At 55.3% G+C, this 57,671-nt stretch carries 49 protein-coding genes (2 of these 49 running past the window's edge); 13 read left to right on the top strand and 36 right to left on the bottom strand.

Translation table 11 applies throughout. The features are described 5' to 3' along the window. The 13 genes in view from KIH26_RS09895 to hisD are tightly spaced (at most 36 nt apart) and all read right to left on the bottom strand, a layout consistent with a single transcriptional unit that may run on beyond the window. Nucleotides 1–167 carry the start of a gluconokinase gene (locus KIH26_RS09895; protein WP_249661025.1) on the bottom strand. The gene continues 334 nt to the left of window position 1, outside the view, so 167 of the gene's 501 nt are visible here — the first part of the coding sequence; the start codon lies at nucleotides 165–167; the stop codon falls past the left edge of the window. 27 nt (nucleotides 168–194) lie between these two features. Continuing rightward, nucleotides 195–1,001 (bottom strand): HpcH/HpaI aldolase family protein, encoded by an 807-nt coding sequence (locus tag KIH26_RS09890; RefSeq protein WP_213444470.1) that lies wholly within the window; start codon nucleotides 999–1,001, stop codon nucleotides 195–197. Between the two features lie 15 nt (nucleotides 1,002–1,016). Next, nucleotides 1,017–2,168 (bottom strand): cobalamin-independent methionine synthase II family protein, encoded by a 1,152-nt coding sequence (locus KIH26_RS09885; RefSeq protein ID WP_213444468.1) that lies wholly within the window; start codon nucleotides 2,166–2,168, stop codon nucleotides 1,017–1,019. A gap of 36 nt (nucleotides 2,169–2,204) precedes the next feature. Next, nucleotides 2,205–3,395, bottom strand: a complete 1,191-nt coding sequence (locus tag KIH26_RS09880) for a cupin domain-containing protein (RefSeq protein ID WP_213444466.1) — start codon at nucleotides 3,393–3,395, stop codon at nucleotides 2,205–2,207. Nucleotides 3,396–3,419: 24 nt separating this feature from the next. Beyond that, a complete protein-coding gene (locus KIH26_RS09875) occupies nucleotides 3,420–4,145 on the bottom strand; it encodes an alpha/beta fold hydrolase (protein ID WP_213444464.1) in 726 nt (241 codons plus the stop codon). A 17-nt stretch (nucleotides 4,146–4,162) separates the two neighbouring features. Further along, entirely contained in the window at nucleotides 4,163–4,993 is an 831-nt protein-coding gene (locus tag KIH26_RS09870) for a carbohydrate ABC transporter permease (protein WP_213444463.1), read from the bottom strand. A gap of 25 nt (nucleotides 4,994–5,018) precedes the next feature. Continuing rightward, the gene (locus KIH26_RS09865; RefSeq protein ID WP_213444461.1) at nucleotides 5,019–6,077 is read right to left on the bottom strand and encodes a carbohydrate ABC transporter permease; all 1,059 of its coding nucleotides are present in this window, start codon (nucleotides 6,075–6,077) and stop codon (nucleotides 5,019–5,021) included. 25 nt (nucleotides 6,078–6,102) lie between these two features. Beyond that, entirely contained in the window at nucleotides 6,103–7,365 is a 1,263-nt protein-coding gene (locus tag KIH26_RS09860; RefSeq protein ID WP_213444459.1) for an ABC transporter substrate-binding protein, read from the bottom strand. A 31-nt stretch (nucleotides 7,366–7,396) separates the two neighbouring features. After that, nucleotides 7,397–8,473 (bottom strand): ABC transporter ATP-binding protein, encoded by a 1,077-nt coding sequence (locus tag KIH26_RS09855; protein WP_213444457.1) that lies wholly within the window; start codon nucleotides 8,471–8,473, stop codon nucleotides 7,397–7,399. A gap of 8 nt (nucleotides 8,474–8,481) precedes the next feature. Beyond that, a complete protein-coding gene (locus KIH26_RS09850) occupies nucleotides 8,482–9,510 on the bottom strand; it encodes an ester cyclase (protein WP_213444455.1) in 1,029 nt (342 codons plus the stop codon). Beyond that, entirely contained in the window at nucleotides 9,507–10,535 is a 1,029-nt protein-coding gene (locus KIH26_RS09845; protein ID WP_213444453.1) for a LacI family DNA-binding transcriptional regulator, read from the bottom strand. The genes KIH26_RS09850 and KIH26_RS09845 overlap by 4 nt, the downstream gene beginning before the upstream one ends. A gap of 3 nt (nucleotides 10,536–10,538) precedes the next feature. Then, nucleotides 10,539–11,306, bottom strand: coding sequence for an SDR family NAD(P)-dependent oxidoreductase (locus KIH26_RS09840; protein ID WP_213444451.1), 768 nt, complete (start codon nucleotides 11,304–11,306; stop codon nucleotides 10,539–10,541). Between the two features lie 34 nt (nucleotides 11,307–11,340). Continuing rightward, on the bottom strand, nucleotides 11,341–12,663 hold the full coding sequence (gene hisD / locus KIH26_RS09835) for a histidinol dehydrogenase (RefSeq protein WP_213444449.1): 1,323 nt from the start codon (nucleotides 12,661–12,663) through the stop codon (nucleotides 11,341–11,343). Nucleotides 12,664–12,838: 175 nt separating this feature from the next. Here hisD and KIH26_RS09830 point away from each other — a divergent pair, with 175 nt between their 5' ends. Continuing rightward, nucleotides 12,839–13,813, top strand: a complete 975-nt coding sequence (locus KIH26_RS09830) for a nuclear transport factor 2 family protein (RefSeq protein WP_213444448.1) — start codon at nucleotides 12,839–12,841, stop codon at nucleotides 13,811–13,813. 91 nt (nucleotides 13,814–13,904) lie between these two features. Here the strand turns inward: KIH26_RS09830 and purU are convergent, their stop codons facing one another. From purU to KIH26_RS09800, 6 genes are all read right to left on the bottom strand, one after another. Then, nucleotides 13,905–14,786 carry a formyltetrahydrofolate deformylase gene (gene purU / locus KIH26_RS09825; protein WP_213444446.1) on the bottom strand — a complete coding sequence of 294 codons (882 nt, stop codon included), beginning with the start codon at nucleotides 14,784–14,786 and terminating at the stop codon, nucleotides 13,905–13,907. Next, nucleotides 14,779–15,348, bottom strand: a complete 570-nt coding sequence (locus KIH26_RS09820) for a sarcosine oxidase subunit gamma (protein WP_213444444.1) — start codon at nucleotides 15,346–15,348, stop codon at nucleotides 14,779–14,781. Before KIH26_RS09820 ends, purU begins: the two co-directional genes overlap by 8 nt. Next, nucleotides 15,341–18,313, bottom strand: coding sequence for a sarcosine oxidase subunit alpha family protein (locus KIH26_RS09815; RefSeq protein WP_213444442.1), 2,973 nt, complete (start codon nucleotides 18,311–18,313; stop codon nucleotides 15,341–15,343). The genes KIH26_RS09820 and KIH26_RS09815 overlap by 8 nt, the downstream gene beginning before the upstream one ends. Then, nucleotides 18,310–18,609, bottom strand: a complete 300-nt coding sequence (locus KIH26_RS09810) for a sarcosine oxidase subunit delta (protein ID WP_213444441.1) — start codon at nucleotides 18,607–18,609, stop codon at nucleotides 18,310–18,312. The genes KIH26_RS09815 and KIH26_RS09810 overlap by 4 nt, the downstream gene beginning before the upstream one ends. Before the next feature lie 14 nt (nucleotides 18,610–18,623). Then, on the bottom strand, nucleotides 18,624–19,868 hold the full coding sequence (locus KIH26_RS09805) for a sarcosine oxidase subunit beta family protein (RefSeq protein WP_213444439.1): 1,245 nt from the start codon (nucleotides 19,866–19,868) through the stop codon (nucleotides 18,624–18,626). A gap of 110 nt (nucleotides 19,869–19,978) precedes the next feature. Next, a complete protein-coding gene (locus KIH26_RS09800) occupies nucleotides 19,979–20,977 on the bottom strand; it encodes a GlxA family transcriptional regulator (protein ID WP_213444437.1) in 999 nt (332 codons plus the stop codon). Between the two features lie 108 nt (nucleotides 20,978–21,085). On the opposite strand from KIH26_RS09800, the gene KIH26_RS09795 reads away from it, so the two are divergent. The 5 genes from KIH26_RS09795 (at nucleotide 21,086) to hslV (ending at nucleotide 27,506) form a co-directional block, all read left to right on the top strand. Further along, entirely contained in the window at nucleotides 21,086–22,111 is a 1,026-nt protein-coding gene (locus KIH26_RS09795) for an ester cyclase (protein ID WP_213444435.1), read from the top strand. Nucleotides 22,112–22,288: 177 nt separating this feature from the next. Next, nucleotides 22,289–23,353, top strand: a complete 1,065-nt coding sequence (locus tag KIH26_RS09790) for a CobW family GTP-binding protein (protein ID WP_213444433.1) — start codon at nucleotides 22,289–22,291, stop codon at nucleotides 23,351–23,353. 232 nt (nucleotides 23,354–23,585) lie between these two features. Next, complete coding sequence (gene dksA / locus KIH26_RS09785; RefSeq protein ID WP_249661023.1) at nucleotides 23,586–24,749, top strand: RNA polymerase-binding protein DksA; 1,164 nt, start codon at nucleotides 23,586–23,588, stop codon at nucleotides 24,747–24,749. 58 nt (nucleotides 24,750–24,807) lie between these two features. Continuing rightward, a complete protein-coding gene (locus KIH26_RS09780) occupies nucleotides 24,808–26,907 on the top strand; it encodes an STAS domain-containing protein (RefSeq protein WP_249661022.1) in 2,100 nt (699 codons plus the stop codon). A gap of 50 nt (nucleotides 26,908–26,957) precedes the next feature. Further along, on the top strand, nucleotides 26,958–27,506 hold the full coding sequence (gene hslV, locus KIH26_RS09775; protein ID WP_213444432.1) for an ATP-dependent protease subunit HslV: 549 nt from the start codon (nucleotides 26,958–26,960) through the stop codon (nucleotides 27,504–27,506). Between the two features lie 67 nt (nucleotides 27,507–27,573). On the opposite strand, the gene KIH26_RS09770 is transcribed toward hslV, so the two are convergent. From KIH26_RS09770 to KIH26_RS09755, 4 genes are all read right to left on the bottom strand, one after another. Continuing rightward, complete coding sequence (locus KIH26_RS09770) at nucleotides 27,574–28,950, bottom strand: DUF1501 domain-containing protein (protein WP_213444430.1); 1,377 nt, start codon at nucleotides 28,948–28,950, stop codon at nucleotides 27,574–27,576. A 10-nt stretch (nucleotides 28,951–28,960) separates the two neighbouring features. Further along, nucleotides 28,961–30,811 (bottom strand): DUF1800 domain-containing protein, encoded by a 1,851-nt coding sequence (locus tag KIH26_RS09765; protein ID WP_213444428.1) that lies wholly within the window; start codon nucleotides 30,809–30,811, stop codon nucleotides 28,961–28,963. Between the two features lie 242 nt (nucleotides 30,812–31,053). After that, nucleotides 31,054–32,403 carry a DUF1501 domain-containing protein gene (locus KIH26_RS09760; protein ID WP_213444426.1) on the bottom strand — a complete coding sequence of 450 codons (1,350 nt, stop codon included), beginning with the start codon at nucleotides 32,401–32,403 and terminating at the stop codon, nucleotides 31,054–31,056. 20 nt (nucleotides 32,404–32,423) lie between these two features. Continuing rightward, complete coding sequence (locus tag KIH26_RS09755) at nucleotides 32,424–34,253, bottom strand: DUF1800 domain-containing protein (RefSeq protein ID WP_213444424.1); 1,830 nt, start codon at nucleotides 34,251–34,253, stop codon at nucleotides 32,424–32,426. Nucleotides 34,254–34,384: 131 nt separating this feature from the next. Here KIH26_RS09755 and hslU point away from each other — a divergent pair, with 131 nt between their 5' ends. After that, on the top strand, nucleotides 34,385–35,725 hold the full coding sequence (hslU, locus tag KIH26_RS09750; protein WP_213444422.1) for an ATP-dependent protease ATPase subunit HslU: 1,341 nt from the start codon (nucleotides 34,385–34,387) through the stop codon (nucleotides 35,723–35,725). A gap of 72 nt (nucleotides 35,726–35,797) precedes the next feature. On the opposite strand, the gene KIH26_RS09745 is transcribed toward hslU, so the two are convergent. Then, entirely contained in the window at nucleotides 35,798–36,529 is a 732-nt protein-coding gene (locus tag KIH26_RS09745; RefSeq protein WP_249661021.1) for an HAD family hydrolase, read from the bottom strand. Here KIH26_RS09745 and hemH point away from each other — a divergent pair. After that, a complete protein-coding gene (gene hemH / locus KIH26_RS09740) occupies nucleotides 36,528–37,652 on the top strand; it encodes a ferrochelatase (RefSeq protein WP_213444420.1) in 1,125 nt (374 codons plus the stop codon). The genes KIH26_RS09745 and hemH overlap by 2 nt on opposite strands. Before the next feature lie 42 nt (nucleotides 37,653–37,694). Here the strand turns inward: hemH and KIH26_RS09735 are convergent, their stop codons facing one another. From KIH26_RS09735 to KIH26_RS09725, 3 genes are read right to left on the bottom strand one after another with little or no spacing between them, the layout of a single operon-like run. Beyond that, nucleotides 37,695–38,834, bottom strand: a complete 1,140-nt coding sequence (locus KIH26_RS09735; protein ID WP_213444418.1) for an ankyrin repeat domain-containing protein — start codon at nucleotides 38,832–38,834, stop codon at nucleotides 37,695–37,697. Further along, nucleotides 38,831–39,475, bottom strand: a complete 645-nt coding sequence (locus KIH26_RS09730) for a sigma-70 family RNA polymerase sigma factor (protein ID WP_349627857.1) — start codon at nucleotides 39,473–39,475, stop codon at nucleotides 38,831–38,833. Before KIH26_RS09730 ends, KIH26_RS09735 begins: the two co-directional genes overlap by 4 nt. A 26-nt stretch (nucleotides 39,476–39,501) precedes the next feature. After that, entirely contained in the window at nucleotides 39,502–40,347 is an 846-nt protein-coding gene (locus KIH26_RS09725) for a hypothetical protein (protein ID WP_213444417.1), read from the bottom strand. A gap of 232 nt (nucleotides 40,348–40,579) precedes the next feature. Between KIH26_RS09725 and KIH26_RS09720 the strand changes: the two genes are divergently transcribed. The 3 genes from KIH26_RS09720 (at nucleotide 40,580) to KIH26_RS09710 (ending at nucleotide 44,459) form a co-directional block, all read left to right on the top strand. Then, the gene (locus KIH26_RS09720; protein ID WP_213444415.1) at nucleotides 40,580–41,710 is read left to right on the top strand and encodes a TRAP transporter substrate-binding protein; all 1,131 of its coding nucleotides are present in this window, start codon (nucleotides 40,580–40,582) and stop codon (nucleotides 41,708–41,710) included. A gap of 104 nt (nucleotides 41,711–41,814) precedes the next feature. Continuing rightward, a complete protein-coding gene (locus KIH26_RS09715; protein ID WP_213444413.1) occupies nucleotides 41,815–42,435 on the top strand; it encodes a TRAP transporter small permease subunit in 621 nt (206 codons plus the stop codon). Continuing rightward, a complete protein-coding gene (locus KIH26_RS09710; RefSeq protein WP_213444411.1) occupies nucleotides 42,432–44,459 on the top strand; it encodes a TRAP transporter large permease in 2,028 nt (675 codons plus the stop codon). The genes KIH26_RS09715 and KIH26_RS09710 overlap by 4 nt, the downstream gene beginning before the upstream one ends. A gap of 54 nt (nucleotides 44,460–44,513) precedes the next feature. On the opposite strand, the gene KIH26_RS09705 is transcribed toward KIH26_RS09710, so the two are convergent. The 5 genes from KIH26_RS09705 to KIH26_RS09685 all read right to left on the bottom strand — a co-directional run bounded on the left by KIH26_RS09705 (nucleotide 44,514) and on the right by KIH26_RS09685 (nucleotide 49,490). Beyond that, the gene (locus tag KIH26_RS09705) at nucleotides 44,514–45,710 is read right to left on the bottom strand and encodes an MFS transporter (protein WP_213444409.1); all 1,197 of its coding nucleotides are present in this window, start codon (nucleotides 45,708–45,710) and stop codon (nucleotides 44,514–44,516) included. A 1-nt stretch (nucleotide 45,711) separates the two neighbouring features. After that, on the bottom strand, nucleotides 45,712–46,734 hold the full coding sequence (locus KIH26_RS09700) for an endonuclease/exonuclease/phosphatase family protein (protein ID WP_213444407.1): 1,023 nt from the start codon (nucleotides 46,732–46,734) through the stop codon (nucleotides 45,712–45,714). Between the two features lie 18 nt (nucleotides 46,735–46,752). Further along, entirely contained in the window at nucleotides 46,753–47,124 is a 372-nt protein-coding gene (locus tag KIH26_RS09695) for an RDD family protein (RefSeq protein ID WP_213444405.1), read from the bottom strand. 79 nt (nucleotides 47,125–47,203) lie between these two features. Continuing rightward, entirely contained in the window at nucleotides 47,204–47,866 is a 663-nt protein-coding gene (locus KIH26_RS09690; RefSeq protein WP_213444403.1) for an NAD-dependent epimerase/dehydratase family protein, read from the bottom strand. Beyond that, the gene (locus KIH26_RS09685; protein ID WP_213444401.1) at nucleotides 47,826–49,490 is read right to left on the bottom strand and encodes a DEAD/DEAH box helicase; all 1,665 of its coding nucleotides are present in this window, start codon (nucleotides 49,488–49,490) and stop codon (nucleotides 47,826–47,828) included. Before KIH26_RS09685 ends, KIH26_RS09690 begins: the two co-directional genes overlap by 41 nt. Nucleotides 49,491–49,764: 274 nt before the next feature. Between KIH26_RS09685 and KIH26_RS09680 the strand changes: the two genes are divergently transcribed. Next, nucleotides 49,765–50,733, top strand: a complete 969-nt coding sequence (locus tag KIH26_RS09680) for a CE1 family esterase (RefSeq protein ID WP_213444399.1) — start codon at nucleotides 49,765–49,767, stop codon at nucleotides 50,731–50,733. A gap of 96 nt (nucleotides 50,734–50,829) precedes the next feature. Here the strand turns inward: KIH26_RS09680 and KIH26_RS09675 are convergent, their stop codons facing one another. Together KIH26_RS09675 and KIH26_RS09670 are read right to left on the bottom strand one after the other, a co-directional pair. After that, complete coding sequence (locus KIH26_RS09675) at nucleotides 50,830–51,636, bottom strand: oxepin-CoA hydrolase, alternative type (protein WP_213444398.1); 807 nt, start codon at nucleotides 51,634–51,636, stop codon at nucleotides 50,830–50,832. 7 nt (nucleotides 51,637–51,643) lie between these two features. After that, entirely contained in the window at nucleotides 51,644–53,188 is a 1,545-nt protein-coding gene (locus KIH26_RS09670; protein ID WP_213444396.1) for a 3-hydroxyacyl-CoA dehydrogenase, read from the bottom strand. Nucleotides 53,189–53,299: 111 nt separating this feature from the next. Between KIH26_RS09670 and KIH26_RS09665 the strand changes: the two genes are divergently transcribed. Continuing rightward, nucleotides 53,300–55,573, top strand: coding sequence for a hypothetical protein (locus KIH26_RS09665; protein ID WP_213444394.1), 2,274 nt, complete (start codon nucleotides 53,300–53,302; stop codon nucleotides 55,571–55,573). On the opposite strand, the gene KIH26_RS09660 is transcribed toward KIH26_RS09665, so the two are convergent. Beyond that, nucleotides 55,570–56,748, bottom strand: coding sequence for an MFS transporter (locus KIH26_RS09660; protein WP_213444392.1), 1,179 nt, complete (start codon nucleotides 56,746–56,748; stop codon nucleotides 55,570–55,572). The genes KIH26_RS09665 and KIH26_RS09660 overlap by 4 nt on opposite strands. A 103-nt stretch (nucleotides 56,749–56,851) precedes the next feature. Continuing rightward, on the bottom strand, nucleotides 56,852–57,671 hold the 3' portion of the coding sequence (locus tag KIH26_RS09655; protein ID WP_213444390.1) for a flavin-containing monooxygenase. It continues 545 nt past the right edge of the window; the window shows 820 of its 1,365 coding nt (coding positions 546–1,365); its start codon lies beyond the right edge, outside the window; it ends in the stop codon at nucleotides 56,852–56,854.

The raw sequence follows: 57,671 nt of genomic DNA, 5'->3' as shown, positions 1-57,671 counted from the left end.
GCGCGGTCGGCATCATCCAGTGGGATGCCGGCCTGCATTTTTGACCTGCTCGCCGAGCTGTGAAAGTCATCACCTTCGATCCAAGGCAAATTCAGTTGCGCGGCAAGCGCCTGCCCAAAAGTCGATTTACCGCAACCGGCCACTCCCATCACCACGATACTCGTCATGGCATGAGTTTAAATCAGTGAAACGGCTTAGTAACTGATCTTTGTCACCACATCGCCGCGACCTGCACTTGCGTTGTCTTTGAGGGCTTTGGTCAGGATGCCGGTGATCACACTGGCGAAGTAACGTGCGCCCCAGCTCGCATAACGCTGCTCGTCTTCAGGCGTGAGCGCAAGGACGCCGGCGCATTTGCCGGAGCGAGCAATGCCCTTCACGCCTTTTTCAATCATGGCTTGCACGGCTGGATCTTGAAACCGATTTTCGTAGCCCATGCTGTGCGCAAGATCGTTGGGGCCAATGAAGACGGCATCGACACCAGGCGTAGAGGCAATCTCAAAGGCGGCTTCAATCGCAGGCACGGTCTCTAGCATGAGCACGAGCATGACGTCTTGGTTGCTCTTTTCGTTATGGGTTACACCACCGAAAGCGCCGTAGCCTGCCGCGCGCACGGAATACGCGCAACCGCGTTGGCCGCTTATGCCTGCGTAGCCTGTGGAGCGTGGGTAACGCACTTTATCGGCGATCTGTTTGGCATGCTCTGCATCTCGGATCATGGGGATTTGCAGGCCACTTGCGCCGGCATCCAGGGTGCGAGCGATGTCGTGCTCAAGGCAGCGCACCAGAGCAGGCAGGCCGCTGGCGCGAGCAGCGCGAAGCATATGCTCAGTCGTCTCCAGGCCGGCACTGCCATGCTCGTTGTCGATGATGGTGAAGTCATAACCAGCGAAGGCTGTCATCTCGACCAAAGCAGGTGAAGCCAAGCCATTGAAGAGGCCTCGTATAGGTTTGCCGCTTTGGAAGAGGGCGCGCAGTTGAGCATCGATGGGGTGGATCATGATTAATTTCCAAGACTAGGGCCAGAGTTGCGCAGAAGCCATCGCAGCACCGTCGGCCATGCTCTTGAGTTTCGCATAGGCGATGGGCGGATGCACTGCGCCAAAACCCGCGAAGGTGCCGAAGCCGCAATCTGTGCCGGCGATCACGCGGTCACGGCCCACGATGTTGGCGTATTGCAGGAGGCGCTGCGCCACGAGGCGAGGGTGCTCGATGAAGTTGTTGGTGGAATCGAGCACGCCGGGGCAGAGGATTTTGTTGTCGGGTACGAGGCCTTTTTTCTGGGCATCGCTCCACACTTCCCATTCATGTGCGTGGCGTGGGTTTGCGCCTTCAAACAAAATTGTGGCGGGCTTGGCTTTGCAGACCAAGGAGAGTACACGCTCCAAACCAATGTCGTGATGATGCGGGCCTTCGTAATTGCCCCAGCAGATGTGCATGCGGATGCGTTCGGCTGGAATATTTTTCAGTGCGTGGTTGAGCGCTTCGACTTGCAAGTTGGCGTTGCGCAAAAACTCTTCTTCCGTATCGTCACGAAATTTGATGTGGCGACCCATGCCGAGATCTGGCGCGTCGATTTGTAAATCTAAGCCAGCAGCCACGATGGCTTCGTATTCGGTTTGCATCGCATTAGCCAATGCTTCCAAATATTTTTCATGCGAGGCGTAGTATTTGTTAGGCTGAAACACGGCGATCACGCCGGGGCTGGCTGCATTCATGAAGGCACGCTTGGCTCCAGCTTTTTTCACCGCACCTTGCAAATTGGCAATGTCTTTGTGCAGGCCGCTCAAGTCTTTCACAGCAATAGGGCCTGTACAAATCGGGCGGTGGTATTTCGGCGTCGCGCCCAATTTGGCCAAGCGCTCTTTGAAATCAGGAAAATCATCGAGGTCACGAGGAGTTGCGCGCGGCATCTCGCCAATCTCGAAACCCGTGAGGCGGTGGCGGATGTAGGTGGCGTAGCTGATCTTGCTCATCTCGCCATCGCTCACGATATCGACCTTCGCATCGACTTGCGCCGCGACCACGGCATCGGTCTCAGCGATCATCACGCTGTCAAACGTCGCTTCGTTGTAATTGAGATTGGCGTCTTGCGCGAAGAGCTGGTCGACAACGCGCTGCGGGCGCGGCAGGCTGCCGACATGGGTGGTGAGGATGCGGTTGGTCATATGAATTTTTCTTTGAACTGGGAATGAGCGGGGAGTTTATCTTTGCGAGCGATCAATGTAGCGTTTGAGACCCACATAGCCATTGGCATCAATGCCCCAGCCTGCTTGCGCGGCGGCTGCTGTTACTTCAGGAGCCCAAGTGATGCGCTTGCGCTCATCGCCAGGTGTCATTACGAGTATCACAGCTTCAGTGCTGCCAGTATTGCGATAGGCGCGCCACACGCTGGCTGGCATGGCATAGCTGTCGTTGCCTTGCGCATTGCCTTGCGCATTGCCTTCTGCTATAAATTGAGTAGCACTCTGCGCAGATTCTATGCCGGCGAATGGCTCATTTTGTATATAAATCTCGATATTCCCTTGATAGACAGCCAGCACCTGCTTGGAGGAGAGCTGATGGCAGCTCACACTGCCGCCTGCTGGAATTTTCAGCCACTCAACCGAAAAGCCATGCGAGTTCATGATGGGTGCGAGATGATTGCGCTCAGCGCTCATGCCGTGGCCAATCACTGGTGCAATGGATGCGCCGCAGCCGGGCAAGGCGCTGTCGAGTAAGGCGCGAGCTGACCAATCGAGTTCTGCAAATTTCACTACGCGCTGGCGCATTTGCTCTGGGCTCCATGTGCGCAGTTGGCTCACCTCTTGAGGTGTCATTGGCTGCAGGCGCTTCATATCGTCGGTCCATTTGCCGCCCAAATGCTCGTCAATGATTTGGTAATCCTCCGTGAGATGCACCCCTTGCTCTCGCGCAGCTTCTAGTGTGGCCGCCCCCCAAAGAATGCCGCCTGTGTCGTCTTGCCCGAGGCCTGTGAACATGAAGCCTTCGCCACCGTCCTTCGTGCCATGGCTCTGGAAGCCGCGATAAATCCAAGTGGGAATCGAGGCAATATCGCCTTCGCTAATTCCATATTCCAGTCGCTCAGGATTGAAGCCCCAATGCAACGAGAAGCTGCCGCGCGTGCAGATGAAGACCTCCGCCGTGAAGTGCATATGCGGAGGATTTGTCACGCCCGGCCCCATGGCCACACCGCCGACTTGAAAGCCGTGCTTTTCGCGCAGGCTCACGGGTTGATTCGGGTTTTGCGAGACGCCCGGGCCGATCAGAGCGTAATTCTTCTTGGGGCCGCAGCCGGGAATGCGGTAATCAATGAAGGCATCGGTGCTGTAGCGCAAACCTGCGGCGGGAATAAAGCGTGCTTGTAGCTCTTCGGGGGTGAAATGAGGGGTCATGATTAGTCCTAAAATGATAGCACTCTACGCAGAATATATGCCGGGCGGAAGCTGTTTTTGATCAAAAATCCAATGGTGTAGCGCTGAATTCAAACGAGCGGGTGCTTCAAGAGGCAGGAAATGCCCACAGCGTGCAATCTCGCGCCATTGCATGCGCGGCTGCGCCGCCTGCATGGCTTGCTGCCAAGCGCGCGGGCAGAGGCGATCTTGCGCACCGCTCACAGCGAGCACTTTGCCCGAGTAGTCACGCAAGGTGTGCAAACCATCGGGCCGCTCTGCAGCCCAAGCAAATTCTTCAAATGCGCTTTGCTTGGGTGTGCGCAAAGCCATGTCAAACACCAGCTTTTCAAACTTTCTGCGCTTGGCATCATGGTGAAAATACGCGGGCTTCACCAATCGAGCCACCACCGCTGGCCCACGTTCTAGCCACAAGCGGCGCAGCATGGCGCTCTTGCGCTGCGCTTTAACGCTGGCACTCTGCGCATTACTGGCAATCAGCGCGATGCCCAACACGCGGTCTTTGGCCATACGCAAGAGTTCGAGCGCGAGCAAGCCACCCAGCGAGAAGCCCGCGACATAGAATTTTTCAGGCAGCCGCGCAAGCCATTGGCGCAGCCATTGCGAGCGATCTTTCATGCCCGCGTAGTTGGCGCAGATGAGATGCGCCTTGCCGCGCAGCGCACGCTGCTGAGCCTTGAAAATACGGCCATCGCAGAGCGTACCGGGAAGTAGAAAAACAGTAGGCAGCACGGCACAAGCTAAGCGAATCAGCCCTTAACAGCACCTTGCGTCAGGCCCGACACGATTTGACGCTGGAACAAGACGACCAAGATGATGAGCGGAATCGTGATGCTCACAGCGCCTGCCACGCCTTGCATCAACAGCAGCTCGCTCTCAGCAAAAATCGCGTTCGATATCGCCGCTGGCATGGTTTGCTTGGCGGCATTCACAAGCGAAATGCTCAGCAAAAAGTCGTTGTAGGCTAGCAAGAAGCTAAACAGGCCAGTGGTGATCACGCCGGGCCACATGACCGGGATGATCACTTTACGAAAAGCCTGCAAACGTGAGCAACCATCCACCAACGCCGCTTCATCCAGCTCCTGTGGAATGTTCACGAAGAAGCTGCGCAGCATCCAAATCGTGAACGGCTGATTGATGGCCACCAAGACCAAGATCAAGGAGAAATATTCGTTGCGAACACCTAAAGCGTCGAAGATCACGTAAAACGAGGGCAGCAAAGTAGAGTGCGGCAGTGAGCGGAAGACGAGGGCGATGATGAGCAGCCAAAAGCCCAAGCTGCCGCGATAGCGCGAGAGCGCGTAGCCTGCGAGGCAACCCACGGTCAGAGAAATAGTCACTGTACCGAAGGTGACGATCAGCGTGTTCATGAAGTTGCGCGAAAAGCCTTTGTCGATCCACAGCGTGGTGTAGTTTTCTAGCGTGATGGGCGCGATCCATTTGAGCGGAATAGAGAACGCATCCACGTATTGACGCAGCGAAATAATCGCTGTCCACAGCACGGGGATACTCGCAATCACGAGCCAAAAAGCCAGTCCGCCGTAGATCAGCATTTGCAGGGGAAGGGGATTCTTTTTCATAGCGTATGCACGAGCTTTGTTGATATCAACGACCGCTGCGCTGCTCCTTCCAGGTTTTGTAAAGCATCGGAATGATGAGGATGCCAATGCCTAAAGTGGTGAGCACTGCCGATGCGCTCGCTTTGTAAGGATTGTTTTCCACCGAGAGGATGTGATAGGTGAGGTATTGCACACTTGTGGTGAATGCGCCTTGGGTGAGCACCACCACGGGCTCAAACACGCGATACGAATCCATGATCTTGATCAATGCCACAAAGAGGACCAGCGGCATCATGTGGGGCAGGGTAATGTAGATCAGCTTTTGCCAACGCGTGGCGCCATCAATCGTGGCGGCCTCCAGCGAGTCTTGCGGTACGGACTGCAAGCCCGCATAAAAAACGATGAAAGCAAAGGGCGTGCTCTGCCAAACGCCATACAGAATTACGAGTAGGCGCGCCGACCAAGCCTCGGCCATCCAATAAATCGACAAGCCAAACTGCGAGAGCACATGCGGCACCAAGCCGCCATCTCGGAACAACCATTTGATGGCTAATGCGCCGACGATGGGCGTGATGATGAAGGGCAGCAGAGATACGGTGATGAAAACCGCTTTGAGGCGTTGCGCGGAATGATGCACACCCAAAGCAATGAAAAATCCAAAGATGATCACCAAAGGCGTGGTGACCAAGGTGTAGAGCAAGGTAAAGCGCAAAGCGCCGATGAATTCTTGCGAATTCTTGCTGGCGGCAGCTTTTGCAGCGTTACTTGAGCCGGTATTGCCAGTTGCAGCGGTGTCGGCTGGCGGCTCTTGGGAAGAGGCAGAAGTTTGCCCGCTCGCGCCAGTCAAGCCGAGCACGGATTTGAAATACGCCGTTCCAACAAACTTGCAATTTTGAATGGGTTTGCCGTTCGCATCCACCCGCGCGCGCTGCGTGGTCGTCTCCGTGCTGCCGAACGGGCCTGACTGCTGAATCGTGACGGTTTCCATGTCAAAGGTGCAGTTACGCACCGACAGATAGAACGTCACCGCCAACGGCATGGCCAGCAAGGCCAGCATCAAGAGCACGGAGGGCGCAACGAAGCGCGCGAAGGTGGATGTTTTCATGGCACTTGAACAGTCATCAAGTCAATTACTTGATGAAGCCTTGCTCTGTGGCCACGCGAACGTATGCTGCAGCGGCGGTATCGAGCGCAGCTTTAGCGGGCGTGGTGCCAGCCAAGACATCAGCCACGACTTTACCCAGCTCGCTGTGAGCCAAGCCAGCATAGGGCTCGGTTGGCCAAACGGGCGTGCCACCTTTTGCGTTTGCAGCGACGCCGGAGGCAAAGCGGGTAGGCTTGTACACAGAGCGCACCCAAGTGGCCAAGTCGTTGCCTTTGCGGGTGGTATCTTCATCCAGCGCTTCCATCAGCACTTGGAATACCGTGTCGCGGTCGCCCTTCATGTTTTTAGGCATCACCACGCCATCCCACCACATGTGGCTGGCTGGCTTGCCGCCGGCAACTGCTGCAGGCGCTGCGGCGAACTCAATCTTGCCGACTACTTTGGAGACAGCTGGATCATCCATACGCGCGCCACGCGATGCCCAGAACACACCCATGGCAGCTTGGCCTTGCTGGAATTGGTTGGTCACATCATCGCTGTTAGAGGCGAGGAAGTTAGGGGTCATGAAAGGCGTCATAGATTTCATGAGATCCAACGTACGCACGCCGATCTCGCTGTTGAAATCAGGCTGAGCGCTGCCAGCCTTGAAGAGCTTGCCGCCCATGCCGACGTAGAGGTCAATGAATTCTTTGCCGCTGTCCCAGCCTTTGGCGAAGGTTTGAGCGATGGGGTACTGAACGCTGGGCTCTTTTTCTTTCAGCACTTTGGCAGCGGCGAGCATTTCTGCATAAGTGGTGGGTACTTTGATGCCGTGCTTGTCAAACAAGTCTTTGCGGTAGTAGAGATTGAGCGAGTTTTGCATGAAGGCAATACCCATCACCTGGCCGTTCACACGCACGAGCATGTTCTCTTCGATTTTGTATTTGGTTCTGTATTTTTCAACCAAGTCTGTCATCGGCTGCAGTTGGCTTTTGCCCTGCAAGGCAGAGAAAACGCCACCAGAGACGACAGCTGCATCAAAAGGCGAGGGGCCTGCAGTAGCGAAAGCCTGCTCGGTTTCCACGCGGTTGTTCGAAGACATTTTGAAAGAAACTTTCACGCCGCTTTGTGTGCAGGTTTCCATCTCTTTGGCAATGTGTTGCAGCGCGGGGAAGGTCGCGCCGATGATGTTGATCTCGCCAGCTTTGGGGTTGATCAATTTATCGCAACGCGCTTGCGCTGTCATAGGAAGGGCGACAGCGAGAGCAGCTGCTGCGAGCAGAGTGCGACGGATGGTCAGTGCTTTCATGGGTGTACTCCAATAAAAAACCGGGAGGGTATCAAGAGCGATCAAAACGCAGCCGGTTCTGCGTCTGACCATCGAACAAATAGCTGCGCTCGGGCGCGGCTAAAAACTGAAGTTTCTCGCCAATGCCTGCCCTGAATTCTTTACTTGAGCGTGCCGTAATACGCTGCGTACCGCATTGCAAAGTGATCAGGGTGGCATCGCCAGTCAACTCAAAGGAGAATACGTCGCCGCGTATGTTGGCGATGTCGGTGTTTGCGAGCATCAGGTCTTCCGCGCGCACGCCAAGCACCACTTTTTCATGGCTTCCCTGCCCCATGCCTTCTATGCGTATGCCCTCTGCTACAAAAGCGCCATTGTCGAGCTTGCCATTGATCAGGTTCATCGAGGGGTTGCCGATGAAGCTTGCGACGAAAAGGTTGGCGGGGTCACCATAAATTTGCTCGGGCGTCCCAATTTGCTGCACTTCGGCTTTGCTCATCACCACCACGCGATCAGCCAGCGTCATGGCTTCAATCTGATCGTGTGTCACGTAGATCGTGGTGGTTTTCAGTTCGTGGTGCAGATGCTTAATATGAGAGCGCATGGAGACGCGAAGCTTGGCATCCAAGTTACTCAAGGGCTCATCCATCAGAAAGACCGCTGGCTGGCGCACGATGGCGCGAGCCAGAGCCACGCGCTGCCGCTGGCCGCCTGAGAGCTCTTTCGGGCGACGATCCAGAAAATCCATGAGCTCCACTTTTTCAGCGGCGCGTTTCACAGCTGGGTCAATCTCAGAGGGTTTCGTGCCGCGGATGCGCAGTGGGAAGCTGATGTTTTCGTACACGGTCATGTTCGGATACAGGCCATAGCTCTGGAAGACCATGGCGACATCGCGATCCTTGGGCTCCAAATCGTTGACTTTGCGATCACCAATCCAAATTTCGCCTTGGGTCGCATCTTCCAAGCCTGCGACCATGCGCATGGTCGTGGTCTTACCGCAGCCGGAAGGGCCGAGCAAAACTAGGAATTCACCGTCAGCGATATCAAGTGACATTTCTTTCACGCCTACGGAAGTTTTTCCGCTGGAGACCCAAGATTTAGCGATGTGTTTGAGTTGTACGCGAGCCATGATTGCCTTTATTTTTGGGAAGCTGTGTTATCAAGCACTTGCATCCATACTGCGACATCGTCGATCAAAACCCATTCACGATGCACTTGCCAAGTGTTATTAATTTTGACGAACTCTGCGTGGTTGATACCTAAGATATCGAGCTGATTACGTGCCTCAGCACTGTAGCGACCAACGCCTGTGTGCTGCCCCTTTAAGCGCCATCGCAGTGCTACGCGAGGCGGGCGGCCAGCGCTGCTGCTCGCGGGCATGAAGGTGATGCTCTCAATTTCATAGCTGCTTGCGCTGATACTGCGGGCGATAGAGGCATAAAAGCCTTGAATTTCTTGGCGGCCGTAATGCGTAGAGTTCACAGGTCCCATATGGCATGCAGCTTCATCATAGAGCGTGATATCTACAGCTTTGCCAGTCAGCATCTGGCCAACCGATACGGCATAGCTCTGAGCTACAGGGGAGTTGCTCATTGGGTTGCGCCACCAGATGGGCGCGGCAGACAGGCGTTGGGGAAGCAGTGGTTTGCTGCGTGCGGCTAGCCATTGCTTTGCCATCTCTTGCGGTGTGCTGCCCACAGCAAGAGCAATCGCGCCTTGATCTCGTACCAACCATTCATGCACGATACGATTGTCCTTGCAGACGCAATCGGCCACAGTGCGTACGTGGATTTTTTTGCCCGTGGCTTTGCCGAAATTACCATCGCCCAAATGTGTCATGGTGCTGATAATGCGGTGCGACGATAAAAAACCCGTCTGCGCATCGCCCGCTTCAATCACGTCTTCTGCGAGTAGCCTGCGGTCAGGAAATTGGGCGAGCGTGGCCTTCGTGCCATCAATCACACTTTGCACATCCGTCGTCGCGCCAGCAGGCGTGATCACACCACATGGGTCAGAGTAGTAATCTCGAATCGTCTCGATCTGGCGACCTTCCCAAATGCGATCTGTGATGACTCGGATGTAATCGTCCAAATTCTTGAATTCAGCGTGAAAGCCTTGCATGGCTGCGCTGGTGTGATATGCAGGCGTCGTATTCAGTGGGTTCATGCCGATTTCCCTAGAACGTGAGCTGTGGAGCCACGTTCAATCAACCGCACAGGCAAGTACACATGCTGCGCCTGTGCAGTATCGTCTTGGATTTGCTCCAGCATGATGCGCGCCGTTGCTTCAATCATGGCTTGCGCATCTTGCTCAATGCTGGAGAGTGAATAGCCACCCCATGCGGCTTGGGGCACGTTATCAAAACCGATTACAGCCACATCTTGCGGCACGCGCAATTGAAGCTCGCTACGCAGTGTGTCCATCACGGCAATCGCCATGTGATCGTTGGCCACAAACACGGCGCTGGGGCGCTGCTTTGCATCCTTGGATTGAAACATTTGCCTTGCCGCGATCTGAGCGCCCTCAAAGCTGTAGTGGCCCACGGTTCGCGCAAAAACGCGATGGCCAGCAGCGGCCAGCTCCGCGTTGAAGCCCGCCTCGCGGTCTCGGTTGGTCGATGAGTCTTCCATGCCAGCGATATAGCCGATGCGTTTGTGCCCAGCAGCGAGCAGGGCTTGGGCTGCCATGCGGCCGCCGGCTTCGTTATCACTCGCCACAGAATTCACCGTACCACCTGCTTGGGCAATACGGTTAAACAAAATCACGGGAATGCCTGCATCCGCACAATCTTTGGCTAGGCCCGATGAGAGCGTTGCACTGAGCAACACAATGCCATCAACGTGGTATTGCATGAGCTGCATCAGCAGCTCATCGGCTTCTTGATGTGCTTCTGCAATGAAGAGCAACACGTGGTAGCCATCGTCTTGGAGGCGCTTGGAAAGCTTTTCAATGACAACAGGATAAAACTGATTGTCGAGATAAGAAGCCACGACAGCGATCATGCGGCTCTTGCGGGTGATCAGCGTACGCGCAATCGCGTTGGGACGGTAGCCGAGTTTGCGGGCGGCATCCATAACCTTGCTTCGCGTCGTCTCAGCCACACTCGCGCCCGGCGTGTAAGTGCGGCTCACAGCAGATTGACTCACGCCAGCCAGCTTAGCAACGTCGATGGATGTGGCCGCTTTAACCATAGCTTAGCTCGCAGTCCAACCGCCATCCAGCATCAAGGCACTGCCCGTCATCAGGCTGGATGCATCGCTGGCTAAAAAGACGACGGCACCCATGATTTCTTCCAGTTTCCCAACGCGCCCGAGCGCTATTTTGCTGGTCACAAATGATTTGAAATCAGGATCGGAGAGCATGGGAGATGTCAGCTCCGTTTCAATGAAGGTCGGGCAAATGGAGTTCACCCGAATGCCATGCCCCCCCAATTCCCAAGCTAAGGCTTTTGTCATGCCTTCCAGCGCATGCTTGCTCGCACAATACATCGCTCGCTTGGGGCCGCCGACGTGACCCATTTGCGATGAGATATTGATCAAGCTACCTGACTTACCAGCTAACTTCAAGCTTCGCGCAGCGGCACGCAAGACATAGAACGCAGCTTTCACATTCAGATCAATGACGGCATCCAAATCCTCATCGCTACTGTCTTCAATTAGCTTGGGGCGATTCGTACCGGCATTGTTGATCACGATGTCAAATACGCCTTTGGAGGCAAAGAGTTGATTCACTGCGCCGCTGTCGAGCACATCCACAGTTTGATAGCTGATTTTTGGGTCTTTTAGGCCACTCGCCGGCGTAATATCTGCGCAAGCTGCTATCAATTCAGGAGTATTGCGTGCCGCGATCACCACTTCCGCGCCCGCCTGCACCAGCGCATGCGCAGCGGCCAAGCCAATGCCTTTGGAGCCGCCTGTGACCAAAGCGCGCTTGCCATCGAGGCGGAAGCTGGGAGTCTTCATAAAGCTTGGCTGTTGCAAAGATCAAGCCAATGGATCAAGCCAGCGCGGGCACGGGCTCATACCAAGGCACCTCATCTCGCGTGCCATAGCGGCGCACGCGGATGTTGGCTTGCTCGCCATGGCCTGCGAAGTTTTCCATATGGCACAAGCGTGAGCAGTATTCGCCGATTAGGGCACTGGCTTCATTGGTGGTGACTTTTTGATAGGTGCAGGTTTTGAGGAATTTGCCCACCCAAAGGCCACCGGTGTAGCGAGCAGCTTTGTTGGTGGGAAGGGTGTGGTTCGTGCCAATCACTTTGTCGCCATAGGCTACATTGGTGCGCGGGCCGATGAAATGCGCGCCGTAGTTTTGCATGTGGGTGGCAAACCAATCGTCGCGGCTCGTCATGATTTGCACATGCTCAGAGGCGAGCTCGTCGGCCATCGCTAGCATTTCTTCGTAGGTATCACACACAATCACTTCGCCAAACTCTGCCCAGCTTAAAGCGGCAATGCCCGCAGTGGGTAAGATTTTGAGCTGGCGCTCAACTTCTGCGATGGTTTCTTTCGCTAGCTTCTCGCTGTTGGTGAGTAGCACCACAGGCGATGTCGGGCCATGCTCGCCTTGGCCGAGTAAATCTACGGCGCAAATTTCGCCATCCACAGTTTCATCTGCAATCACCAAAGTCTCGGTAGGGCCAGCAAACAAATCAATGCCGACGCGGCCAAAGAGCTGGCGCTTGGCTTCGGCCACAAACATATTGCCGGGGCCCACCAGCATATCCACTGGTTTGATCGATTGCGTGCCAATCGCCATCGCAGCGACCGCTTGCACGCCACCGAGCGTGAGAATTTCATCTGCGCCAGCGAAATGCATCGCGGTCACGATGGCCGGATGTGGCGCACCTTGGAAGGTGGGCGCAGTGGAGACGATGCGCTTCACACCCGCCACCTTAGCCGTGAGCACGCTCATGTGCGCAGAAGCGATCATGGGGTATTTGCCACCTGGCACATAGCAGCCCACTGCACTCATCGGCACATGCTTATGACCCAGTATCACGCCAGGCATTGTCTCGATCTCGACCTCTTTCATGCTGTGAAGCTGAGCAGTGGCGAACTTGCGGATTTGCTTTTGCGCAAACTGGATGTCCTCTGTCTCGCGCGCAGAAAGAGATTTCACGGCTTTTTCAATGTCTGCCTGCGAGAGGCGAAAGTCCGCTGGCTCCCAGTTGTCGAATTTTTTGCTGTATTCGCGCACGGCCTCGTCGCCGCGCGCTTCGATGTCTTTCAAAATGCCTTCCACAGTGGCGCGCACTTTGGCATCGGCTTCAGATTTGGCTTGCGCGTCTTTTCCGCGCTTGAGGTAACGAATGGTCATGATGACTGCCTTAGGGTTTGCATACGAATGCATCATATGAACTTTATAGTTTTGAATAATCCGTGAATACCCTAGATTTCAGAGCTATTTTTGCCTTAGACAAAATATCAGCAGGGCAATGCATACATATTCATTTCGGTTTGCCGCATAATCGTGACAAAAGGAGACTTGCAGCATGCTTCACGACCTTCGCCCTTACCAAAATGTGCCGGATTTCATCTACGGCATCACGCGTGAAATTTGGGAAGACCGAGGCATCGGCGCCAAGCTCGACAAATACTACGCTCCTAACATCAAACTGCGCGCACCCACAGGCTACACAGGCTCCAACCAAGGCGTCACAGCGCAAACCCTGCAAACCTTGCATCAGTTTCCAGACCGCCAGCTGATTGGTGAAGATGTGATTTGGCAGCCGTATGCCGATGGCTCGTTTCTCTCCTCGCATCGCCTCGTCTCGGTGATGACGCACACCGGAGATGGCATCTATGGCAAAGCTACTAGCCGCCCAGTACGCAGCCGCATCATTGCGGATTGCTGGGTGCGTGACCAAGTGGTGGTGGAAGAATGGCTGGTGCGCGATCAAGCTGCATTTGCCAACTGCATGGGCACGACTGCTCAAGAGATGGCTCGTATCCAAGCTGATGTTGAACTGCAAGCGGGCAAACAGTTAAGCTTTTTCAAGCCGGAGCATGATCAACCCACACAGTGCCCCGTCAAGGTTGACGCAGACCCAGCTGTGGCGAAATACGTGCAAGGCCTGCACGATATTTGGAACGAGAAGAACACAGCTGCCATCAAAGATGTGTATTTCAACGGCGCAAATCTCTACGCCCCAGGCGGCGATATCCGCTATGGCCACGCCGATATTGATCGCTTCATCATCGGCTATTTGGCCTCGATGCCCGATGCCAAGCTAACAGTCCACAGCGCTTTCATCAATCGCGATGCCGAGCAGCCCTTGCGCATCGCCGCGCGCTGGTCACTCTCCGGCACACACACCGGTTGGGGGCATTTCGGCCAGCCCACGGGTGCGACGCTGTACATGATGGGTTTATCGCATGCTCACGTCACACAAGGCCGCGTGACCAATGAGTGGATCACCTTCGACGAAGTGTCGATCTGGAAGCAGATCTACGCCCATCAAGCCTGAGCAGGCTTCAGCTGGAAAACCAAGAGGCTTTTGAGCACTTCGCCGGCATACAACCTGCGCAGAGTGCTATTAAAAATATAGCGATTGACGTTTAACGCAAAACGACAACGCGCTGTCCATTCAGAAACACGCGGTGCTCCAGCACATAGCTGAGCGCGCGTGAGAGCACCAAGCTCTCTAAATGGCGGCCAATGCTTTGCAGTTGTTGCGGCTTGGCGCTGTGATCCACGCGCTGGACTTCTTGCTCAATGATCGGACCTTCGTCGAGATCGATGGTGACGAAATGCGCTGTCGCGCCGATCATCTTCACGCCGCGTGCGTGCGCTTGCTCGTAAGGCCGCGCGCCTTTGAAACCGGGCAGGAAAGAGTGATGGATATTGATGGCACTGCCTTTGAGGCGCTCACACATGGCAGGCGAGAGCACTTGCATGTAGCGCGCAAGCACGACCCATTGCGCTTGATACTGCTCCAGCAATTGCAGCAGCTTCGCTTCTTGCTCTGGTTTGGTCTCTGGGGTGATGGGCAGATGATGAAAGGGGATGCCATGGGCTTGTGCCAAGGGTTCTAAATCTTTGTGGTTAGACGCGATAGCAACGATCTTCATCGGCAACTCATCGCGCCGCCATTGCGCCAGAATTTCTTGCAAGCAATGATCGGCCTTGGAGACCATAATGAGCACTCGGGCTGGCTCAGATAGAGAGGCGACACGGCCTTTGGCATCTTGCTGCGATTGAAGCCATGCCGCATACTGATCGCGCAAGGCTGCTAAATCAAAACCTGTGCCTGCCTGAGTTTCTACGCGAAACACGCAGCGCAAATAAAAGCGTTGGCTGAGCTCGTCATCAAAAACGGAAAGCTCTTCAATGTAAGCGCCATGTTGCTCCAACAGAGCAGTGATGGCGGCCACTTGTCCGCGTGCGCTCGCAGCTTCTAACGTGATGGCGTAGCGATGTGCAGTGGTGAGGTCATGCATAAGCTTCAATCTCCTGGCCTGAGCGTTCCACCTTGCATTCAAGCGAGGCTTTGTTGATCATGGTGTCGACATACGACGCAAAGCTGCGGCGTATGAGTAATTCAAATTTGGGTTCAGCAGTCGAGTCGGATGCTGGCCACAGCCACACTGATGCTTTAAAGAAATGGCTGCCTGCGCATTGACCTAAAGCAAAATTCTTTGGATGCAAATCTAGAGGACAACCTTGTGCGAGCATGCTGCGCGCACCTGCGCCGGCTAGTGAAAGCAAAAAATAACCACTGCTGACATCGGTGACGGCGAAATGTTGGGCTTGCAATGCTTCGCGCAACGCTGCTTCGAGCTTTGCCGCCTGCGCGGACGGTGCGATCACAAAGCAATCATCGGGGCTGACCCAAACGAGGCGAATGTCGCCTTGTTGATGTGTGGTGTTGGTGCTGGAAGGCAGGGCAAGACCTAAGGCGCGCTCGACGCCTTGAGCAATCGCCGTGCCTTCGCCGCGCAGGCTGAGCACGCTGAGATCGGTTTGCCAATGGATGTGAAGATTTTGCACAGGATCAGGCATTTTGACGCTCCGCTTGAGGGTCGAAGAAGACAGGGCTGGAAATGGTGGCCATCACGCTCGAGCCATCGCGCATGCCCACGCGGATGCTTTGCCCAGTGCGGCTGTGGCCGGATTTCACCAAGGCCATGGCGATGCTGCGGTTAAGGGTAGGGCTGAAATAGCTTGATGTCACATGCCCAGCCATCGGCACAAGCTGACCGGCTGGGATTTGCGCTGGGTCGGCCTCCAAGATTTGCGCACCTTCGGGCAACACAAACTTTTCATCATGCGTGAGTAAACCCACGAGCTGCTTGCGGTCAGTGCGCACGGTGTCTGAGCGGGACAGCGACCGTTTGCCTAAAAAGTCTTTGGTCTTCGCTACCATGCCGCCCATGCCGAGGTCAATCGGAGTGACTGAGCCATCGGTATCCTGCCCCACGATGATGAAACCTTTTTCTGCACGCAGCACGTGCATCGTCTCCGTGCCGTAGGGTGTGATACCCAACGGCTGACCGGCTTCGTGAATCGCTTGCCAAACTTGCAAGCCTTGAGCAGCAGGCACATTCACCTCATAGCTGCGCTCGCCCGAGAAGCTGATGCGCATGATGCGAGCCTTCACGCCAGCCACCGTACCTTCTCGGTACGACATGAAGGGAAACGCCGCATCATCAAAATCAACATCGGTGCACAGCTTTTGCAACAGCTCGCGGCTTTTTGGGCCAGCCAGTGCTGTGGTTGCCCAATGATCGGTCACGCTGGTGAGATACACCTTCAAATGCGGCCATTCGGTTTGCAACCAGCGCTCCAGCCATGCGAGCACGCGCGCTGCGCCGCCGGTGGTGGTGTGCATGAGGAAATGGTTTTCAGCCAAGCGCACGGTTACGCCATCGTCAAACACCATGCCGTTTTCATCGAGCATCAAGCCGTAGCGGCATTTTCCCACTTCGAGCTTGCTCCAAGCATTGGAATACACCCAGTTGAGCAGGGTGGCAGCATCAGGGCCTTGGATATCGATCTTGCCGAGTGTGGAAGCATCGAGCGTGCCGACGGCGTTGCGCACAGCAAGCACCTCGCGTTTGACGGCTGCATGCAAGTCTTCGCCTGCTTTCGGGAAATACCAAGCGCGTTTCCATTGCCCCACGTCTTCAAACCTTGCGCCGTGCTTCACATGCCAAGAGTGCATCGGCGTGATGCGCATTGGATCAAAACCATCGCCAAGCTCTAGGCCAGCCAATGCGCCGAAAGTCACGGGCGTGTAGTTGGGGCGGAAAGTGGTCGTGCCCACGGCGGGTATGGGTTTGCCAAGCGCTTGCGCCACGATGCCCATGCCGTTGATGTTGCCGGTTTTGCCTTGGTCTGTTCCGAAGCCGAGGGCGGTGTAGCGCTTGACGTGTTCGATAGATTCAAAGCCTTCGCGGGTGGCTAATCTGATGTCAGCTGCTGTTACGTCGTTTTGAAAATCTACGAACTGCTTGGGTGCGCGGCTGGCCGGCAGCGCATGGGGCACGAGCCAGAGCTCGCGCAGATGCGGCGTGGCTGGGCTTTGCTGCGATTTTCCTGCGCCACTATCTGCGCCATCGTGTGCAGCAGCCTGCAGGCTGAACGCACCACGGCATGAGCCTGCACTGCGCTCGCCTTGTATGGCTTTGCCGGGAATGAAGGCCAATTGCTCATCGCTCCACACCGCTTTACTGCCAGCCTGGGAATGCAGATGAATGACAGGGCTGAAACCGCCCGAGGTGGCCAGCAGATCGCAAGCCATGGTTTGAGCTGAGCCTGTGATCTGGTCTTGCGCATTGATCGCTTGCACCTGCACACCATTGATATGCTTTTTGCCCAGAGCTTGTGTGACCACATGGCCTGCCAAGATGTCAATACCGAGAGTGCGTGCGCGTTGGGTGAACTCGCCACTAGGCTGTGCGCGGGCATCCACCACACGCACACTCGCACCGCTTTCCTTCAAAGCGATAGCGCCTTCGTAAGCGCTGTCGTTGTTGGTGAAGACGATGGCATTGGCGGCCAAGCGAATCGCATAGCGCTGCGTATAGACGGCTGCTGCGCTAGCGAGCATCACGCCGGGCAGATCATTGTTGGCAAATACCATGGGGCGCTCATGTGCACCTGTCGCCAAGATCACTTGCTTTGCGCGCACTCGCCATAAGCGCTCGCGATAGCCCTTGGTCTCGCTTTGCGGCACGCCATCATGCTTGCGTTCAATCAGCGTGACCAAGTTGTGATCTTGGTAGCCGAAGGCAGTGCTGCGCGGAAGCAAAGTCACATCAGGCGATTCGCGCAAGGCTTGCAAAGTTTGCGTGAGCCATGACGATGCTTTTTGTCCGTGAATCTGCTCTCGGCTGGTGAGCAGCCAGCCGCCGAGCTCGGCCTGCTCATCGCAGAGCATCACGCGCTTGCCGTCGCGCGATGCTGCAAGCGCCGCTGCCAAGCCAGCCGCACCGCCACCGACCACCAACACATCGGTATGAGCGAATTGTTTGTCATACACATCAGGGTCAGCCACGGTGGGCGATGCGCCCAAGCCACTCGCTTTGCGAATGTGCTTTTCAAAAAAGTGCCACGCGCGCTGCGAGGCCATGAAGGTTTTGTAATAGAAGCCGGCGGGGATCAAGCGCGATATGAAGCCATTGATCGCGCGCCAATCGAAGGCAAGAGAAGGGCTGGCATGGATGCTGTGAGCGACCAAGCCTTCGCTCAAGATCACTTCGGTCATGCGCGCATTGGGCACAGTGCGCGCGCCTTCGTGCAATTGCACCAGCGCATTGGGCTCTTCCACGCCAGCGCCCAACAAGCCGCGTGGACGGTGGTATTTCCAGCTGCGTGCGACAAGCGTCACGCCATTAGCTAATAGTGCCGAAGCAAGGGTGTCGCCGGCATATCCATTGTATTGTTTGCTATCAAAAGTGAAGCGTATAGTACGGCTGCGGTCAATGCGTCCGCCGTTTGGTAAACGTGATGGCACGAAGCTCATGGCGCCGCTCCTTCTTTGGCTTTCAAAGCAGGCATGTCTTCACCGATCTTCCAGGTGGCATGAAATTGATATGTCACCGTATCGCGCAGCGCATTGAACCAGCGGCCACAGCCACTGCTGTGCCGCCATTGCTCATGGCGCAGGCCTTTGATGTTTTTGCGCATGAAGACGTAATCGCCCCAAGCTTCATCGCTCATCGTCTCGGTGTTCGGCGGGCGGGCAATCCCGCCCTCTCCGCCGTGTGTGAATTCTGTTTCTGCGCGCGTGCCGCAGAAAGGGCAGTCGATTTCTAGCATCTTGTTCTCCTGCCTTAATGCGCCACGGCCGCAGCGCCATGCTCATCGATCAAATGCCCTGTGGCAAAGCGATCGAGCGAGAAGGGCGCGTTGATCTCATGCGGCCTGTCTTGCGCCACGGTATGCGCCATCACCCAGCCTGAGCCCGGTGTGGCTTTGAATCCGCCTGTGCCCCATCCGCAGTTGATGTAAAGCCCCTTCACGGGTGTGAGGCCAATGATCGGGCAAGCATCGGGCGAGACGTCCACAATGCCGCCCCACTGCCGATTCATGCGCACGCGCGAGAAGAGGGGAAAGAGTTCCACAATGGCTTGCAGCGTGTGCTCAATGATCGGGAAGCTGCCTCTTTGCCCAAAGCCAGTGTAGGCATCAATGCCTGCGCCAATCACCAAGTCGCCTTTGTCGCTCTGGCTGATGTAGGCGTGAATGGCGTTGCTCATCACCACGGTGGGGAAAATCGGCTTGAGTGCTTCACTCACGAGCGCTTGCAGCGGGTGGCTTTCCAGCGGCAAGCGAATATCAGCCATCTGCGCAATCTGGCTGCTGTGGCCAGCAGCGACGACGGCGACTTTTGGCGTTTTGATGTACCCCTTCACCGTTTCAATGCCAACGACTGCGCCATTCTCACGACGAATCGCTTTCACCTCGCAGTTTTGAATGATGTCCACACCCAGCGCATCGGCTGCTCGCGCAAAGCCCCAAGCTACTGCATCATGTCGAGCCACACCCGCTCGCCTTTGGAAACTCGCGCCGAGCACCGGATAGCGGGTGTTGAGATTGATAAACGGCAGCATCTCTTTGATCTGCTCCGGCGTGAGCACTTCTGCGTCCACACCATTGAAGCGATTGGCCGTGACGCGGCGTTCAATATCGCGCATGTCTTGCAGTGTGTGCCCCAGATTCATCACGCCGCGCTGGCTGAACATCACGTTGTAATTGATGTCTTGCGACAAGCCCTCCCAGAGCTTCATGGATTTTTCATACAACGCCGTGGCTTCATCCCACAAATAATTGCTGCGCACAATCGTGGTGTTGCGCCCCGTATTGCCGCCACCCAGCCAGCCTTTTTCAACGACTGCAATGCGCCGCATGCCATGCTCTTTGGCGAGGTAGTAAGACGTGGCTAGGCCATGGCCACCACCACCCACGACCACAGCATCGTACTCAGCCTGGGGCTGCGCATCGCGCCATTGGCGCTGCCAGCCCTCGTGGTAACTCATGGCATTGCGCAGCAATGACCAAATTGAAAACTTTTGCATACTTCACTCCTCGGAAACGCACTCCGAATGTGTGCTCAAGTGTATGTAGATCAGCGCTGTATCCATAGCATTAATGCGACAAAAAATAAGCAAATAACGACATGAGGCGTTTAGCTTCTTGTGCTTTGCCGATACGCTGATGGGCTGCGGCCTGTGCTGGTGCGAATTGCGCGAGCAAAGCTGCTGCCATCACCCAGACCGCATTCAGCCGCAATATCAACCAGAGATAAATCAGAATGTGTGAGCATCCAGCGTGCGCGTGCCAAGCGCAGGCTGCGATGGTATTGCGCAGGGCTCATGCCGATATCGGCGGCAAAGCGTCGCTCGAGCTGCCTGCGTCCTAAACCTAGCAAATCTGCGAGGTGCTGCACATCGGGTGCGTTGGCCAGCTGCTGCTCCATCAGCAGCATGGCTTTATGTACCAAGCGATCTTTGGCTTGTACGGTGAGCACAGCCTCGGGCTGCAGGGTGCTGGCAGGCAGGGGCTGCTCTTCAATCAATATGCGAAGCGCTTTCACGGCTTCTGCTCGGCTCAGATGTTTTTCCACCAGTGCTGCGGCTAAATGCACTACGCTCGTGCCGCCCGCGCAAGTCAGTCGCTCCCGATCCATCACATACATCTGATTGCTCAGCACACGTTGGCCGGGAAATTCTGCTTCAAACTCTTGCCGATGAAACCAGCTCACGCAAGCCACATGCCCTTTGAGCAAGCCCGAGCGCGCGAGCACGAAGGAGCCGGTACACAGCCCCATCAGCGGTACACCAGTGTGTGCAAAACGGCGCAGGGCGCGGGCGATGGCCCCAGTGGCTTTTTGCGCACTGAGTAAGCCGCCTACCACGGCGATGTAGTCAAAGCTTTGCTCTGTATCGAGAGGCGTATCCGCTAATACCTGCACGCCGCTGCTGGAGACAATGGCCTCTCCCGGCGTGCCCAGCACTGCCCACTGGCAGCGCCTGGCACGGCTTCTGTCGCCCTCATCAGCCGCCAGGCGCAAGGTGTCTACAAAACCTGAGAAGGCGGTGAGCGTAAAGCGTGGCAGCAGCACGAAGCCCACACGCAGCGCGGGCTGCGTTGCGGATACTGTGGGGCTGGTTTTTGAAATTTGCATGCGTATTCATTATGGAAATCAAATTAATTGAAATAGCCAGTAAATACCCTTAAATTTAAGGAAAATATAAGGATTGATTGTTGTGCATAGGTTTGCAATAATGAATGTATGCAACATCTTCAAGCCGCAAAAACTCTGGTTTGGCAATACCTACAACAATTGCCCGGAAATACGGCGAATGCGCCCACAGCCACCGATTCTCGCCCGACTTTGGAGCGGTTTTTTAAGCCCGACGCGCAGTGCCATGTCTTTCATCCGATCAACGAAGTGCACGGTATCGAAGCCATGCATGCGAAATTTTGGCAGCCCTTGCTCCAGGCCTTTCCCAATTTAGAACGTCGCTGCGACCTGTTTTTTGCAGGCGATTTTGATGGCCGTTTCTGCGGCGGTGCAGGCACGTGGGTCACGGCGCATGGCTACTTGATGGGTACGATGACGCAAGACTGGCTGGGCATTCCTGCGACAGGCGACACCGTGTGGGTGCGCATCGGCGAGTTCTATCGCGTTGAGGGCGGCAAGATTGTGGACGCTCGAATCCTGCTCGATCTGGTGGATGTGATGCGCCAAGCTGGCATTGAAGTATTGCCGCGAAGCACGGGCGCTCGCATCATCGTGCCAGGGCCGCAGATGCATGATGGCCTGCTGTTGGGTGAGAGTGATCCCGTGCAGTCCAAGCTTTCCATGGACAGCCTTGACCGCATGATCGGTGGCCTCAAATCTTTCAACCAAAAAGATCTCAAAAGCATGGGTATGCATGCCTTTTGGCATCCCGAAATGATGTGGTACGGGCCTTGCGGCATCGGCACTTCGCGCCAGGTAGAAGGTTTTCAAAAACATCATCAAAAGCCTTTCCTGCACGCCTTCCCTGATCGGGTTGGCGGCAACCATATCAGTCGTATCTCTGAAGGGCACTTCATCGCCTCCACCGGCTGGCCCAGCGTGCATGCCACGCATATGGGTGACTACCTGGGCGCCCCTGCAACAAACAAGCCTATCAGCATGCGTGTAGCTGATTGGTGGCGGCGTGAGGGTGATATCTTGCGAGAGAATTGGGTGATGATTGATCTGCCCGAGCTGCTCTTGCAAATGGGGGTGGATCTGTTTGCGCGTATGTCCCAAGGTGGACTGAAGTAATTTTGATTATTTTTAAGGCGAAATTGGCAGTTTGCCGGCATAGATACTGCGCGGAATGCTATTAAATATGTAGCATAGACTGAATAAGTCATAAAACCAGTTGATGCAGGCGGCAAAGCCTTGAATTAGCCGCTAAACTCCCCAGCTTCTTGCATTGTGCAAACTGGATAGATCATCATGGCCTTGATTCCTGCCACCATCCTCACTGGCTTCCTTGGAAGCGGCAAAACCACCTTGCTCAAACGTGTGCTGTCGGAAGCGCATGGGCAGAAGATTGCCATCATTGAGAATGAATTTGGCGAAGAAAACATCGACAACGACATTCTCGTGGCCGATACGAATGAGCAAATCATTCAGATGAGTAATGGCTGCATTTGCTGCACCATCCGCGAAGACCTGCGCACCACGCTGCGTGATTTGGCCGAGAAAAAGCGCAAAGGCGAGCTCGATTTTGAGCGCGTAGTGATCGAAACCACGGGTTTGGCCGATCCTGGCCCGGTGGCGCAGACCTTTTTCATGGACGATGAGATTGCCGAGCAGTATTTGCTCGATTCCATCCTGACCTTGGTGGATGCCAAGCACGCCGCCAACCAGCTCAATGACCGCCAAGAAGCGCGTCGCCAAGTGGGTTTTGCCGACCAAATCTTCATCAGCAAGAGTGAATTGGTGGCTAAAGAGGAGGTGGATGCTCTCATTCACCGCTTGAAGCACATGAATCCCCGCGCGCCGCAACGTACAGTGCATTTTGGGGATGTGAAGATCAGCGAAGTGTTTGATTTGCGAGGCTTCAATCTGAATGCCAAGCTGGATATCGATCCTGATTTCTTAAAAGAAGATGATCACGATCATCGCCATGACCATGACCATGAGCACGGCGAACACTGCGACCACCCCTCACATGCGCACGAGCACGCAGGCCATGGCCATCATCACCACCATGATGACGATGTGAAAAGCTTTGTTTTCCGCTCTGAGAAGCCGTTTGATCCAGCCAAGTTGGAGGATTTTCTGGGCGCCATCGTGAATGTTTATGGCCCGCGCATGCTGCGTTACAAAGGCGTCCTCCATATGAAGGGTACTGAACGCAAAGTGATTTTCCAAGGCGTTCACCAACTCATGGGCTCGGATTTGGGCCCCAAATGGGAGGGCGGTGAGCAGCGCCTGTCCAAAATGGTGTTTATTGGGCTGGATTTGCCCAAAGACATCTTTTTGCAAGGCTTGGAGCAATGCTTGGCTGCATGATTGAACTGCGCAGCTTGTACGGTTTTCCGTGATTTTTTGATGAATTCTGGCTTTGGAGACGGTCTTGATTGATGTATTTTTCAAACTTGTGGGATTGCGCTCGGGTAAGTCGCTACAATCGCGCGCCGATGGCACATCGGTGAGCCATCAGAAAAGCGGTATAAATCTGAATGGTTCAGTAAACAGCACAGGTTCAGAAAGAGCCAAAGCCGCGACCGCGAGGAGACAAGAATTGAAAGCACCAGCCAAGAAGTCAAAAGTGGTAAGCAAATCTGCAGGTAAGAGCGCATCCAAAGCCAAGGCAACATCGGCGGCCAAGCCTGCAGCCAAACCAGCAGTGAAAAAAGCGGCAGCTAAACCCACAGCAAAGCCTACGCCCAAGCCAGCTGCAAAAGGCATGGCAGCAGCTAAGCCAGCCGAAAAGCCAGCGGCCAAGAAGCCTGTGGCCAAAAAAGCCGTGCCCAGCAAGCAGGCAGCTAAATCACCCGCGAAACCAGTGGTCAAGCCCAAAAGCAAAGCCGCAGTCAAGCCACCCACCAAATCATTACCTCAGGCTTCATTGAAGGCATCTCCTAAACCAGCAGTAAAAGTGCCTGCAAAAAAAGCTGCAAAACCAGTAGCTAAAGCCCCTACAAAAGCGCCAGCTAAGGCGCCAGCAAGTGCACCTGCAAAAGCCCCCGTTAAAACACCCATCAAAGCAAGCACCAAACCTCCCACTCCCCCTGTCAGCAAAGCGCAACCCAAACCAGCAGCAGCCCCTGTGCCTGCCAAGCCGGTTGCGCCACCCCCCGCACCGGTTAAAACCAAAGCGGGCTCCCGCGTCGTCCCTTCTTATGCGCCTTCGCCCTCTGATATGTCGCCCCACGGCGGTAATACAGCGGCGAAAGCCAGTTTCACCATGTCCGCACCTGTTCTCGCACCGCCTCCTCAAGTCGTCATCAAAAAAGACGCCAAACTCGTCAACAACTGGAAAACCAAAACCGCTGAGCAACTCACAGACAACGAAGTGATTGCAATGCCGGACAGCGAATACATGAATGCCAAACAACTGGCGTTCTTTCGCTTGAAGCTGGTTGCCTTGAAAAACGGCATTCTCTCCAACGCAGGTGAAACCACCGAGCACCTGCGCGAAGATACCTCTGTTGTGCCCGATCCAGCTGATCGTGCCACGATTGAGGAAGAGCATGCTTTAGAGCTGCGCACGCGCGACCGAGAGCGCAAGCTGCTCAAGAAAATTGAGCAATCCATCGCCAGTATTGATGCCGAAGAATATGGCTACTGCGACGAAACAGGCGAGCCGATTGGTGTTGCTCGTTTGATCGCCCGCCCCACTGCTACGCTTTCTCTTGAGGCGCAGCAGCGACGCGAACTCAAGCAAAAGATGTTCGGCGACTAGAATTCCTAGGAAAACCAGAAAATCCCGCTAGACTAGGGTGTAAATCCCACTCATCCTCATGGCAAAAGACGATACTTCACCCGGCGGCTTGTTCTCCAAGATGGTGAAGTTCGTGCGCAGCCCTGGCACGCAGTGGAATGATTTGGATGATGCCAGTTCGGCGAAAGACGGGTCACTGAGCAAGCAAGCGCTCAAAGAAATGATTGAGCGTAAGCGGCGTAACGATTTCGTGCGCAAGCGCGAGTTCGACATGCTGCGTAAGCTGCGTCGCCGCGAAGCCACAGGAGCCGGTAGTGCCTCTGATGCGGCTGCCCGCCCATCCTTCTTCCAAAGCTCTATGCCTTCTCGCCCCGATGACCGGGCCATGACGCTGAAGAAAATCGACGAGATCGAAGCGCAAATGTCGATGCAGTGGTGGAAGACCAAGCATGGTGCAGCGGGTGGAGCTTCGACGAACAGCCCCAGTTCGGATTTCTCAGCCTCTGATATGGCCTCGCGCCCGCCTGCAGCGAATGCTGCCGCGAAATCAGCCGCTGCATCCAATAATTTGGCTTATGCGCGCACTGCACCTGATGATTTGCAAAGTGCTCTGGGTCGCGTGAGTGCTAAATTCAATCCCGATGCAGCAGCGGGAGCTCAGCCACCTGCTTCTGTGCCCGTGGTAACTGCGCGCGTGCCTGCGCCCAGCACGCCTAGCGCAGCGACTTCCTCGTCGCCTGCTGTGCCTCGCTTCTCCGACGTGCCCGCTATACGGCCCACACTCTCTTCTGCCTCTGCTCGTATGGCCTCGCCTGCACCAACAGCTGCTGCGCCTGCCCCTGCGCCAGCGCCAGCTGCAGACGACGACAACTCGCTCGATTTCACCGCAGATTTCGCACCCGCTGCTAAACCTCAAATCAAGTCCTCGCCATTTTCTGCAGCATCGCCTGCACCCGTGGCTCAGCCTGCAACTGCGAGCAAACCGCCTGGTGCGATTGGTGCATTAGGCGGGCTTGCAGCTTCTTACGACGGCACAGGTGCTGTGAGCGGCTTTACTGCTTCCAAACTGTTTGCTTTGGAAGTAGACGAAGTGCAGCATGATCCAGAATTGGAAGAGGCCGCTATCCGCTTTGCCAACGGCGATGATGGTGGTGCAGAAGCGGGTTTGCTGGAGGCTGTGAGCGCGCGTGGGCCGCGTCATCAGCACGAAGAAACTTGGCTCACACTGTTTGATCTGTATCGCGCCACCAGCCAATACGATCGGTTTGAAAGCTTGGCCATTGATTTTGCAAGCAAATTCAATCGCTCTTCGCCCATGTGGTTCTCCATTCCAGAAATGGTGAGCAAAATGACCGGTGGCAATGAACCCGCTGCGCCCGTGGGCTTGCGTAAAGCTGATTGGAAAAGCCCAGCGAACTTTGGCATACAGTCTCTTGCAGCCTTGAATGGCGCGTTAAGCAAAGCGTCCATGCCTTGGACTCTGGATTGGGTATCCATTCAGTCAGTTGAAGACAATGCTGTTGCGCCCTTGACTAAGCTCCTCCTGTCTTGGGTTTCGCAACCCGTTCAGTTGCGTATGGCGCATACCGACAAACTTGAAAAAGTGTTGCGTGATGGCGCGCCTTCGGGTGTGCGCACCACAGATCAGGATCGTTGGAATTTGTTGATGGCTTATTTGCGTGTAGCGCATCGCCCAGATGAGTTTGAATTGGCTGCTCTGGATTTCTGCGTCACCTATGAAGTCTCGCCACCGTCTTGGGAGCCAGCTCGCTGCGAATTCAAGTCTCTGGACGCTGATGGCAATACGGGAGTGGGGCAAACCATCATTGGTGACGCTGTGCACGACTCCGTGGTTTCTGAAATGCACACAGACGCTGGCTCGTCTTTGATGACTGCTCAGCTCGCGTCTGTGGAGCTTTCTGGTCAAATCATGGGTGAGCCCAAGCCAGTGCTCGATAAGTTAGAAGCGCGTCTGACAGGCGCAGACATGATGATCATTTCTTGCGCAAAGCTGGTGCGCGTAGATTTTTCTGCAGCGGGAAGCTTGCTCAACTGGGTCACTGCACGCCAATCCGAAGGGCGTGTCGTGCAGTTTACCGATGTGCATCGCTTAGTTGCTGCTTTCTTTCACGTCATCGGCATCAGCGAGCACGCCAAGGTCACGACGCGCGTCGATTGATTTTTTTTGCTGCTCACTCTCGCAGCAAGCAACTTTTCAGGTCAATACTCATGGAACAGTTTCATGGCACCACGATTGTGAGTGTGCGCCGCAAAACAGAGCAGGGCTGGCAGGTAGCCATTGGCGGTGACGGTCAAGTCACTTTGGGAAACATCGTCATCAAAGGCTCTGCGCGTAAAGTGCGCAAGCTTTATCACGATAAGGTTCTCGCGGGTTTCGCTGGTGCTACCGCCGATGCCTTCACGCTCTTTGAGCGCTTTGAGGGTAAGCTGGAAAAACACCAAGGCCATCTCGTGCGTGCTGCGATTGAGCTCACCAAAGATTGGCGCACCGATCGCGTGCTACGCCGCTTGGAAGCGATGCTGGCTGTAGCCAACCATGAGGCTTCATTGATCATTACGGGCAATGGTGATGTGCTCGAGCCCGAGCATGGCATTGTTGCGATCGGCTCAGGTGGTGCATACGCGCAGGCGAGCGCGAAGGCTCTGTTGGATAACACCAGCCTTTCTGCACCAGAAATTGTGAAGAAGTCCTTAGAAATCGCGGGTGAGTTGTGTATCTACACGAACATGCATCACACGATTGAGACCTTAGATTAACTATAAATTTGGTAGCACTCTGCGCAGATTCTATGCCGGCGAAATGCCAATATTCATCCTAATCGACTCAAATAAACAACCCCAAGTTCTTGGTGTCGAAGTTGTTGATGTAGGGCAGCGCATCGACTAACGAGCCTGCCGGCACGCCGAACCAGGTTGCCAGCGTAGCCGCGAGCTGTGAGGTTGAGGTCGTTGGCAACAAGCGGCCTCGGCCTAAGTCTTCGGCTGTGCCCAAGGCAACAGTCGGGTAGCTCCCGACAATCGTGCCACCTTTCACTGCGCCGCCCATGATGAATTGATGGCCTCCCCATCCGTGGTCGGAGCCGTCGCCATTGCTGGTGAGTGTGCGCCCAAATTCTGATGCGGTGAATGTTGTCACCAGATTTTCCACCTTCAACTCAGCAGTGGCAGCATAGAAGCTGGCCATCGCTTCGGCGACCTTGGTGTGCAGTCCTGGTAGCTCCTGTACCAGCGAGTTGTGATGGTCGAAGCCACCCATGCCGACGAAGAACACCTGACGCCCCATGCCCAAACTCTTGCGTACCGCGATTAGTCGTGCCACCATACGCAACTGCTTGGCCAAAGAGTTGCTCTCGTTGAACACCGTGGTCAGCGGTGCAGCAGCTGCGAGCACGTCTTTGAGGGTTTGGTTAGCTTTGAGCGAGCGCCTGGTGACTTCGCCGAGGTGCGACTCAAACAGTGGACTTGGGTTGGCTGTGATGATCTCCCGCAGAGCTGCACCCGCATCAGTTGAGCCATAGAGCCGATCCAGAGATGTGACCGTTGCCGGCCCACCGCTGTCGATCTGGAACTGCTGCACCGTGTTACCGTAGAGAAAGACAGCCGTGCCGTTAGCCGATATCGAGGTGAACACGGAATTGCTACCGTTTCTCGACGCCAGCAGATCACCAAAGCGTCCGCCCCAACCCACCGTGGAGCCCTCAACGCCCGAAGACTGCCACACCGATTGCTGGTCGTTGTGCGAGAACAATTGCGGTGGAACGCCAGGCGCACTGGCCTCGAAATTGGCCTTGGTCAGTGGCGTGTACATCGGCCCCACGTTTGCCAAGATCGACAACCTGTTCTGCTTGTAGAGATCTGCCAAAGGCGACAGCTCCTTGGCCAGCGCGAAGCTGCGATTGGACTGCGAGGCCACATTGCCTAGAGAAATAAAGTCTGCGGCGGGCCGAGCGATGCTGCCGCGCGCTGAGGCCATCGCTGAAAATTCGGCGCTGTCGAAAGGCACCAAAGTGCTGGTTTGGTCGTTACCACCAAAGAGGAAGACACACACCAAAGCGCGATAGTCATCGGCAGTTTGCGCTGCTGCGGCTTGTATGCCTGCGAGGTTGAGAGCGATGGGCGCCGCTGCACCCATGGCCGAGAACTGCGTTGCCGCTTTCAGGAAGTGGCGGCGGCTGGGATCGGAAGTGTAGGATTTTTTCATTGATTGATCTTCAGATTTGAACCAAAAATTCGGGGCTGCACAGTGCAAGAAGCACCGCAGTGCGCGCCCGCTGCAGCGCAGATGTGGCTGGCACCGAGTTGATGGCCTTGAGCATTGAGTTGCGTGTAGCGGAACTGAGCCTTTGGCCGGTGAGCAACAAATCCACCCGATCAATCAGCGCAGCTGGATTGGATGCCAAGGCTACTTCGGCGGCATAGCTGCAGCTCACATCCCGGTTGTCGCCGGTGCCATTTTCGACAGCACTCGACATGAAGTTCAGATAGGCTGTCACCTGAGACTCGGTATTGATCTGTAGCTCCGGTGCCACCAATCCCGCCGTGGCTATTGATGAGCCCGGTGGTACGAAACCTGGGCGATAAAAGTTGAACACCGATGGCGCTTCCATCACTGACTGGCCAATCTGTGTGGTTTGACGGATGCGGAACTCACCCGTCTTCGAGCTGGCTTCGAAGCCACGCGCCCAAGCGGTCACGCGCAGCACGGGCTCGCGTACCTTACCGTGGCGGCCATCGCCGCTCTTGGCGGGCAAACGCGCCTCGTCGTCCAGCAGGATGGCGCGAATCACGGCCTTCATGTCGCCTTTGCTGCTGACAAATACCCCCGAGACACGCGACACGTAGGCCTTTGATGGGTTACTGGTCACCAGCCGTTGAATCAGCTGGCGGCTGATGAAAGGAGCTGTGTTGGGATGGTTGGCCAGCGTGTCCAGAGCAATGCGTAAACTGGGCCGTGCTGTCGTGCCAGCAGGAATGGTGACGCCCAGAAAACTCTTCGCAGAGCTTGAGTGATGCTTCTCATAAGGCACCATCGGCTGAACTTGAATATTGCGAGGTGGAAAGTTCTCGTAAAAACGGTAATCGCTGCTGTCTCTGGGCACCCAGCTCCAGCCTGTGAACACCTTGGCCAAGCCAGAGACATCCGCATTGTTGTATGCGGGGAACGTGTTGCCTGCTCCGTCGCGTTGCGGCGTACCGTCAGCGTTGAGCTTAACCAAGCCAATAGAGAACAACTGCATGACCTCGCGCGCGTAGTTCTCATCGGGCGAAGTGCCCTTCACAGCATCTTCCTTCTCGTTAGCACGGTGTGAAAGATAGACGCCCATCATTGGGTGCGTAGAGACCTCCTCTAGCAAAGTTCGGAAGTTGCCGAAGGCGTTGCGTCCGAGCATGTCCATGAAACTGGTGTGGCAGCTCGAACGATCGATCACCTCGTTGCTGGCCATCGAGACGACGAAGATCTGCGAGAGCGCAAACACAACACGTTGACGCAATTGGTCAGCGCCGCGCAAGGCCTGCATGTAGAACGAATCACGCAGATTGGTGGCATATCTCCAAGCATCTTGCCCAGGATTGGCTGTGTTCACATAGTAATCAATGTGATCCATGTGCAGTTTCTGAGGCAAGCTGAATTGCCAGTCCACCCAACCACCGTACCCCAGTCTAAGCACATCGTCGATGCTGGCGTCCGTGGCACCAAAGCTGCTCAGACCCAGAAACCGCGAAGCTTCTGCTCGTGTCGTTGAAGAGGGTGCAGGTGTAGGAGGTGCTGGCGTTGGTGCTGGAGGTGCAGGCGTGGGTGAGGGCGGTGCAGGGGTGGGGGTTGATGCGGTACCTGCGCTCGGAGCAGCTGCTGTACTTGTGCTATCGCCACCGCCACCACCACCGCATGCCGCGAGAAAGCTGGCTGCTAGAGCGGATAGTGCTGCAGGCGATGAAGCTATGCTGTACTCTTGCTCTTGACTTTTAGGATCGATGGATGCGGCTTCGCTCGAGGTATGCGAAGCTTGATGTTCCACAGGTTCGATGGGTGAATGAATGTCGGTTTCGGCAAGGTCTTGCATGGGATGGTGTCTGTAATGATTGACGACAAACCAAGCATAGGTAATTACTTCCCAGATATTCCAACTCAATCGCTACAAGGCCGTGTATATGGTAACCACCTGCGTGTGACGATGATCTGCATACAAGCGAGGATCAGCATAGATGCACAGCACATCTACGGCGAATTTATCGTCATGCAAGTGTGCCGCTATCCAACTGACAAGGCTTTGTCCAACACAGGTCGATTCAAATGCAGCAAGAGTTAGCCAAGAAAGCCAATATTGGGCGCAAAGCCAGACAGCCTTGGAAACACTTGTCCTAACACTTCATCGTTGGCGCCAAACCAACGCCCTAGGGTCGCCGCATAAGCTTCGGTCGAGGTGGTGGGAATCCAATTACCTTGCCCGCCAGAATCTTGCGGGCCGCGCACGATTTGTTCAGGGAAAGTGCCAAAAAGTTTGCCGCCTTGCACGCCACCGCCGACGACGATGTGATGCCCACCCCAGCCATGGTCTGAGCCTTGGCCGTTCGATGTGAAAGTGCGATTGAAATCCGACGCAGTGAAGGTGGTCACATTGTTCTGGATATTCAGCTCTTGCGTGGCCGCATAAAACGCACTGATTGCGCCGCTCACATCACCCAGCAATTCAGCTTGGCGTGTCAGTTGATCTTCACCATGGGTGTCGAAGCCGCCGATGCTACAGAAGAAACATTGTTTTTTGAGACCGAGCTTTTGCCGCGCCGCAATCAAGCGCGCGACCATGCGCATTTGGTTGCCTAAGCTGGAATTGGGGAAGACAGTATTGATGGTTGTGCCTTCTAAGGCGCTCGTCAAAATACGCTGCACCTCAATCGAACGCCCCATCACATCCACAAAGCCTTGCTCGAAGAGATGGTTGTAGGGCGTAGCCAGTGTTTCGGTGATAGCCAAGGAAAGTGGATCGCGCCCGTTGGGGTTGTAGAAATCAAAACCAAAATTACCGCTGGCCGAGACTTTATAAGCACTCAAACTGCGATCACCTGTTTCCCACAAATTGCCCCCAGTAACGGAGAGCACGCTGTAGCCGCGGTTATTCGTGCCTTCATCGATCAAGCGCTCGGCTAAGCGACCACCCCAGCCGTTCGCCGGGCGCTCGTATTGGGCGGCTTGCCACTGCGATTGCTGATCCGAGTGAGAAAACAGATTGTCGGGCAAAGGCACGGAGCGTGCTTCCCATTGCGCCTTGGTCGTGGGCACGACGAGTGGGCCCACATTGGCCACGAGAGCGGCGCTGGGGGTATTGCCATTGAAGAGATTGGCAAGGCCTGGCATGGCAGGATGCAGGCCATATCGAGCCGTGGTGTTGCTCGGCGCAATTGGCAGAAGAGAAGCAGCGGGTAAAGCGAGATTGCTGCGTGCAACGGCATACCGGTTATAGGCAGCGCTGTCGGTGGGGATCAGCATGTTATTGGCATCATTGCCGCCAAACATGAAGACACAGACAAGGGCTCGGTAATCTTCCGTTTGCGCAGTTTGCGCCAAAGCCTCGAAGCTGGAAAACACATTGGCTGCGCTGCCTAAACCGAAGGCGGCACCAGCTTTGATGAAATCGCGTTTGGTGATGTTGTTCATATTGATGTCAATTCAATTTTTTAGCGTTGAATCACGAAATCGGGTGAGAGGCTAATGAGGATCAAGCTGGCTTTGACGCGATAAGGCTTGTCATTGATATTGATTGCGTTGATCATGGTGCGCAGCCGAGTTTGCAGGGTCGTGCTCATTTGGCCATTGCAAAAGAGCATATTGAGATCCGCGATCAGCGCATTGGCATCGCCAGCTTTGGCTTCGAGCGGCGCGGTATTGAGCTTGAGCTTGTTCTCCTCATAGCCATAGCCGCCGTTGTTGAACAAATTGGCAAAGAAGTTCAGGCCGCCCACCACGGTAGTTTCTGTGGTGATTTGAAACTCGGGAGCCACCAAGCCTGCTGCCGCAATCTTGCCCGCTGGGCGGAAGTTAGGTGAGAAGAAATTGAACACGCTGGGCGAGAGCAGGGGGCTTTGGCCGAGGCCGTTGTCTGCGCTTTCCAAATAGTGAATCGCATTGCGGCCATTGTCTGCTTTGGCATTCAAGGCGCGCAGAAAATTCGCAAAGCGCATCACGGGCTCGCGTTGCTTGCCGAAATTAGCTGGCGGGACAGCATTTCGAGCTTCGGTGTCGAGCAAGATGGCTGCGACCACCGCACGCAAATCACCGCGCACGCCACTGCCATTGTTATTGAAGATGCTGGCTACGCGGCTGATATAGGCGCGGCTTGGGTTGCTGGTGACCAAGCGCTGGATGAGTTGGCGGCTGATGAAGGGGCCGACATTGGGATGGTTGAAAATGCTATCGAGTGCGGCCTTCATGTCGGTTTGGGGCGTACCACCAGAGGCGAGCACCATGCCATTGAGCAGCTTTTTCTCGCCACTGGAATGTTTGTTAGAAAAAGGCATCATCGCGCTCGTCCACGCTGCTGCCACCTCTTCATCAGCTTCATCCCAACCTGTGGCGTTGGGATAAGTCCAACCTGTGAATGCTTTGGCAAAGCCTTGCACGATAGATTCATCGTAGCTGGGGATGGGTTTGCCTGCGCTATCGAGCTGCTGGCTGCCATCAAGATTGAGTTTGACCAAACCGATGGAGAAAAGTTGAAGCACTTCGCGCGCATAGTTTTCGTTGGGATGCGCGCCAGTGGCTGGATCATCTTTCTCCGAGTTGAGCATATTCAGGTAATAGCCCATTGCTGGATGCAGGGTCACATCTTCTAGCAATTGTCGGAAGTTGCCGAAGGCATTGCGATTGAGCATGTCCATGTAGCTGCTCATCGCATAAGGGCGTATGTCGGGCGCGACGTTGGAGATCACCAAGATTTGCGAAAGCGCGAATGACATGCGGCCCCGAAGCTGATCTGCACCATACAGCCATTGCTGCCAAATGGCTTCATAGCTCATTTCCTCGGTTTCGTTGGCTTTGCCTTGATCGTTCACATTACGCAGTTTTTGCTGATCGAGATAGCTCGTGTGCAGCATCGTGCCAGTATTGATTTGCTCCCAGAGCCACAGTGGATAGCCTTTCTCGCGCACGGTTTGCACATCTTGGGTCGATTGCATGCCGAAGCTCGCTTGCGTGAGAAAACGCGCTGCATCTGTTGCGTTGGGCTGTTGATCCACAGCCACTTTGGGAGGCGGGCTGCCCCCTGAACCAGGCAGGTTGATAGCCTGGAAGGTATTGGGTACCGTGGCATTGTTGGTGGAGCTGCCTCCGCCACCTCCGCCGCAAGCTGTTAAGAAAGCTGTCAGGCCTGCAGGCCATGCCCAAGGCACAGGATCTGCGGTGCTTGCAGGGATAATCTGTACTGGGATGTTTGCTGCGTTGGGCCCGGTAGTCTGGATATCGTCTTCTCGGGCGATGACGGTTGGATTGTGCTCAGCTAGGTTTGTCATCTTGTTATGCGTTAGTAATTGGAGATTTGATCTTCTCCGTATCCAGCGTGTGCAAAATCGATTTTGCGTAACATCTGCGTAACTCGTGCCAACTTCTGTTGTTATTTTTGTAGATTTTTGAAACTTCCTTTATGTCTTCCATGACTCCGCAAGAAATTGTTTCCGAACTGGATCGTTTTATCGTTGGTCAAAACGATGCCAAGCGTGCTGTAGCGATTGCGCTGCGCAACCGCTGGCGGCGCAGCCAAGTCGATGCCAAATTACGCTTCGAGATCACGCCGAAAAACATTTTGATGATTGGCCCCACGGGTGTCGGCAAAACAGAGATTGCGCGCCGCTTGGCCAAACTCGCTGACGCGCCCTTCATCAAAGTGGAGGCCACCAAATTCACGGAAGTGGGCTATGTGGGCAAAGATGTGGATTCCATCGTGCGTGATCTGGCTGATGTGGCTGTGAAGATGACGCGTGATGCAGCCACCAAGGCCGTGCGCACGCGCGCGCAAGATGCGGCTGAAGAGCGCGTGCTCGATATTCTTTTGCCGCTGCCGCGCCAAGAAGTGGGCTTTGGCACAGGCTCAGTGGTGGAGACGCCTGAGAGCGCGACGCGTCAAGCATTTCGTAAAAAACTGCGCGAAGGCCAGCTTGATGAGAAAGAGATTGAGGTAGAAGTGAATGCGCCACGCCCGCAGCTTGAAGTGATGGGGCCAGCTGGCATGGAAGAGATGACGGAGCAGCTCAAAGGCATGTTTGGCCAGCTCGGCGAAGGCAAGAAGAAAACGCGCAAGATGAAAATTGCCGAAGCTCTGAAGGTGCTCACCGAGGAAGAGGCGGGCAAGCTGGTCAATGAAGAAGAGATCAAAACCCAAGCTTTGAATAACTTAGAGCAAAACGGCATCGTCTTCATCGACGAGATCGACAAAGTGGCTTCGCGCTCAGAAGGCTCTGGCGCAGAGGTCTCGCGCCAGGGCGTGCAGCGCGATTTGCTGCCGCTGGTGGAAGGCACAACGGTCTCCACAAAATACGGCCCGATCAAAACGGATCATGTGCTCTTTATCGCGAGCGGTGCATTCCATCTGGCCAAGCCCAGTGATTTGATCCCTGAGCTGCAGGGGCGCTTTCCCATTCGCGTGGAGCTTTCTTCGCTCTCGGTGCAAGATTTCGAAGCGATTTTGCAGAGCACGCACGCCTCTCTCGTGAAACAGTATCAAGCGCTGCTGGCTACAGAGCAAGTCACCTTGGATTTCAAGCCTGATGCGATTTCCCGCTTGGCGCAGATCGCGTTTGACGTGAATGAGCGCACGGAAAACATTGGCGCACGTCGTTTGGCCACGGTGATGGAGCGGCTGCTGGATGAGGTGAGCTTCACGGCGACCAAGCTCTCCGGCCAGACCGTCATGATTGACTCAGCCTATGTGAATGCGCGTTTGGCAGAGCTGAGCAAGAACGAAGATTTGTCTCGGTATATCTTGTAGCGCTACACATTTAATAGCACGCCGCGCAGATTCTACGCCGGCAAAAGCTTAAAAAGGTTTAAAAATACAGCCTCAGGGCAGTAGCAAAGCAGTGAGCTCGGTCAATGAAGTGATTTCTAGTGTGGGCTGTATAGAGTCATGAGGCCAGAGCTTGTCTTGGCGATTGAGCCACACCGCTTGCATGCCTGCACCCAACGCACCGATCACATCGAGCGCGGCATCATCGCCCACATGCAGCACCTGCTCAGGTGGCACACCCGCCACACGAGCAGCTTCAAGAAATATTTTTACATCCGGTTTAGCTACACCGAATCCTGTGGCACTGACTGCCGCTTTGAAATAATGTGCGATGCCCACACGATCCAATTGGGCATTGCCATTAGATAGAGAGATGAGCGGATAGTGCTGTGCCAAGATTTTGAGTGCGGGCAAGGCATCCTCGTAGTATTCCACGCGATTGCGTTCTGCGAAAAAAACGTCAAATGCAGGATCTGCCAGCAGCGGATCGTCTCCTGCGCGATATAGCGCCAATCGGATGGATTCTTTGCGAATGGCCGCCAGATCATGAGCGATCTCTGGCTTTTTCTTCACCACGACATCGTGCATGTATTCACGAATCTCTCGCAGTGCCGTGGGCGAGGCGAAAAGCGCAGCAGTCATGGGCGCATGCTCGCCCAGCCAGGCCAAAAGCACCTTTTCAGCGCGCTCAATCACAGGCCAAATGGGCCAGAGAGTGTCGTCCAAATCAAAGGATATTGCGCGGATGCTTGAAACATTGAGCATAGAGCAGCGAGAATAACGCATGGCCTTCCAAAAAGAACCCGCGTATGCCCACGGCAGCGCAAATAAATTTCAATCGAATACCGCAGTATTACTCTGCAACCTCGGCACACCTGATGCACCGACCGCGCCAGCACTGCGCCGCTATCTTGGCGAATTTTTGAGCGACCATCGCGTGGTGGAAATCCCCAAGCCCATCTGGTGGCTGATTTTGCACGGCATCATTTTGCGGTTTCGCCCCGCAAAATCAGCCAAGAAATACGAGAGCATTTGGATCAAGCCAGATGCCAATGGCCAAGGTGGCGGTTCACCGCTGAAGGTGTGGAGCGATAAGAATGCATTGCTACTGCAAGGCAGCCTCGCCCAGCGCGGGCATCGCGTGCGCACTCTCTTAGGCATGCGTTACGGCAACCCAAGCATTCCTTCGCAATTGGATGCGCTCAAAGCAGAAGGCTTCAAGCGCATCCTTATCTTGCCGCTTTATCCGCAATACAGCGGTACGACGAGTGCCAGTGTGTTTGATGCGGTTTACAGCTGGGCCTCCAAAACACGCACCGTGCCCGAGCTGCGTTTTGTGAATCACTATCACGATCATCCTGGCTTTATTGAGGCTTTGGTACAGCGTGTGCGCCATCACTGGCAAACGCAGGGCAGAGCAGACCAACTCGTGATGAGCTTTCACGGTGTGCCCGAGCGCACTTTGCATTTGGGTGACATTTACCACTGCGAATGCTATAAAACTGCGCGCTTGCTGGCTGAGCGATTGGGTCTTTCCAAAGAGCAATACAAAGTCACCTTTCAATCCCGCTTTGGCAAAGCCAAATGGCTGGAGCCCTACACCGAGCCTACGCTGATTGAGATGGCGCAAAAAGGTGTCAAGAGCGTGGAAGTGATTTGCCCAGGCTTCCCAGTGGATTGCTTGGAAACGCTGGAAGAAATTTCCATGGAAGCCAAAGAAGCTTATCTGCATGCCGGCGGCAAAGAATTCAGCTACATCCCTTGCCTCAACGATTCGCAGCCTTGGATCAGCGCACTCGCAGATATTGCAGAGCAACACCTTTCCGGCTGGGATACCAAGAGCGCACCAGATGCGCAAGAGTTGGCCTTGCAAAAGCAGCTTGCGGCAGCTTTAGGCGCGAAAGCATAGGCCGTTTGCCTTCGTGACTTTTCATCGCCAGATCAGTTGAGATCATCGTGACTGAGCGAGAAGCTCGGTGATTTCTTGATAACCCAATTCGCGAGCTATATCCGCAGCCGTGAGACCCTTGCTGTTCTTGGTATTGCGGTCCGCGCCAGCAGCCAAGAGGAGGCGCACGCCTTCTGGCCAGCGCTTTATCGCGGCCTGAGTCAGCGCGGGATTACCGTCGGCAGCGATGGTGTTGGGTGATATACCTTGGGCAAGAGTTTGACGCAGTGTGGATGAGTCTTTTGCTTCTATCGCGGCGAAGAGCGGGGCTGAACTGCTGGCATGAGCTAGCTGCGCGGGCGCTGCAGGAGCAGGAGCAGGAGCAGGAGCAGGAGCAGGAGCGGCTCTAGGCGATGCTGCGCGGGCTACTGTTGGAGGCGCAGCGGCGGCTATGTTCTGGGTTGGGGCAAGCTCTATTGAACGTTGAGTAGATGGCTCGGGGACGGCGCTAGAAGCTGCTTTGCGATTGGGCGCATCGGCTGTGACTTTGTCTGCCTGTGATAACTCAAGCGCTGCTGCAGGAGCAGGCGCAGCGGCGATCACTGGCGCGGTATCAGGCACGCGTGTGCGGCTGGCTTCTGTCGCGCCCGCCGGTGTTGGCTTCGCGGCTGAGTTGACTTCCTGGCGTGCTGGTTTGGCTGCAGTAGGCGGTGAGGGTGGAGGGCTTTGCTTACCTGTTGGTGCGAAGGGGCGTGTGGATTCTGTAGCAGGAGCAGGAGCAGAAGCAGGAGCAGGAGCAGGAGCAGCGGCGACACGACTTGAGCTGGGTTGAGCGCTCTTGGCAGCCTCTTGCTCTTGCGGCGTGCCGTGTTCGAACTGCCACCACAGTAATCCCGCTAAGCCCATCACTGCAAAGCTGGCGAAGGCTTTGATATTCCAGAAGCTGTCGTTGGCGGCTTCTGTGGGTTGAGTCGTGTTGTGTAGATTATTTTTAAGGCTTTTTAGGTCGTTCGCCCGCACAGAATCTGCGCGAGGTGCTATTGAATTAATAGTATTCGCTTGGGAGCGAGCCGCCTGCATGATGCGCTCATGCAAAGCTGCGCTCGGCGTATCAGGCAGACCATCGGGCAGCTGTGCCTTAGCCTGCTCGTAGCGATGCAGCAATTCGTCTTGTGGTGAGTCTTTGTGGGTGGGGGAATTCATGACGATGCCTCCAAGCGGGGCTGCATGGCAAAGCCTTGGCGCTCGGGTGACCAAGCAGCTAAATAGGCTTTCAGTTTGCTGCGAGCGTAGCGCAGGCGACTCTTGGCAGTTTCAAAACTCACTTGGCAGCTGGCGGCGATTTCTTCCACGCTCAAGCCACCTTCAGCTTGCAGCAAGAAGGCTTCGCGCTGATCATCAGGCAGCTCTTGCAAAGCTTGCAGCAACGCGCCCGCTTGCTCGCGGCCTTCGAGCTGTCGCAGCGGACCAAAGCCGGAATCAGCGGCGAGATTGCCAAGCCAATCGCTTTGAGAGTTACTGAAATCTTCGGTGCTCACTTCGGGCTTTTGCTTGCGCAGATGATCCACGGTGCGGCTGCGCGCGAGCGTGAAGAGCCAGGTGCGAAATTGCGCAGTCTGCTCCGCGCTAACCGCATTCTCCACATAGCGTGCCGCTTGCTGGGTGACGGTGATCCAAGTGTCTTGCATCACATCCTCCGCCGCTGCTGCATCTCGCAAACTTTTCACAATGAATCGCCAAAGCGCCGTTTCATGCCGCTTGAGGAGCACTTCAAACGCCGCAACATCGCCTTGTGCATAGCGCTGCATCAAGGCGAGATCGGTGGGCTCGAAAGTGTCAGTCACTCAGTGATCATAGCCAAGCCTTGAGCTTAACGATAGGTCGGCGGGTCGGGTACGTAACCCAACGGTGATCCAGGGAAGGGGTCTGGCGCATGCAGGTAGCGTGGGCGCGGGCTGGGGATCACGCCTTGGGCGATGAGATTGGCATGGCTGTCATAGCGGATACGGATGATTTCATCAGGCTGCGCGCTGTTGCGCTCGAACTGCGTACGGCTGACGACAGATGTTTCGCGTTCACCATGCGCAGTGCCGAGCTTGGGTGTAGGCAGCGGAGCAGGCATGCTGGAAGCTGATCGCTCGCGTTCCATAGAGGATGATGCTTTGTCGCTGCTGCTGTTAGCGCGTGAATTTTGTTCAGAGGGTGCAGCTGGCGATGGTAATTCTCTGCGACTAACAACAGGAGGGTGCGGATGCAAAGCAGCGGCTGGTTTCTCTCGAAACAGCGCCACACCAATCACGCCCATATCGCGTGGCTTGCCAATGCGCTCGGCATAGCTATCGCCGCTTGCCGTGAACACGAATGCTGCGACCTGTGAGTCACTTTTACGCCAGCCTTCAATGCCATAGCGCTGACCGCTTTCAAACACATAGCCTGATTGCGAAAAATCCGCCGCCTCTCCAGAGAGCACATTCAGGCCATCGACCGATGTGACTGCAAGTACACGCGAACCACGCGAGTTGCGTATTTGAATCGAATACTTCGCGCCCGGCTGCCCTGCGACCCAATATTCACCACGATGCAAATGCACAGGCAGCGTTTGCCCTGTGCTGCGGTCAATCACATTCACATCAGCGATCCGCCCGACAGCGCTGGCGCTCAAGCTCATACAGGTGAGGGCGCATGCGAGGGTGGTTTGTAAAAAAAGCGGGTTCATACAAGCTCCATTTCAAATGATGCTCGTTGAACGCATTCAGCTTGATATATGGGGTTAAGTTCGCTGAATATTTTTAGTTTGAAGATTAAATTTAGGGTTTACCTTAGGTTTTCAGAGCTATTCCCCATTGTGATAAATGGTATCTCTAGGCTTGGCTTGTCATAGACAAAACTTTGACTGATACTGCGTTCGTTCCAACCCCATTGGACATTTTTCTAACCAGGAGACAACGATGAAGACCCAGCCCTCAACAAAAGGCGAGCCACAAAGCAAACCCGCCCGCCGCCGCTTTCTGCAAGGCGCAGCCGCCGCCACCGCGATGACGGTGCCCATGGTGGCCACTGCGCAAAGCACCACGCTGCGCTTCCAAAGCACCTGGCCCGCGAAAGATATCTTCCACGAATACGCCAACGATTTCGCCAAGAAGGTGAACGACATGGCCAGCGGCAAGCTCAAGATTGAAGTGTTGCCCTCCGGCTCCGTCGTCCCTGCATTCCAATTGCTCGACGCTGTGAACAAAGGCACGCTCGATGGCGGCCATGGCGTGGTGGCTTATCACTATGGCAAAAACACCGCGCTCGCGCTCTGGGGCTCAGGCCCAGCTTACGGCATGGACCCTAACATGGTGCTCGCATGGCACAACTTTGGCGGCGGCAAGGCGCTGCTGGATGAGATCTACAAATCCATCAACATGGATGTGGTGTCATACCTCTATGGCCCGATGCCAACGCAGCCTCTGGGTTGGTTCAAGAAGCCGATTGCAAAAGCATCTGATCTGCAAGGCCTGAAATTCCGCACCGTAGGCTTGGCAGTCGATGTGTTCAAAGAGCTGGGCGCTGCGGTGAACCCACTGCCCGGCGGCGAGATTGTGCCCGCGCTGGATCGTGGCTTGATCGATGCGGCTGAATTCAACAACGCGACTTCTGATCGCTTGCTCGGCTTCCCTGATGTGGTGAAGAATTGCATGCTGCAATCTTTCCACCAGAGCGGTGAGCAATTTGAAATTCTGTTCAACAAAGCCAAACTCAATGCCTTGCCGGCTGAATTGAAAGCTGTGATTGATTACGCCGTTCAAGCCTCGAGCGCGGAGATGAGCTGGAAAGCGATTCAGCGCAACTCAGAAGACTATGCTGCACTTAAAAAGCAAGGTATCAAGTTCTACAAAACACCGGATGCCGTGCTACGTGCGCAACTCGATGCTTGGGATAAAGTCATTGCTGCCAAGGCGAAAGAAAATCCACTGTTCCAAAAAGTGCTGGATTCGCAAAAAGCATTTGCCCAGCGTGCAGGTCAATGGCAAAACGACTACATGGTCGATTTCAAAATGGCTTGGAACCGCTACTTCTCAGGTAAGAAAGCTTGATGGTGGTTTGATCAAAGAGCGGCTGCCCCAAAGGTAGTCGCTCTTTTTTTGATAGCTGCTTGCGCAGGATACATGCCGGCTACAGGCTCATTTGGCTTAAAAATATGCAAAAAATTCTTCTTTTGGTGGACCGAATATCCACTTGGGTCGGGCAGCTCTTTTCTTGGCTGATCGTTGCACTCACGCTGTTGATTTGCTGGGAAGTGTTCTCTCGTTATGCACTCAACAAGCCGCATGGCTGGGTGCTGGATGCGCAAATCATTTTGTATGGCACGCTTTTCATGATGGCGGGTGCCTACACGCTGGCGAAGAACAATCATGTGCGTGGTGATGTGCTCTATGGCTTTTTTGAGCCGCGCACGCAAGCTTGGATTGATCTGATTTTGTACATCGTGTTTTTCCTGCCGGGCGTGTTTGCCATGGCCTGGGCGGGCTGGACATTTGCAGCGGATGCAGTCGCGATCCGTGAGCAAACTTTCTCTGCCGATCCGCTGCCCATCTATCCCTTCAAAGCCATCATCCCGATTGCTGCCTTTATGTTGCTTGCACAAGGCATTGTGGAAATTGTGCGCTGCATCGCCTGCATCCGCTCAGGCGCATGGCCTTCGCGTGAGCAAGATGTGGAAGAGGTGGACGTGGAAAAACTCAAAGAGATGGTGCATGTGAAAGACGAAGATATTGCTGCCGCTGGTCAAGCTGCATTGAAGAAAGCAGGCCAGACATGAAAATCCGTAAAGAACTCTGGTTCGGCTTCATCCTCATGGCCATCATCTTGGCCGGCACAGCGGTGATGCTGCTCTCCGCTGAAAAAGTGACCAATGGCCATCTCGGCCTCATGATGCTCGCGCTCGTCGTGGTCGCGATCATGATGGGCTTCCCCACCGCCTTCACCCTCATGGGTATGGGCATGATTTTCACTTGGATCGCCTACGAACGAGACACGAGCAAAACGCTCACGCTCATGGTGCAATCGGCCTTCAAGGTGATGAGCAATGATGTGCTCATCTCCATTCCACTTTTCGTCTTCATGGGTTATCTCGTGGAGCGGGCGAATTTGATTGAGAAGTTGTTTCGCAGCCTGCACTTGGCCATGGCGCGTGTGCCCGGCTCGCTGGCTGTGGCTACGCTGCTGACCTGCGCGGTGTTTGCCACTGCTACCGGCATCGTGGGCGCAGTCGTCACCCTCATGGGCTTGCTCGCCTTTCCGCAGATGCTGCGCGCGGGCTATGACACACGCTTGGCTGCAGGCGCGATCACAGCTGGCGGCTGCTTAGGGATACTGATCCCGCCATCCGTGATGCTGATCGTGTATGGCGCAACGGCTGGCGTATCCGTCGTGCAGCTCTATGCAGGTGCATTGTTCCCCGGTTTGATGCTGGCTGGTCTCTACATCATTTACGTGATCATCGTGGCCTATTTCAAACCGCATTTGGCGCCGCCTTTGCCAGAAGCTGAGCGGCATATTGATCTGCCCGCGCTCACGCAAAAGCTGCTGGCCAATGTGTCATCAGGTGTGAAAACTCGCGCTGTGCCTGCGCTGCTCACGGGCATGCGTGGCGAGCGAAATAACGGCGTGCCGATGGGCCATATTGCGCGCCAGCTCGGTATTGCCTTGCTGCCACTGATCGTGTTCACTGGCGTATCCCTCTTGTCGTATCGCGTGGCGACATCGCCTGTCGAAGCGGAAGCGCCGGTTGTGGCCAGCACTGGCATGCAATCTTTGGAAGAGAAGCCTGCTGAGACTTCCTCAGGCGGTTTGCAAGAGCCGCCTTCTGATGACAAATCAGAAAAGAAGGAATCTTCCACTGGCTTGGCCGAGCCTCCAAGCGACGATAAGGCTGAAAAGAAAGAAGCTTCTTCCGGTTTGGCTGAGCCGCCGGGCGCTGCGGCAAGCGAGCCTGCCGCAGCCAAAGAAGCTGCTCAGACCACAGGCGTCTCCGAGCCGCCCGGTGCAAATGCGAAGCCTGCAGCGGATGCCAGTGCAGGTGATCGCGTGCCAGCGCCTAAGGGCTACTGGATTGGCCTAGCAGTCGGCGCAGCCGTGATGCTGTTTTTCTACGCATGGCTGAGCTTCGCGCGTCTTGAAATCTTCAAGATGCTGCTCAGCTCCTTCTTCCCACTGGTCGTGTTGATTCTGGCCGTGCTCGGCTCGATCGTGTTTGGCTTGGCCACGCCCACTGAGGCTGCGGCTGTGGGCGCACTCGGTGGCGCGTTGCTCGCGGCCGCGTATGGGCGATTGAATTTCGGTGTGGTGAAAGAATCCGCCTTCCTCACCGCGAAGACCTCGGCCATGGTCTGCTGGCTCTTCGTCGGCTCGGCCATCTTCTCCGCAGCCTTTGCGCTGCTCGGTGGCCAAGAGCTGGTGGAAAACTGGGTGATGTCGATGAACCTCACCAAGTTCCAATTCTTGCTGCTCAGCCAAGCCATCATCTTCATCTTGGGATGGCCGCTGGAGTGGACAGAGATCATCGTGATCTTCATGCCCATCTTCATTCCGCTCTTGGATAACTTCGGCGTTGATCCACTCTTCTTCGGCCTGCTCGTGGCGTTGAATCTGCAAACTGCGTTCTTGAGCCCACCAGTGGCGATGGCAGCGTTTTACTTGAAAGGCGTGAGCCCACCGCATGTGACGCTCAACCAAATCTTCGCCGGCATGCTCCCCTTCATGGGCATCCAAGTGCTCGCGATTGTGATTTTGTATGCCTTCCCACAGATCGGTATGTGGCTGCCGACGGTGCTGTACAGGTAAAGAGCAGTTGAGCAACACAGCCCTCATTGCTACTGAAAGCGTAGCAATGAGGGCTTATTTTTTGCCGGCGAAGTGCTGCAAAAGCATCAAACAAACGGAGACAATCAAGCCGCCCGCCAGCAAATACATGCCGATGCTGACCCAACCCCATTGCACCAGCATGGCAGCGAGAATCGGTGAGCCAATGAAGTTGCCCAGATTGCCAAACTGCACCAAACCGCCGTTAACCAAGGTGATATCTGAGTCACCTGATGTGAACAGTGCAGGGATCGAGCTGATGATTCCTGCGGGCAAAGTGCCCAGTGCTACAAAGCCAAGCATCACCAAAGCTTGTGCTGTCATGCCGCGCTGCGACGTGAACACCAAAACCATACCGGCCAGCACGATGACTACCGCTGAATACCGAACCAGCCGATGACCTGGCATGCCCTTGCTCAGCATCAGCATGGCAATCACCGTGCCTAGCAACGATGCTAGCGGTAGCCACAGGGCGAGTCGCGTCGTGGTTGCAGGCGTGTTGGCTAGGAGACCAGGCAACACGCTCACCAACGCCACAAAGAGCAAGGTGTAGCCAAAGAAGGTGATGGGCACTGCGAGCAGCTTGCCTTCGCGCAGCAGGCGCATCTGCGCGCGCAGCATATCGCTCGCACGAAGCGCGATGCCTTCGCGCTTCGTACTCTCGTTTTGAGGCATCCACCAGCACAGTACACCCACTGCGATGAGCAGAATCGCATGTGCCAAAGCCACGCCGCGCCAGCCGCTAAGCTCTACAACGGTGGGAACTGCGAAGGCCGCGATGATGAAGGTGAGCGTGAAATAGCAGCTCCATATAGCCATAACGCGAGGTTGATGCGAAGGATGGCAAAGCATCAAAATCAAGGTAGGCACAGACACCACAATCGCCATATGCGCCACGCTTTCAATCACACGCGCCATCAGCAACATCGGATAGCTGCTTGCCAACAAAGGCAACACAGAGCCAGCAACTGCGACAGCCAGTCCAAACAGCAAGGTTCGCCGCAAACCTGCCGCTTGGCACAAGGCTCCGGCGAACGTGCCGCCTACAGCCCCCGCAATGCCAATCACAGAGAGCACCAGCGCTTGCTGCACAGGTGTCATCAGCGTTTGCTGGATCAGCCCCGGCAGCATGTAGGGAATTTTGGCGTATTGAAACGACGCTAACAAGCCGGCGGTAAACAGCAGCGCAATCCAATGCCAAGGCGTGGGCATGACGGGTGGAGTGGTTTTCATCCTACTGAAACACGCGAATCACAGCGCGCACAAAGCCATGATCAGAGCGTGAGCGATCCCGGCCTTCCTGCAAGTGATCATTGAAATAATCCACGCGGCGCACATCGCCGATGCTGAATTTGCTGCGTGCTAAAAACTCTTCACTCACAAAGATTTGATCGAGCACTTCAGGCGAGCCCTGATGCACATGGCTGTAGGCCACATCGCGCTTCAAAGCCATCTCGCCTTGTACTTCATAGGCATTCCAAAGCGCTGTATCGCGTGCGCCTCGGTCATAAACCACTTCGCCAGTGGCTGCAATCATTTGCGTGGTCACGCTGTGCGGGCCATCATTGAAATCACCCATCACGATCAATGGCGCATGCGTGCGCTGCAAGACATCGGCCACGATATGCCTCATGGCTGCAGCTTCCGCGCCGCGCATCATCAGGCTGCGCAGGGTGGCGAGCGCCAAGATTTTTGGGTCTTCACGATCTTCCGTGGGATCGCCATTGGCGTCTTGCAAAAATTTAGGCCGTTTGCTTTTCATGTGTGCTGTGAGCATGTGTAGCACTTGACCATGCTTCATCCGCAGCGTGGCGAGCAATGGCGGGCGTTCGAATTTGGCATGCTCACCGAGGCCGGGGATTTGAATGCGCAGTGCGGGCGGAAAATCAACAAAGGATTGCAGCTTTTCGACTTCTAGACGAGTGACGATACCCACGCGCGGCGTATTCTGCGCACCGTTACTCTTTTCGTTGTTTTCAGCGCCGGGCACAGCCACCGTGCTGTAGCGCAAACCCGAGCGAGCGACAGCCGCCTTGATCGCCGCCTCATCCCACACTTCTTGCACAGCGAGTACATCGGCATTCAGTGCAGCAATCCGCCCACCCAGCCATTCAATCTTGCGCTCAAATTCGTTGGCAGAATATGTATCCTGATTCTCATAAAACATACGACCTGGATTGGCCAAATTCAAAACATTGGCCGTAGCCACCGTGAGTGTGGTGACCATGCGCTGGTCATGCTGGAGGTTTGAATTCATACTGTTTCCAGGTATCAATTACATCTGAAGAACTTTGGTGCGACCAAGGTAGTCGCCTAATCGACGTTTACTTTTGCCTGCAATAAACATAGCATCAAAAACGCCTAAAAACATCGTGATATTGCGCCCAAAGGATTGCAAATAGCTACAAGGTTCTTCACTTTGGAAATGAACTACTGAGATCTTACAAAAGCGCTTACCAATACTTTGGCCACCCGGCAAACCATCGCAAAGCATCAGGTAAGCAAACCAGCTTGCAAATGCGTATTCGAGCGGAAGACCAAGTTGTTTGAGTAATAAATAGGTCATCGCACCAAGTGTGAAAGCTATCAAGCCATCAATAAACTGTGCTGTGAATCTTTGACCTATTTTTGCTGACAGACGATTCATTAATACTCTTTCTCGCAGAAGTTGCTTGCCTTGATACTGAGTATGCCAAACCTAACAGCGATTGCTTTGCTTAGATGACTTAGTGAATTTGCATCTGCCCTGAAGGCAACACCGTTTTTCCAGCAACGCCTTTGCGTACTTGGCGCAGCAAGGATGAGGCGACATCGCTGGCTTCTATGGCTTTGTAATTGCTCGGGATGAGAGGATTGAAGAGATTCATCGCGACGAGCGCGATTTTTTCGCCGGGGCGGGCGTTTTGATTCAAGGCTTCGCGGTCGCCAGCTAGGAACGATGGGCGAGCAATGGTGACGCTTGGGTAGCCTAGTTTTGAAATAGCGTCTTCCATCTCACCTTTGACGCGGTTGTAAAACACGCCTGATGCGCTACTTGCACCCATCGCAGAAATGACGCCTATTTTTGTAGCGCCCCGCGCAAGTCCTGTGCGGGCAACAGCCAAAACGGCATCAAAATCTACGGCTCGAAAAGCTTCTTGGCTGCCAGCGACTTTGATGGTCGTACCTAAGCTGATATACACCTCATCGATGTGCGATACAGGCAATGCTTGCGCGGAAGCCGTGCCAAGCTTCGCGAAATCCACCACATGGCTTTGCAGCTTAGCGTGGTTTTGAGGCGATGGCTTGCGCACAAGACTGTGCACCTCGCGGCAAGCGCTATCACTCAGCAAAAGAGCGAGCAGCTCTTTACCGACCAGACCGGAAGCCCCCGCGATCAGAGCCACCATTCCTGTTGCCCCCGCCCCCGCCATTTCCGCTTGATCTGCCGAATGAGTTGCCATTTGAGTTACCTCCAAAACCACCGCCACCCGAGCCGCCGCCTGAGCGACCACGCCCACCGTTGCCACCGCCGCCGTTAGGATGACGGCCACGGCTTGCGAAGCTATCCACGCCAGTGCGCATCGGATCGGGTTGGCCGCCGCCGGAGCCACCATGACCACGAGCGCCATGCGCGGGTGCGTGTGAAGGACTGCGCGAAGGTGCACGAGCAGGCGCATTGCCTGAACGCGAGCCACCGCCACCACCGTTATTCCCACCTCGCCCACCACCAGCGGCGCGTTCACCTTCTTTGCGGGTGTTGATCCGCTGCATCATCTCGCGGCGCGCTGCCTTGCCAGCCGCAGCCATTTCTTCGCGGCTAGGCGGCTTGCCTGCGCCGCCCCAGAGCACTTGCCGGCCCATGGCCATGGGCATGGCTTTCTCGCCTTGCACGGGCGCGAACTCGGGCATGTCTTCACGCGGGATGCGCTGCTTGGTGAATTTTTCAATATCGAGCAAGAAGCCTTCTTCATCGAGGCAGACCAAGCTGATGGCAAAACCATCTTTGCCAGCGCGGCCCGTGCGGCCAATGCGGTGAACGTAATCTTCACTCACGTTCGGGATTTCATAGTTCACTACATGTGGCAGCTCTTCAATATCAATGCCGCGTGCGGCAATGTCGGTCGCGACCAAAGCGCGCAGCTTGCCGCTTTTGAATTCAGCCAAGGCTTGCGTGCGGGCAGATTGGCTTTTGTTGCCATGCAGTGCCATCGCGCTGATGCCTTGCTTTTCTAAATAGGCTGCCACATCGTTGGCGCCAAATTTTGTGCGCGTGAAGGCCAGCACTTGGTTCCACTCGCGGCTTTTGATAATGTGCGCCAGCGCTTCTTTCTTCTTGTCGCGACTCACGAGGCTCCAGCTCTGCGTGATGCGCTGCACTGTGGTGTTGGGCGGTGTGACTTGAATGGATTGCGGGTTGTGCAAAAAGCTCTGAGCCAGCTCGCGGATTTCGCCGCTGAAGGTGGCGGAGAACAAAAGCGTTTGGCGCTGCTTTGGGAGCAACACAAGGATTTTGCGGATGTCGTGAATGAAGCCCATATCGAGCATGCGATCCGCTTCATCGAGCACGAGCATTTGCACGGTTTGCAAATCCAGCACGCCTTGACTCGCCAGATCGAGCAAGCGGCCAGGTGTGGCCACCAGAATATCCACGCCTTTGCGCAATTGCGCGATTTGCGGATTCATACCCACGCCGCCAAAAATCACAGCGGATTTGAGCTGCAAGAATTTGCCATAGGTCTTGATGCTTTCTTCCACCTGCGCAGCCAGCTCGCGCGTAGGCGTAAGGATCAGGGCACGCACGCCAGGATTGCCGAATTTGTTGGGCACGCTGCGACCAAAGGAGAGACGATGCAGCAAGGGCAGGGTGAAGGCGGCCGTTTTGCCCGTACCGGTTTGTGCACCAGCGAGCAAGTCTGTGCCAGCGAGTACGTGAGGAATAGCTTGTGCTTGGACGGGGGTAGGGTTGGTATAGCCCTCAGCTGTTACAGCCTTGAGCAGTGCAGGCGCTAAGCCCAGAGATTCAAAAGTCATGAAAAATTTTCAAAGCAAACCCAGTGGAAATAAAACTGGGTGTTTGCGTCAGCCACCAAATGTGTAGCGAGAAGGGCTGAAATTCAATCGACGCGGAAGAGATTTCAGAAGCCAGCGTTGCGCTGACAAGCATGCATTGTCTCATGAATGGCAGTGAGCACTTCTTTTGCGATGGAACCACAACAGAGAACTTCATCTAAATTTACGGAAGCGCCGTCATTCGGCTCACAATTCAAAGCGTTAATCTGAGCAAGCTCTAAAAGTGTTCGCCCTTATGAAAGCATTCTTCCATCACATCGCCCGCATTGTTTTGGCTAGCTCCATCCTGCTGGCTTCCTGTGGCGGCGGCGGCGATGCGCAGGCGGCTCAGCCTGCTTTCACGGGCAAGAGCGGCGATTTCACCAAAACCATATCTGTCGCTGGCGTATCGCGCCGCTTTTTGCTGCATGTGCCCACCAGCTACAACAGTGCGCAACCCATGTCTGCCGTCTTGCTGTTTCATGGCGGCCAAGGCTCGGCAGCGAGCATTGGCCGCATCACGAGCAGCTCTGGCAGTGGTTTCTCTGGCTTTGCCAGCCAAAAGAATTTCATCGCGATTTATCCAGATTCTGTGAACGGCACTTGGGATGATGGCCGCGCTACTATCACGAATAAAACCAATGATGTGGCTTTCACAGCTGCGATTCTTGATGCGCTTGTTTTGGAATACAACATCGATGCTAAGCGAATCTATGCCGCAGGCATCTCCAATGGCGGCATGCTCACGCAGCGCTTGGCCTGCGAGCTGCCTGGTCGCTTTGCTGCTGTAGCCTCGGTGGTAGCGAATTTACCAAGCGATATTCAAGCCAGCTGCAATCCTTCCCCCGCATTGCCTATTGCCATCTTCTCTGGCGATGCGGATCCTTTGATGCCTTATGCAGGCGGCTCAGTTGCAGGAGTGTTTGGGGGCAATGTGCTCTTTACCACAGCCACTGTGGCTTTTTGGGCAGCTAAAAATTCTGTTTCTCTCAGCTCGACCATTACCTTGCCTGATACCGATCTCACCGATGGCAGTACCACCGACTTGCTGAGCTATACCGGCACAGGCCGTGGCGAAGTGGCGTTTTACCGAAGTAAGGGCGGTGGGCATGCTTGGCCGGGCGGTACGCAATACACCTTCGTCTCGGTGATCGGAAAAGTCGTGAAGGATTTCAGCGCGAATGAGGCGATGTGGGCTTTCTTTTCACGGCATGCAAAGCATTGACGCCGCATGGGTATCTTTGAAATTCACTCTTAAATAGATAGCGCTCTGCGCTTATCTCATGCTGGCGAAAGAACAAAAATCCTCAAAATTCTGGCTTTAAAACTTCGGTTGACGCTTCTCTAAAAATGCTGAAATGCCTTCGCCGCCGTTGGCGTGATGCAAGTTGTTCACGAAGAAATCGCGTTCGGCTTCGAGGTGATCATTCAAGCTGCGTTCAGGTGCGTCGCTCACGAGTTCTTTGATACTGGCGAGTACATTGGGAGCGCGAGCTGCCAGTTTTTCGGCGATTTGCAAAGCTGTTCCTAGGGCTTGGCCTTTGTCCGCCAGTTGGTTGATCACGCCTAGTGCATGTAAGCGCTCAGCTGTGACGCGGTCACCTGAGAGTAAAAGTTCGGAGGCAAGCTGGCGCGGGAGTGCGCGAGCGAGTTGCCAACTGCCGCCGCCATCGGGTGAGAGGCCAACCGTGCTGTAAGCCATCACGAAGATTGCATCGCGGCTGGCGATGATCATGTCGCAAGCCAGCGAGAGTGAGAAGCCTGCACCGGCTGCAGCGCCTTCCACAGCAGCAATCACAGGTTTGCGGCAAGTGCGAATTGCTTCGATCCAAGCATGCAGGCCATCGATGCTGTCAGCTTGCACTTGGCGTGGCTGCGTGCGGTTGTATTGGAGGCGCTGCAAATTGCCTCCAGCGCAGAAGCTTTCGCCTTCGCCGGTGATGATGACTGCCCGTACATCAGCGCTGCTGTCGGCATGGTTGATCGCTTCAATGCCTGCGGCATAGATCGCAGGGCTCAAGGCGTTGCGCAGCGTGGGATTGGAGATCGTGAGCAGTTTGATATTGGCTGCTTCGCCAAGGACACTGGCTTTGATTTCACCGCTGGGGAAGTTCGGTTCTTGGCTCATATTGGCTTCATGCTTCTACATGCAGCAAGCTTAAGCCTAAAGCGCCACGGCGGCGCAGCCAAGGGCTGGCGCGATAGCGCGGATCACCATAGACGGTCTGCATGTTCACCAACACTTCGAGCACGCTCGCACCACCCACACCATTGCCCATGGCCAGAGGCCCCGTGGGATAGCCCAGACCAAGCTGTACGGCAGTATCCAAATCTTGGGGTGTGCAAATCTGCTGCTGGCACATGTCGGAGGCGATGTTCACAATCGCGGCGACCACGCGCTGCGTGACGAAACCCGCGCTGTCGCGGATGGTGCTCACAGGTTTGCCATCACTCCCAAAGATGGCAGCTGCTGCGGCGAGCATGTCAGCGCGCACGGCCGGATTGCCCATGATCACGCGGCGCTTGGTCACGGCATCGTCGATCAGCATATCGATGCCCACGGTGCGCGCAGGGTCGTAGCGCTCGAAAACAGCCACGGTCGTCACATCCCAGCCCAGAGGCGCAGCGATGGTGAGCGCATGCAGCGAAGGGCTTTGTCCGGTTTCAATTTTTGCGCCTAGCTTATGCAGCAATTCGAGCAGTTGCATGCGACGCGAGGCATTTTGTGAGACCCATACCGGAGGCCACTGCGCAGAGTCAATTGCTATGAATTTAGTAGCACTCTGCGCAGATTCTATGCCGGCAATCGGCTGTTTTTCCTCTGAATAATCATAGAAACCCGCTTTCGTCTTGCGCCCGAGTACGCCGCCCGCCAAGCGCTGCGCCGTGATCACACTGGGGCGATAGCGCGGCTCGTCGTAATACTGGCGATACACCGACTCCATCACCGGATGAGACACATCCAGCCCGGTCAGATCCATCAGTTCAAAGGGCCCCAGCTTGAAGCCGACTTGGTCTTTCAAGATCGTATCAATCGTGGCGAAATCTGCCACGCCTTCGCCTACGATACGCAGCGCTTCAGTTCCGTATCCACGCCCGGCGTGATTGACGATGAAGCCGGGTGTATCCGATGCCATGACGGGTGTGTGTCCCATTTGGCGCGTCAGCTCCGTGAGCTTTGCAGAGACGGCGGCTGAAGTTTTCAGCCCCGGAATGACCTCCACCACTTTCATCAAGGGGACTGGATTAAAAAAATGATAGCCTGCAAAGCGCTCAGGTTGAGAGAGGGCGCAAGCGATCGCTGTGACTGATAAAGAGGATGTATTCGTTGCAAGAACACAACTGGCAGAGACTAACTGCTCAAGCTGCTTGAATAGGTTTTGTTTGACATCCAGTTTCTCCACGACCGCCTCAATCACCAGATCACAGACCTTGAACTCGTCAAGACTGGAGCAGGGAAGTAAGCGATCAGAGTATTGTTGGAGTAGTTCGGGTGTAAGGCGGCCTTTTTCGAGGAGCTTGCCCCAGGTTGTATGCAAAGCCTCGCGTGCCTTGTTGGCAGCATCAGGCGCTGTATCAAACAACAAAACTTGAGCACCTGCTTGCGCAGCCATTTGGGCGATGCCGCGACCCATCGCACCCGTGCCGACGATGCCAATATGTGTAAATACGCAGTTCATAGTATTAATTATTGCAGGTCTGTGTGTCAAAATGCACAAATTACGGGCAATCGCATGGGTCGTGAGTATTTTCTTGCGCGGTGTGAGAGCAACAAGAATTGTCTAAAACACATGGTTTTCAAGCGCTGGCAAATCATTGCAGGGATAACGTTATTTGTGGTGAGCACTTTGGCCAGTGCTTTGTCGCTTGGACGTGTTCGCGGCACAGCATTGATAGGCCGAGGATTAGATCTGAGCGTTCAAGCCAGTTTGGATGCCCAAGAGGCGCAGCCTGAAGCCAGTTGTATTTCCGTAGAGCTCTTTTATGGCGATACACGTATTTCGCCAAATGCCTTGAGTGTGAGTCAAGAACGCGCAAGTGGCGGTGAGCTGCGCATCCGCATCCGTTCCTCAGCGGTCGTCGATGAGCCTGTGGTCACTCTTTTTGTACGCTCAACCTGCGGTGGATCGGTATCGCGCCGCTATGTGCTATTAGCAGAAGCGCTGACGGATGCAGAGCCCAGTAGTGGCGTGACGATTTCTCCCGCCATCATTCCAGCTGCGCCAACCGCTCCGCTTGCCACGCCGCGTATCGCTTTCGGCGGGGCAGCTGCTGCACCCTCGGGCGAAGCGAATGCTCAATCTGGCAGCACCGCACAAGAACGCCGCGCTGAGCGCGCCCAGCAAAGACGACAGCAGCGCCAAGCTCAGCGTGAGGCTCGCCAAAATGCGGTTAACCCATCTGGCACGGATGCAGCATCCGTCAGCAGCCAGCGCGTAACAACGCCTGCTTCTGTGGTTCGCAAGCCTGCGAACCAAGCAGCACCGCGTCTGAAAATTGATTTAATCGATCTTACGGCTGCTGAGCCCAGTCTGCGTGGCTCGGCTGAGTTGGCGAGCACGCCCTCAGGCGATGAGGCGGTGCGCCGCCAGGCGCAAGCGCTGTGGCGCACCCTGAATGCTTCACCAGAGGATGTTTTGCGTGATTCCCAGCGCTTGGAAACACTTGAAGGCCAGATGCGCACGGCACTTGAGCAAAGCAAGCGTCAGGGGCAAGATATCGCCACCCTCTCGACAGAATTGCAGATCGCTAAAAAAGAGCGCTATGTCAACCCTCTGACCATCTCATTGGGGCTGTTGTCATTGCTCGCATTGGCTTTGAGTTTCTTTTTCTGGCAGCGCAGTCGCAGTGCCCAAAATGGTCAACCTTGGTGGGGTGGCAGCGGCGCGAAAGCTGAGCCGAAAGATGAGCAGCACCTATGGAAGCATTTGGGTGAAGGCACGGATTCTGCCCTGTCACCTTTGCAAAAACAATCCAACAGCAGCTTCACGCCTGAAGCTACTTCTCCCGGTATGCCAGCGCGTGGCAACCTGAGCGGTGCAGCAGGCAAGGGCAGTGATGATTTCACTCGCACAGGCGCACTTGCTGAGAAAAGCCCGTTACGCTTTGTGGAGAAAGCCACCACACCCATCGATTTCAAGCCCAGTGCTGACAAGACGGGTCTGCCCACCGCAAAAACTCAACCGCTGGGCACCACTGCGCCCTCGGGGCGAGGCGGTAGCATGGGCCGGGTCGACAGCACCCCGCCACCTTCTTTGATGCCAGCTTCGCCCTCTACGGCGCGCGTTGGTAGGAGTGGCTTTGGTAACACTGATTTCGCGGGCAGTGGTTTCGGTAGTCCGCGTGTTGTGGCGGCAGAAGAGTTGTTTGATATTCAAGAACAGGCAGACTTCTTCCTTTCGCTTGGCCAGCCTGACCAAGCGATCGAGGTACTGAAAAACCACATCACAGACAATGTGGAAACCAGTGCGCTGGCTTACATGGATTTGTTTGATATTTATTACCGCACGAATCGTCAGGCGGACTACGATGAATTGCGCGAAGAGTTCAACCGTGTGTTCAATGCGCAAGTTCCCGAGTTTGCTGGCTATGGCGCGCAATCACAGGGTTTAGAAGATTTTCCCGAGGTGCTGCGCAATATCCAATCCGTATGGGGGATGCCGCAGCAGGCGCAGGATGTGATCGAAGATTCCATCTTCCGCCAGCCTGATGGAGATCATCAAACTTTGGATATGGCCGCGTACCGCGAGCTGATGCTCCTGTATGCCTTGGCCAAAGAGCTCGGTCGCACAGACGCAGCTTATTCCATGCTTCCGATTTCGATGCAAACGCCTGTGCTGCCAGCAGGCGGCATATCGAACACGCCGGATGTGGATTTGGGCGATGGCTTGATGCTCTCGTCTCCAATGGATGATTTGCTCTCTCCAGAAGATCGCACGGTGAGCTTGCCGCATCCTTTGGTGAAAACCAACGATGCGTCTGCCGATGACGGCAGCTTGGATTTTGATTTGAGCGATTCAGCCGAATTAAGCGCCATCAAGCTTAGCAAGCCCACAAAATCCTAAGACTGCTGCCGCGCCAGCTTCTGAGCCCAAGCGCTCAAGCCCATTGCCAGCAGTAGGCCAGCCAAGCCTGCCCAATGCAGCTGAGCCATGTGTCCGTGATTGACCATCACACCGCCTACGGCGGAGCCCACGCCTTGACCCAGATAAATCGCTGAGGTATTAAGCGCCACGCTCACGCTCGCCATCGCGGGCGCAAGTGCAACCAGTCGCGCTTGCTGAGCCGAATTGCAGGAAAAACAACCCAGGCCCCAAGGAATGCACACCAGCGCTAGCATCGTGATGCTGGTTCCAAGTGGCCAGAGCAAGAGCGAGATCGCCATCAGCACCAAAGTCATCATCACAGCCTGTGGCGGCCCAACACGGTCAATCATGCGGGACACCGCAAAACTGCCGATCACGCCAAACAGCCCAAACACCGCAAACAACAGCGCCACATCTTTCGCCGTACCACCCAGCACCTGCACCACATAGGGCGAGAAGTAAGCGAACTGCACAAACTGTCCGCTGGCTGAAAGCGCGGTCACGAGCACCGTCACGATCAGAAGTTTGGAGCCTAATGTTTGCCGCCACATCGCACCGCTGATCGCTGGAGGTCTCACGCCCAGCGGAATCACCCGCCACACCAGTACAGCGCACAGCAGTGCCAAGCCAGCAAGCAGCCAAAACGCAGCGCGCCAACCGTACTCACCGCCAATCAGCGCTGCCAGTGGCGCACCTACCACCGAAGCCACCGACCAGCCTAAAAACACCGTGGTGATCGCCCGCCCGCGCCGCTCAGGAGACACCAGCATCCCTGCGACTGCAGCCGCTTGAGGTGTAAAAATCGCTGCTGAAATCAAAGCGAGCACGCGCAGAATCAGCAAACTTGTGTAGCCCGGAGCCAGCGCGCAAGCCGCGTGCATCAGCGCATACCACAGCATGGTGGTGGCCAGCAGCATGCGGCGATCAAGCTTGGCCATCGTTGCTGCGAGCAAAGGTGCACCGATACAAACCGTGATGGCACCCGCCGTAATGAGTTGACCTGCGCTGGCCACGCTGGTTTGCAGGGAGGTGGCGATGTCATTCAAGGTGCCCGGTACCAGCATCACTCCAGTGCCGATCACAAAATTGCCGATGAGAAGAGTCCAGAGCAGGGCGCTTTCTGAGTGCTGGGTTGTGGTTGTATTGTCAAGCATCCCTCATGATACTAGATGCCTTTTATCAGGCTTTTTGGTCGATCGCCGGCATGCAGATTGCGCAGAATGCTATTAAATTAATAGTATCCTGATCGCAAGAGGCCTAGATGGGTAGAGCCTGTGGCCTTCTCACACCCCCGCGTCTGAGTGCGGGTGCTTTGCCAATATCCACACCAGCTTTGCTCAATTCGCGCTTGAGTTCTGCGCGGAAGCGGTGGTAATCCACTTCTGTGCTGTGGCGAGGTGCGCGCTCAAAATCGTAATGGGGGTGATCTATTTCATGTTGGATCGCGGCTTGCATATCGGCAGGGCGCTGCCATTGGCCAAGAATTTCTTTCACTGCCAAACGTGCCTGCATATCCGCCAGTGGCCAAATACAGCCCAGAGGTTGGAACAGACCGATGAAATACAGATCCCTGTGATCTGCGGGCAGCATACGCAGCAGGAGGGGTATGCGGTCAGCTTCCTTCCAAGGCACGAAGCTATCCTCAAAAAACGGGAAGCTGATTTGGAAGCCTGTGCAGGCCACGATGATGTCAAAGGCCTCCTTGCTGGCGTCAGTGAAATGAACAGTGTGCCCATCAAAGCCGGAGATACCAGGGCGTGGCAGCACCTTGCCGTGGCGCACATAGTCGATCAAATCACTGTTGAGCGTAGGATGCTGCTGCAGCGGATACAGATGATGCTCTGGCAAGCCGATGTCGGCATATTTGCCTTGCAGGCTTTGCAGCAGCATTTTGAAAGCACGCTGGCGCAGCCATACCGGCAGATGCATCGTGCCTGTGGCATACACATCGCTGGGCTTGCCGAAAATGAATTTCGGGATAAACCACTGCGGGCTGCGCATGCTCATGCACACGGGCGCAGCCACGCGCGCTGCCTCCACCGCTACATCGCACGCGGAGTTTCCAGCGCCAATAACC

Source organism: Variovorax sp. PCZ-1, from assembly GCF_018413605.1.
Lineage (GTDB): Bacteria > Pseudomonadota > Gammaproteobacteria > Burkholderiales > Burkholderiaceae_C > JANMDU01.
The sequence above is the reverse complement of the archived record's forward strand: the minus strand, read 5'-3'. Positions and strand labels throughout refer to the sequence as shown.

Bases quoted from the DNA above. Each gene is read 5' to 3' on its own strand.
- KIH26_RS09890 (WP_213444470.1), bottom strand. From the start codon at position 1,001: ATGATCCACCCCATCGATGCTCAACTGCGCGCCCTCTTCCAAAGCGGC.
- KIH26_RS09885 (WP_213444468.1), bottom strand. From the start codon at position 2,168: ATGACCAACCGCATCCTCACCACCCATGTCGGCAGCCTGCCGCGCCCG.
- KIH26_RS09880 (WP_213444466.1), bottom strand. From the start codon at position 3,395: ATGACCCCTCATTTCACCCCCGAAGAGCTACAAGCACGCTTTATTCCC.
- KIH26_RS09870 (WP_213444463.1), bottom strand. From the start codon at position 4,993: ATGAAAAAGAATCCCCTTCCCCTGCAAATGCTGATCTACGGCGGACTG.
- KIH26_RS09865 (WP_213444461.1), bottom strand. From the start codon at position 6,077: ATGAAAACATCCACCTTCGCGCGCTTCGTTGCGCCCTCCGTGCTCTTG.
- KIH26_RS09860 (WP_213444459.1), bottom strand. From the start codon at position 7,365: ATGAAAGCACTGACCATCCGTCGCACTCTGCTCGCAGCAGCTGCTCTC.
- KIH26_RS09855 (WP_213444457.1), bottom strand. From the start codon at position 8,473: ATGGCTCGCGTACAACTCAAACACATCGCTAAATCTTGGGTCTCCAGC.
- KIH26_RS09850 (WP_213444455.1), bottom strand. From the start codon at position 9,510: ATGAACCCACTGAATACGACGCCTGCATATCACACCAGCGCAGCCATG.
- KIH26_RS09845 (WP_213444453.1), bottom strand. From the start codon at position 10,535: ATGGTTAAAGCGGCCACATCCATCGACGTTGCTAAGCTGGCTGGCGTG.
- KIH26_RS09840 (WP_213444451.1), bottom strand. From the start codon at position 11,306: ATGAAGACTCCCAGCTTCCGCCTCGATGGCAAGCGCGCTTTGGTCACA.
- hisD (WP_213444449.1), bottom strand. From the start codon at position 12,663: ATGACCATTCGTTACCTCAAGCGCGGAAAAGACGCGCAAGCCAAATCT.
- KIH26_RS09830 (WP_213444448.1), top strand. From the start codon at position 12,839: ATGCTTCACGACCTTCGCCCTTACCAAAATGTGCCGGATTTCATCTAC.
- purU (WP_213444446.1), bottom strand. From the start codon at position 14,786: ATGCATGACCTCACCACTGCACATCGCTACGCCATCACGTTAGAAGCT.
- KIH26_RS09820 (WP_213444444.1), bottom strand. From the start codon at position 15,348: ATGCCTGATCCTGTGCAAAATCTTCACATCCATTGGCAAACCGATCTC.
- KIH26_RS09815 (WP_213444442.1), bottom strand. From the start codon at position 18,313: ATGAGCTTCGTGCCATCACGTTTACCAAACGGCGGACGCATTGACCGC.
- KIH26_RS09810 (WP_213444441.1), bottom strand. From the start codon at position 18,609: ATGCTAGAAATCGACTGCCCTTTCTGCGGCACGCGCGCAGAAACAGAA.
- KIH26_RS09805 (WP_213444439.1), bottom strand. From the start codon at position 19,868: ATGCAAAAGTTTTCAATTTGGTCATTGCTGCGCAATGCCATGAGTTAC.
- KIH26_RS09800 (WP_213444437.1), bottom strand. From the start codon at position 20,977: ATGCAAATTTCAAAAACCAGCCCCACAGTATCCGCAACGCAGCCCGCG.
- KIH26_RS09795 (WP_213444435.1), top strand. From the start codon at position 21,086: ATGCAACATCTTCAAGCCGCAAAAACTCTGGTTTGGCAATACCTACAA.
- KIH26_RS09790 (WP_213444433.1), top strand. From the start codon at position 22,289: ATGGCCTTGATTCCTGCCACCATCCTCACTGGCTTCCTTGGAAGCGGC.
- KIH26_RS09780 (WP_249661022.1), top strand. From the start codon at position 24,808: ATGGCAAAAGACGATACTTCACCCGGCGGCTTGTTCTCCAAGATGGTG.
- hslV (WP_213444432.1), top strand. From the start codon at position 26,958: ATGGAACAGTTTCATGGCACCACGATTGTGAGTGTGCGCCGCAAAACA.
- KIH26_RS09770 (WP_213444430.1), bottom strand. From the start codon at position 28,950: ATGAAAAAATCCTACACTTCCGATCCCAGCCGCCGCCACTTCCTGAAA.
- KIH26_RS09765 (WP_213444428.1), bottom strand. From the start codon at position 30,811: ATGCAAGACCTTGCCGAAACCGACATTCATTCACCCATCGAACCTGTG.
- KIH26_RS09760 (WP_213444426.1), bottom strand. From the start codon at position 32,403: ATGAACAACATCACCAAACGCGATTTCATCAAAGCTGGTGCCGCCTTC.
- KIH26_RS09755 (WP_213444424.1), bottom strand. From the start codon at position 34,253: ATGACAAACCTAGCTGAGCACAATCCAACCGTCATCGCCCGAGAAGAC.
- hslU (WP_213444422.1), top strand. From the start codon at position 34,385: ATGTCTTCCATGACTCCGCAAGAAATTGTTTCCGAACTGGATCGTTTT.
- hemH (WP_213444420.1), top strand. From the start codon at position 36,528: ATGGCCTTCCAAAAAGAACCCGCGTATGCCCACGGCAGCGCAAATAAA.
- KIH26_RS09745 (WP_249661021.1), bottom strand. From the start codon at position 36,529: ATGCGTTATTCTCGCTGCTCTATGCTCAATGTTTCAAGCATCCGCGCA.
- KIH26_RS09735 (WP_213444418.1), bottom strand. From the start codon at position 38,834: ATGAATTCCCCCACCCACAAAGACTCACCACAAGACGAATTGCTGCAT.
- KIH26_RS09725 (WP_213444417.1), bottom strand. From the start codon at position 40,347: ATGAACCCGCTTTTTTTACAAACCACCCTCGCATGCGCCCTCACCTGT.
- KIH26_RS09720 (WP_213444415.1), top strand. From the start codon at position 40,580: ATGAAGACCCAGCCCTCAACAAAAGGCGAGCCACAAAGCAAACCCGCC.
- KIH26_RS09715 (WP_213444413.1), top strand. From the start codon at position 41,815: ATGCAAAAAATTCTTCTTTTGGTGGACCGAATATCCACTTGGGTCGGG.
- KIH26_RS09710 (WP_213444411.1), top strand. From the start codon at position 42,432: ATGAAAATCCGTAAAGAACTCTGGTTCGGCTTCATCCTCATGGCCATC.
- KIH26_RS09705 (WP_213444409.1), bottom strand. From the start codon at position 45,710: ATGAAAACCACTCCACCCGTCATGCCCACGCCTTGGCATTGGATTGCG.
- KIH26_RS09700 (WP_213444407.1), bottom strand. From the start codon at position 46,734: ATGAATTCAAACCTCCAGCATGACCAGCGCATGGTCACCACACTCACG.
- KIH26_RS09695 (WP_213444405.1), bottom strand. From the start codon at position 47,124: ATGAATCGTCTGTCAGCAAAAATAGGTCAAAGATTCACAGCACAGTTT.
- KIH26_RS09690 (WP_213444403.1), bottom strand. From the start codon at position 47,866: ATGGTGGCTCTGATCGCGGGGGCTTCCGGTCTGGTCGGTAAAGAGCTG.
- KIH26_RS09685 (WP_213444401.1), bottom strand. From the start codon at position 49,490: ATGACTTTTGAATCTCTGGGCTTAGCGCCTGCACTGCTCAAGGCTGTA.
- KIH26_RS09680 (WP_213444399.1), top strand. From the start codon at position 49,765: ATGAAAGCATTCTTCCATCACATCGCCCGCATTGTTTTGGCTAGCTCC.
- KIH26_RS09675 (WP_213444398.1), bottom strand. From the start codon at position 51,636: ATGAGCCAAGAACCGAACTTCCCCAGCGGTGAAATCAAAGCCAGTGTC.
- KIH26_RS09670 (WP_213444396.1), bottom strand. From the start codon at position 53,188: ATGAACTGCGTATTTACACATATTGGCATCGTCGGCACGGGTGCGATG.
- KIH26_RS09665 (WP_213444394.1), top strand. From the start codon at position 53,300: ATGGTTTTCAAGCGCTGGCAAATCATTGCAGGGATAACGTTATTTGTG.
- KIH26_RS09660 (WP_213444392.1), bottom strand. From the start codon at position 56,748: ATGCTTGACAATACAACCACAACCCAGCACTCAGAAAGCGCCCTGCTC.